Origin of the sequence: Ureibacillus chungkukjangi, assembly GCF_003217295.1 — a bacterium.
GTDB lineage: Bacteria > Bacillota > Bacilli > Bacillales_A > Planococcaceae > Ureibacillus > Ureibacillus chungkukjangi.
In genome coordinates, this window is the sequence record NZ_QJTJ01000026.1 from 1 (window position 1) to 48,311 (window position 48,311).

The following is a 48,311-nucleotide window of genomic DNA, read 5'->3' on the forward strand; positions in this document are numbered from 1 at the left end:
CTACTACCAATTTAGTATAAAGGATAAGGGTTATTTTTGGCGAAAGTGTTCAATCTTATTTAGCGATATCTGTCCATTTTATTTTAGCGTTTACAGAGCCTTTCTTGCAAGGCTAATTCTTTTTCTTTAGCGCCAACTTCTGCATTTTTAATTATTAATTGAAATAAATCATCCATTTCATTTTTTAAGATTAATTTCTTAGAATGAGGAAACTTTTTTCTAAGATTATATGGTATATCTATAATTGAAAGTGGATACTCAAATTTTTTTATAGCATTATAAACTTTAATAGAATGCATATCATAAATATCTTCAATTTCTTTAAACGTGTAATAATTTTCTCTGTAAAAATTGAAAAGTGAACCCGAGTGATCTTTTATTTCTTTAATATCTATTTCTTTAAGAGTTGGTTTATTAAGTCTAAAATGTACATCTGTTTTATCATAAAAAATTACAGATGATTGAAAGTGAAATACTTGATCTATAGGCTTTAATTTTATTGATGGAATCATATTAATATCATGATTAGTACCACCTAACTCTTTAATTTGGTGGGAAGTATACCGATATTTAATATTAAATTTATAATTATCAATAATAATATCTTCGAGCCTTTTGAAATCTTCAATTGTGTATAATTTCTTTTCGTATTTATTTGTTCTAGGTAGATGATTAATATTATATTCTACAGCGACAGTTTCAAGCTTTTTAGGATTAGCAAATCCTAACTTTTCCATAACATCTTTTTCACAAATTGTCTCTTCCAAAATCTTATGCAAACTATTAAACTTCTCAATTGCTTTGATGAAATCTTCTCTAGAATAAAGTTTTAATAAACTCTTAAACTCATAAACTAAATCAATTGCTTCTGGAGTATATTTTCTTATATCTTTTAAATAATGATCTGGTAGATTAGAATCTTCAAAGTCCTTTATAGATATTCGATTAAATTTATTAAATTTATACCTCTCGTTAATTATTTCCTTTAATTTCAAAATATCTTCTTTAAAATAATATTTATGACATTTAATAGGTCCTTGAACTTCTTTAAACTTATACTCGTCCATTATTTGTACTAAATTTTTTTTTCCGTAGCTTTTTCCAAAAGGGAGGTGCTTTAACGCTTCTGTTATTGTTAAAATCTGTGAATTATTTTTAAGTTTTATTAGTTCATCAACTTTAGTCTTTAAATACAAGTTTGTTTCATTATTTAATTCAAATACTTTTAAATAAGATGGAATTATTCTAGGGGAAAGCTTTTTATATAAATCATGATCCGTAATACCCAATTCTTTACATTCTGTAAGTGAATAATACTCTTTTTTTAAATTAGTAATTTCATTTTTTATAAGTGAATAGGCTCTTTCAATTTCATCTTTGAGAAAGCTTTTTTTTCTATTTATATATTGAGCCTGCAGATTATAATTTTTACAAATCGCGGTAAGCTTATCTTTACCGCAGTGAAATAATTCTCTCATTCCTTGCTCGGTCAAATAGTTCACGTTAATCACCCATATCTATCTAATCAATATTTCTAATTGTTTAAAATCATTAATAGCTATATTTATTGCAGAAATAAATGTTGCTTCATCAACATAGGTCTGTGAAGAGTTGACTTGGTTATCGCCACGTGCTAATTGAATCTGTGTCGGACTTAATTTATAACTTACTAAAAGATTTGTGAAAAGTCCTCTACCTATATGTGTTGACCATTTATTGTTTGTTAACATTAAATATTCATCTACTAAACCTTCCTCTAAAATCTGTTTTAGAAAAACCTCTTTTACATTATTAAATCTATCAGTATATGATTTACCTCGTAATGGTTGTTTATTGTAAGGTGAAAAAAATAGAGCTTCATGTTTTAAATTATATCTAGATCGTAGTTCTTGATGACGTTGGTATAATACTTCTACAATTCTTGTATTCCAAATCACTTGATCACGTGGTTTTTTTACTTGGACATCAGTAGTGTTTGTAGCGTGAGGGAATAGTAGGGATTGGTTATCTCTTATTTTTGCAACTAAATTCCTGTTAATCTGCTTAAAAGAATTAGTTGTCATATTGATAACTTCTGATCTCCGTAATCCTCCAAAAAATTGAAGTACTATTCCTAATGCTATAAAGGGATCAACTTCAATAGCTACTATAATAAAACGTGTCATTAATTCCACTCTTTTATCTCCAAAATCATGGAGATGTCTTAAAGACTTGTTCCTACTAGGAAATTCTATTTCTAAATCTATTTCTTTAAATAAATCTCCATTAGCTTCAATAACCTTACGCAATTTTCTAATTTCTTGCTCATCAGGACTTTCTAAACCATTATCTACTATTAAATTACTAGTTATAAGCCATTTATAAAACTTATTAAGATATAATAAATCTTGTAATACAGTTTCCATTGAAAGCTCGCTATTCTTCTGTAAGAGAGAGCGGTGACTCAGATAATCTGCAGCATCTTGTAAAGATAAGGCACTTAATCCCTTGATCTGTAGTTCGTCTTTGTTTTTCTCAAAATGAAAATTTAAAAATCTAGTAATAGTTCTAGCTGCATTTTCTTGGCTTTTTAATGAATTTCCATACCTCCTGTATTCTTTTTTTATAAAATTTGATAATGGAGAGGGAAAGATTAAACCTTTATAGTTTAATCCTATACCTATTGTTTTTTCAGTTCTTTTTGAGTTTATAATAGGTACTTCAAATTCTCTTACTACGAATCTCATAAATGTACTCCTTTATTCTCCCATAAAAAAAGTCGATTGGGTGTAATTAAATGCATTATACTATGGTGTAATAGGATTTGTATATTTGCACCCAAATTTAAGTATACAAGTTCAGACACCTACATTAGCAATGATTGCTGCACGTGAGGATGAAATTAAAAACTTCAAACCACAAACCTACTATGGTATTGAAGCTCAAACGGACTCTGTAAAATTAACGTGGCAGGATGCAAATGGCAATAGCCGAAGCTTCAATAAAGAGAAAATTGATACGATTGTAAAAGCACTTGGTCACCAAAATGCTAAAGTAGTTTCAATTGATCGAAAAGCAAAAAAATCCTTTGCACCAGCACTTTATGATTTAACGGAATTACAGCGTGATGCCAATAAATTCTTTGGCTATTCTGCAAAGGAAACGTTAAATCTAATGCAAAAGCTTTATGAGCAGCATAAGGTGTTAACATATCCTCGAACGGATTCTAGATTTTTATCTTCTGATATTGTGAGCACAATACCAGAACGTTTAAAAGCTTGCGGAATCGGGGAATACCGATCACTTACTAATAAGGTGTTAACAAAACCGATTAAGCCTACGAAAGCATTTGTGGATGATAGTAAGGTAAGTGATCACCATGCGATTATCCCAACTGAAGGTTATGTAAACTATTCTGCTTTCTCGGACAAAGAACGAAAAATCTATGACTTAGTTGTTAAGCGTTTCTTAGCAGTACTTTTCCCAGCACATGAATACGAGCAATTGACAGTACAATCCGAAATAGCTGGAGAAAAGTTTATTGCTAAAGGAAAGACTGTACTTCAAGCGGGATGGAAGGAAGTTTATGAAAATCGCTTTGATGATGATGACGCATCGGAGGATGTAAAGGAGCAGCTTCTACCGCGTATTGAAAAAGGAGACGAGCTTAAGACTAAGCTAATTGTTCAAACGTCTGGTCAAACAAAACCTCCAGCACGCTTTACAGAGGCAGCCTTGCTTTCAGCGATGGAGAATCCAACGAAGTATTTAGAAACTGGCGATAAAAAGCTTGCTGATACATTAAAATCGACTGGTGGACTAGGTACAGTTGCAACACGAGCAGATATTATCGAAAAGTTATTTAATACATTCTTAATCGAAAAACGTGGCGGTAAAGAAATTTATATTACTTCTAAAGGTCGTCAGCTACTTGATTTAGTTCCGGAAGAATTGCGCTCACCTGCAACAACTGCTGAGTGGGAACAAAAGCTTGAACTGATTGCTAATGGGAAGTTGAAAAAAGAAGTATTTATAAATGAAATGAAAGAGCATACAAAGGAAATCGTTTCAGAAATTAAAGGAAGCGATAAAAAATATAAGCATGATAATATCTCAACAAAAACTTGCCCAGATTGTGGGAAGCCGATGCTTGAGGTAAATGGTAAAAAGGGTAAAATGCTTGTTTGCCAGGATCGTGATTGTGGTCACCGTAAAAATGTCTCGCGTGTAACAAATGCGCGTTGTCCTCAATGTAAGAAAAAGCTTGAGCTACGAGGTGAGGGTGAAGGGCAAATCTTCGTTTGTAAATGTGGTTATCGTGAAAAACTATCTGCATTTGAAGCCCGCCGTAAAAAAGAAGGTGGAGGCAAAGTAGATAAGCGAAGTGTCCAAAAATACATGAAGCAACAAGATAAAGAAGCCGAACCAATCAATAACGCCTTTGCAGACTTATTAAAAGGCATGAAGTTTGATGAATAATTCATTATAAAATACTAGTATTAGATGAAAAAGTATCCATTATTTTAAATCATTTTGGATACTTTTTTTATGTCCAAAATTAGGGCGCTATCTATAATTTTTAGAGTGAAATATTAAAGTTTGGAGATAATAGATGAGGGAAGTTGACAGGTAAATTATATAATTATAATACGGCAATATTTTGCAAGCATAAATTTTGTGAACGTTTTGTTATTCAATTGTAAAGGTATTGTAAATTTTATATTTCATTTTCGTAAGAATCTTTACATCTCGTGTTGAATTATGAATAATAGTGTCGACGACATCGAAAGGGTGAAACAAATAGATGGAATGGCAAACGATGATTTTCCAATTTCTTGGAGGTCTAGGTTTATTCTTATTTGCAATCAAGTACATGGGGGACGGTCTGCAAAAAGCAGCCGGAGACAGACTCCGCGAAATTTTAGATAGATTTACGACAAACCCAATAATGGGTGTGTTAGTTGGTATTCTTGTTACGATATTAATTCAATCCAGCTCAGGTACAACAGTTATTACGGTTGGTCTTGTGAGTGCTGGTTTCATGACACTACGCCAAGCAATTGGTGTTATCATGGGGGCTAATATTGGTACAACTGTAACGGCATTTATTATTGGATTTGATGTTGGTACATATGCTTATCCAATTATGGCACTTGGTGCTGTGTTATTATTCTTCTTCAAAAAGGATCGTATCCAAAATATTGGTCAGATTTTATTCGGTTTTGCAGGGCTTTTCATCGGTCTGGAAATGATGGGCGATGGAATGAAGCCTTTACGAGACTTGGAAGCATTTGTGGACTTAACTGTAAGCTTTAGTGATCACCCAATTTTAGGCGTAGTTGCAGGAACTGTCTTCACGTTAATCGTTCAATCATCTTCAGCTACCGTGGGGATCTTACAAGGGCTTTATGCAGAAGGTCTAATTCCATTAGGTGGAGCCTTACCAGTCTTATTTGGTGATAATATTGGGACAACGATTACGGCAGTATTAGCAGCATTAGCAGCATCTGTAGCAGCTCGTCGTGCAGCGGCAGCACACGTAATATTTAACGTTCTAGGAACAATCATTTTCTTGCTTATCCTACCGTTATTCGTAAATTATGTTGATTGGATATCAGGTATCTTAAATTTAGAAGATAAGATGCAAATTGCCTTTGCACATGGTACGTTCAACGTTATTAACACATTAATACAATTACCATTTGTTGGTTTGATTGCGCTTATAGTAACGAAATTAGTACCTGGTGAAGATGCAACCGTTGAATATGGCGCAAAATATCTAGACAAAACGTTAATTGGGCAATCTCCTTCAATTGCACTGGGACAAGCAAAAGAAGAAGTTGTTCGTATGGGAGAATTCTCGGTAAAAGGTATTCAAGAGTCAATGGATTACTTATTCACGGGTGATAACAAGCATGCCAATATGACGGTTCAGCTAGAGGAAGCCATCAATAATTTAGACCGAGTAACTACTGATTATTTAGTTGAATTATCGAAGGAATCCTTATCCGAGAATGACTCAAAATTACATCATTCACTATTCCAAAATATCCGTGATATTGAACGAGTAGGGGACCACTTCGAAAACCTTGTCGAGTTAATTCAAGCAAAGGATTCGAACCGTGTTAAATTTAGTGATGAGGCAACTCAGGAACTAAAAGAAATGTATGAATTAGTATTAGATACAGTAAGCTTAGCGGTACTTGCTTTAGATAAACAAAGTAAGGACTTTGCAAGAGAAGTGTTAAGTAAAGAAGATCGCATTGATGAATTAGAAAGAGTTTTACGCAAACGCCATATCCTTCGACTAAACAAAGGTGAATGTTCTGGACAAGCAGGTATTATATACGCCGATATTATTAGTAATTTAGAGCGTGTAGGGGACCATGCAGTAAACGTTGCTGAAACGATTTTAGAAGAAAATCATCCACAAATTTAATCATGAAGTGTACAAGGATCGGTTATTTTGATTCTTGTACGCTTTTTTTGTTGCAAACATTGTAGATTTTTGTAGTGTGAAATATTAATCAAACTAATTGTAAAAAATAACATTTTAAACTAAAATAATAGTTATAATGTGATTATTTTCCTACAAGTGGGGTGATTTTTGATGAGAGTATCAGGTTTTTCACTAAATATTGGTAATTTTGAGGAGCGTAAACGCGCTATACAGCGTAAAGAGGCAAATGATGCATACAAAAAGAATGCAATTTACACACAAGATAAAAAGAACCCTATGCTCAAAATTCTTGAGGATTTATTATCTGGAAAAACTGAAAAAGAGCTTTTTAAAAACGACAATGTTTTATTAAATGAGGGCAATGAAAGTATTGCACCAATTGATATGAAGGAAGATATTGAAGCGACTGAATTTCAAGCAGAAGCTGAAATTCCAACAGATATGATGCTACAAGCAGAAACAGAAGTAGCTAGCGACGAAGAAAATATAAATAGGCTTTCATCTATAGATATTGATCAGTTCCTTTCTCCAGAACGGTTAACTAATACGACAGGTCCAGCAGATCCGTTCTACCCTCTAAACAAAAGCTTCGAAACGTTGATTTTAGATAAAATGTATACGAAGGCAATTTCAAGCTATACAAATCAAATGCTAATGGCACAAAATGGCTTCCAATTAGATCAGCCAAAGTTTTCACATATAGCATAAGAAGGAGTTGTCTCACATTTGTTGAGGCGACTTTTTTTGATTTATATGGTCAGCTCGTTCGTCAATTAGAAAAGGTTCAATAAAAACTGTATCAAACGTCCACTTGCGAGCATTCATTGTTCAGGTCGGCGTTTTTAGTTTCAAGAAACAAGTCCAAAGAGGTCTTTATGATATGATTGGATAAAGATTATAAGGTTAGGAGCCGTGCTAGTAATGGCAAAGCAAAAAGTGACGAAAACAAATGCTGTACGTTTATTGGACCAACAAAATCTAAATTACAATTTAATCGAATATACAGTTGAAGATAAAGTGGATGGCGTTACAGTAGCAAACAAGGTTGGACATCCGGTAACACATGTATTTAAAACATTAGTGGCAACGGCGGGTGTAGGCAAATTTTTTGTGTTTGTTATCCCTGTTTCAGAAGAGTTAAATTTAAAGGTTTGTGCAAAAGCAGCAGGGGAAAAGAAAATTGAGATGCTCCATGTTAAAGACTTATTGCCTACTACAGGTTACATTCGTGGAGGCTGTTCACCCATTGGTATGAAAAAGCTTTTTCCGACTTTTATAGACGATTCGGCCAAGGATTTAGACTACATGGTCGTTAGTGCAGGAAAAATTGGGATGCAAATCCAGCTAAATCCTCATGATTTAATTCAAGTAACAGGTGGAAAATTTGCAAAGTTAACTGTATGATAGTAAAGGTTTATATTAGAATAATATTTTGTAAGTTTGATTGTAATGGCGAATTATAAGCTGATGTAATTAATTAGAAAGAAGGCTTTAAAGTTGAAAAGAGAACTAAAATGGAAATGGCTATTCTTCTTTGTCGGGCTAGCAGTAATGTCATTTGGCGTTTCCATGATTGTTGAAGGAAAAGCACTAGGGGTCGGCCCCTGGGATGTGCTACATATAGCATTATTTGAACGTATCGGATTATCTATCGGCTCTTGGGCTGTCATTACTGGGGTAATTATTGTCGGGTCAACATCATTGCTATTGAGAGAATGGCCAAAGCTTGCCACATGCCTCAATATGATTCTATGTGGTATGTTTATCGACTTTTTTAACTGGCTATTACCAAACTCTTCAGGGCTAGTTTTTGACGTATTTTATTTTCTAGCAGGTGTAATTGTATTAGGTGTAGGCTGTGCCTTGTATATTTCACCAAGGCTCGGAGCGGGTCCTCGCGATACGCTGATGATTCTTTTTGCTAAGAAATTCGGCTGCTCTATTGGGAATGCACGTTTAGCAATGGAAGCCTTAATCGCCCTAGTTGGTTGGTCGCTTGGAGGTCCAATTGGTGTAGGAACAATCATTATTGCGTTCTTCACTGGCTATATCGTACAGTTTTCGCTACCGTATTTCGAAAGGATGCTTAAAGGTAGAATTAATAATGAAGGTCGAACAAATAACCTGACAAATCAAGATATCGATCATCTCGCAAAAGAAATTTAGCTTTTGCGAGATTTTTTTATTTGGAAATGAATCTGTCACTCTTTGAATTTCTTCATTTCAAAGTAGAAAATGAGATTTTGAACGATAATAATACATACAACGATCACGAAAATGCTGAATTTGCTGAAGGGAATAGGCAACAGCAATAAGGCGAGTATCATAGGTAATGCCCAGGTTAAGAAGGTATAGACCTTTTTGGTGGCACTCATTGTGGCATATTGATACATCTCATCGTCTTCATTATATTCTGGTGGTTTAATAGAAAAGGCTTTTATTTTCTTGTCTGGATTTTGCTTATTGTGTCTCTGGACAATGAAAAGAAGCATGAAAACGAATACTATTAAAACTAACCAAGCAAAAATGCCTACTGGATGGATTGTATACTCTATAAAATTTTCAGTTATTGTGACATTGCTGCGTGTAAAGCCCCAGCCCACAAACAAAAGAATAATACAGCTCAAAATATTTAAAATAGGATAAAACATACGAATGTTCATCTTATCTCCTCCTCAAGCCAAAATATTTGTTCCAACGGCTCCTTTAATTCCTTTGAAAGCTTCAATGCAAGAGTGATTGAAGGAGAGAATTCACCCTTCTCAATAAAGGCAATGGTTTGCCTTGTAACCCCTACAAGCTTTCCTAGGTCACTTTGCGTATAATTATTTCTTGCTCGAAGCTCTTTAACTCGATTTTTCAGCAAGATATAGCCCCCTTGTTAAACATACCAAACAAAATGTTATGTTTACTTAACATATGCTGATTTGATTGTAATGTTTACTTAACATTTTGTCAATAATTTCTAACAATTTAGACTGTTTAGTTTTCAGATAATTCTCGCATATCGAAAAATCCCGTGATTATGCTAAAATCTAAATAACTAGATGCAAAGGGAGCTGAAATCATGTCTAAAATTTTAGATACATTCCTAAACGAAAATTTAGAGGTTCTACGTGATCAAGGGCTATACAATGAAATTGATGCAGTAGAAGGGGCAAATGGTCCAGTCATTCAAGTAAATGGTAAGCAACTAATCAACTTATCTTCAAATAACTATTTAGGCTTAGCAACAAATGATGAGCTAAAACAAATTGCAAAGGATGCAATCGATAAATACGGTGTAGGTGCTGGAGCGGTTCGTACTATTAACGGAACGATGGATCTGCATGTTAAATTAGAGGAAAAGCTGGCTGAGTTCAAAGGTACAGAAGCAGCAATTTCTTATCAATCAGGTTTTAACTGTAACATGGCTGCGATTTCAGCTGTAATGGATAAAAACGATGCGATTCTTTCAGATCAATTAAATCATGCTTCAATCATTGATGGCTGCCGTTTATCTAAAGCAAAAATTATTGCATTTAATCACTCAGATATGGAAGATTTACGTGCAAAAGCGAAGGAAGCAACAGAGTCTGGCTTATACAATAAAGTAATGGTCATTACTGACGGCGTTTTCTCAATGGATGGAGATATTGCAAAGCTACCTGAAATCGTAGAAATCGCTAAAGAATTTGACTTGATTACTTATGTAGATGATGCCCATGGTTCAGGGGTTACTGGTAAAGGGAAAGGAACTGTGAAGCATTTCGGACTTGAAAAAGAAATCGACTTCCAAATCGGAACACTTTCAAAAGCAATCGGTGTAGTAGGTGGTTATGTAGCCGGGAAGAAAAACTTAATCGACTGGTTAAAGGTGCGTTCTCGTCCATTCTTATTCTCAACAGCGGTTACACCAGGTGACGTAGCAGCAATCACACGAGCAATTCAAATGATTATGGATTCAACACAGCTGCACGATAAATTATGGGAAAACGGTGATTACTTAAAAGCTGGCTTGAAAAAGCTTGGATTTGACATCGGTGCGTCAGAAACACCAATTACTCCATGTATCATTGGAGACGAAAAGCTAACACAAACCTTCTCAAAACGCCTTGTAGAAGAAGGGGTTTACGCAAAAGCAATCGTTTTCCCAACAGTACAAAAAGGAACAGGGCGTGTCCGCAACATGCCAACTGCAGCCCACACAAAAGAAATGCTGGATGATGCCCTAGCAATCTACGAAAAAGTAGGCCGCGAACTAGGCGTAATCCAATAAAACCAACCAACCCGAATGCACATGCATTCGGTTTTTTTTTGAATTGTTTGGGTGCCAGGTACATAAACAATTAGGACACAATTCAGAATCGTTTGGGTGCCAGGTACATAAACAATTCCCAAACAATTCGGGTGTACGAGGTACATATTTTAGGCCGTTGTCATAAAGATATGTTAACAAACCTATGGAAGGATGGCGTCAGTTTGGGTACGACAATAACGCATTTTTTCGGGCAAGCGTTAACAGGGCAAGGGATAAAGAATGTCTATCAAGAGATTATGAAAGAAACGAAAACTGTGTATTTATTAAAAGGGGCACAGGGTTTTAAAGTGGCGGACTACTTAAGCAAGCTCGGGATATTTTATGGCAATAAAGGAGCGGCTATAGAATATTTCCACGATTCATTCTTTGAAAATACGATTGAGGCACTTTTTGTTAAAGAGCCGCACAATATTCTATTCCTTGAAGCGACCAATCTTACATTTGATTCGGTAGGCTCGCATGTTCAGGAGATTTCCTTAGAAGACTGTGTAGATAAACAGCAGGTTGTTGAAAAACAACAGGATTTTCTCAATCTATCGAATAAGAAGGATGATTATTATGAGAAATGCTTTAATGCACTATCGACCGCTCTAAAAATTCATGATGATTGGGAAGTGGAAACTCGTCGGTATATGGATTGGAAGGGATTAGACGATAAAACCGAAGAGCTGTTGAGGAAGGTGTTTGGTAAGAAAAAGCTCGAAAAAAATGGACAAAAAACACATAGGTTATTAGGTACACTAACCCCTGCTGGTGCTCGTGATACTGTTCAAAGCATTACGCAAAACCTCGAAAAACGCCTATTTATCAAGGGCTACCCGGGAACAGGCAAGTCTTCGCTGATGAAAAAACTAGTTGATACGGCAATGGAACGCGGGTTTGACGCTCAAATGGTGTGGTGCGGGCTGGATTCAAATTCTGTGGATATGGTTATTTTACCTGAATTGAAGCTATGTATCTTTGACAGTACCGAGCCCCATCAATATTTTCCCGAAAGAGAAGGGGATGAAATCTTCGATATCGCAAGCCTTTGCCATCCAACTGAGGTCGAGGAAGCTAATATTAAAGCAATAGTAGCCAACTATCGCTCGACCATGTATGATGCAGTCGCTTATGCAAACCTATACGCAGAAACAGAAAGAACAATACGCCAACTGTTTGACAATGCCATCATCCCAGAGAAACTCGAAGAAAAGATGGCTAAACTGTTTGTGGATTGAATGAAGAATTGTGTGTGTACCAGGTACACACACAATTCAAGAACAATTTAGAATTAAATGCTACTCACTCAGTCGAATGGTAGCATTTTTGTTTGAATTTACGTTTAATATTGACAATTGTGATTATTGTGTGTAATCTGATTTAATCATACATATTTGGTTGGAATAGTTGTTTTTATCATATTAGTTAGGAGAAGTATATGCTAGAGTTTCGAAATATTACAAAAATATATGAATCTAAAAAGAAACAAGTAGTAGGCGTTGATGATGTCTCCTTAAAAATTAATAAAGGTGACATTTTTGGAATAGTTGGTTATTCAGGAGCGGGGAAAAGTTCGTTGCTTCGTTGTGTCAATTTACTAGAAAGACCGTCTAGCGGAAAAGTGCTTATTGATGGAGTTGATTTAACACAACTTTCGAGTGGTTCTCTACGAACTGCACGATTGAAAATTGGAATGATTTTTCAACATTTTTATCTAATTAGTCAAAAGACAGTTGGAGAAAATATCGCTTTTGCTTTGCGTGCAGCAAAAACACCTAAAAATAAAATTAATGAACGTGTCAAAGAGTTACTTGAAATGGTGGGTTTAACGGATAAAAAAGATGTGTTTCCAGCCCAGCTTAGTGGGGGACAAAAACAACGCGTTGGGATTGCACGTGCTCTTGCAAACAATCCATCTATCTTACTTTGTGATGAGGCAACCTCAGCACTTGATCCAAAAACAACTCTATCGATTTTAAAGTTATTAAAACAAATTAACGAAAAGCTCGGTATTACGATTGTTTTAATTACTCATGAGATGAATGTTGTAAAAGAAATTTGTAATCGGATGGCAATTATGCAAGATGGAAAAGTGATTGAAGAAGGAGCAGTATATGATATCTTCGCACAACCGATTAAGCCATTAACCCAGGAATTTATTAATAGTGTTGTATCTTTTGAGATTCCTAGTGAAATCTTAAAGGATGTAAAAGGACAAGTCATTAAACTGTTATTTAAAGGTGAAGTGGCTGGAGAAGGTCTTATCTCAGATACAATTCAGCAGTTTGATGTTAAAGGTAATTTCTTGCATGGCACGATTGAATATATTCAAGAACGTCCACTTGGCATTTTCATAATGGAGTTGCAAGGTGAAAAAAACGCAGTGAATGAAGCAAAAAAATATATGGAACAACGTGGCGCGCTAGTGGAGGTGGTTAAACATGTTTGATTTTCCATATTTCATAACCATGCTACCTGATATTTGGGAGGCTTTTAAAGAAACGGTCGTTATGATTGGAATTGCATTATCCATCTCCATCATTATCGGTCTACCATTTGGTGTACTGCTATTTGTGACAGATAAAGGTTTATTTTGGGAAAATCGATTTGTGAAAAATATCTTTGGTTTTGCAGTGAATTTAGTTCGTTCGATTCCGTTTATCATTTTACTCGTTGCATTATTCCCGTTAACTAAAATACTGGTTGGCACAACAATAGGTCCCATCGCTGCAAGTGTTTCGCTTTCAGTTGCTGCGATTCCTTATTTTGCAAGACTAGTAGAATCATCATTAAGAGACATCGATAAAGGTGTCATTGAGGCAACAATTGCTGTTGGTGCCACACCTTGGATGATTATCAAAGATGTGTTGCTACCAGAGGCAAAATCAACAATTATTCGAGGGATTACTCTAACGGTTATCAGTTTGGTCGCATACTCTGCCATGGCAGGTACAATAGGCGGGGGAGGTATTGGAGATTTAGCGATTCGCTTTGGCTATTACCGTTATGATAATACAATTATGATTTCAACTGTTGTCATTTTAATAATCTTTGTACAATTGATTCAATTAATTGGGGAACAGTTTGCAAAATCACTAGATAAACGATAGGAGAGAGAAAAAGTGAAAAAATATTTATTAACATTTCTTACATTAGCATTAGCTGTTGTGTTAGCAGCATGTTCTGGGAGTGATGAAAAGGAAAAAACTTCATCAACAGAAGAAAGTAAAGAAATTAAATTAGGTGCAACTGCTGGTCCATATAGTGACATGCTAAAAAAAGCAATCATTCCACAATTAGAGGAAAAAGGTTACACAGTAGAGTTAGTTGAGTTTAGTGATTACGTTCAACCAAATAACGCATTAGATAATGGGGATATCGATGCAAACTTGTTCCAACATACAATTTATTTAGAAACTTTTGAAGAACAAAATAACATGGATTTAGAAGCTTTACTCACAGTACCAACAGCTCCAATGGGCTTCTTCTCAGAAAAATTTACTTCTGTTGAGGATATTGAAGAAGGTGCAACTGTAGCAATTGCAAATGATCCAGCAAATGCAGCACGTACGCTAATAACTTTACAAGGGCAAGGTTTAATTGAAATCAATCCAGATGCTGATGAATTAACTGCTTCAGAAAAAGATGTCGTTACAAACAACAAAAACTTAGTTTTCCAACCAGTAGAAGCTGGCTCTTTACCACGTCAAATTGAAAACGCTGATCTTGCTGCAGTACCAGGTAACTTTGCACTGGCAGCGGGCTTAAATTTAATGGATGCAGTTTTCCTAGAAGATATGAATGAAAACTATCGTAACGTTGTAGCTGTAAAATCAGAAAATAAAGATAGCCAACTAGCAAATGATTTAATCGAAATCGTTGAATCTGCTAAATATGAAGAAGTCATTGATTCAGAATTTCAAGGATTTAGTAAACCCGAATGGATGGCAAATCGCTAATAGCAGTAAGCTTCCACATTTGTGGAGGCTTTTCTTTTAGGGAGATGGTAGGCTATAACTTATAAAAAAGGGTTCTTAATGCAAGAAGATATGCAATAAGAACCCTCCTTCTAAATTATTTAGTTATTGAAACCGCCTTATCTTTAAATAACTCAAGTTTTTCAATACGAGCTATTGCTTCTATTAACCGCTCTTCACTAACTAGTAATCCCACGCGAATGTAGCCTTCGCCATATTCACCAAAGCCGTTTCCAGATGCAACAGCGACGTTTGCTTTATCTAACAGTAAGTCTGAAAACTCCTCACTTGTATAGCCTTCTGGTACCTTTAACCACGCAAAGAATGATCCACTCGGCGCCTTTATATCCCAGCCGATTCGATAAGCTTCTTCTATTAAAACATTACGTCTGCTTTCATAAATCGCACGTTGTTCTTCCACACAGTCTTGGTTGCCATTTAAAGCCGCGACTGCTGCATGTTGAATTGCAGGGAAGACACTACAGAAAAGATGATCCTGAATAACATTAATCGCTTCAATAATCTCGGCATTACCAACAGCAAAGCCAATTCGCCAGCCTGCCATATTATAGGTTTTGGACAAGGTATATAGCTCAATACCAACTTCTTTTGCACCATCAGCTTGGAGGAAGCTAACAGGCTGCTTTCCATCGAATCCTAATGCACCATAAGCAAAATCATGTACCACCGTTATGTCATTTTCCTTTGCAAGCTGTACTGTGTTTTCGAAAAACTCTAATGTTGCAGTACCTCCTGTAGGATTGTTGGGATAGTTTAAATACATTAACTTTGCGCGGTTCTTCACTTCTTCTGATAAAGCCTCATAATCTGGCAAAAATTCATTTTCTTCAAGTAGCGGCATTGTATCAAAATGGACATCCCCAAGTACTACTCCAGACAAGTAATCAGGATAACCCGGGTCAGGAAGAAGCATGGAATCACCTGAATCCAAAATGGCCATTGGCAGCTCAACCAAACCGATCTTTGACCCTCCCATAATCGCTACCTCTGTATCTGGATCAATGTCTACACTATACTCCCGTTTGTAGAAGGCGGCAGCTGCTTCTTTTAATTCATGAATTCCACGAAAGGGTGAATATTTATGCGTTTGTGGATTTGTAGTAGCTTCTTGCATTGCTTTTATAATATGCGGAGGTGTCGGACGATCTGGATTTCCCTGCCCTAAGTTAATCACATCGCGTCCTTCGGCAATCGCAGCATTTACTTTTTGAACAAGAGCAGCAAAGAATTGAATTGGTAGATTTTGTGATTTATTTGATAGTTTCATGTTAATACCTCTTTTTCACTAAAATTTATAAGTTTACTTACCATTAGGCCAGGGAAGAAACTGAACTCTATACTTTGTATAGATTTCAGAATATAGTTGCAATTTAATGTTTAGGAATAATACTACTACATCGAAGGAAAGCCTGCAATATCAATATTGTGAAGGCAAAAGGTTGAGATTATTTTATGAGATTCCTACATAACTTAAAAAGAAATATGGTTGTATAAAGGTATTTAAATAGAAAAATAGATTAGTAATCCTAATTTTGGAAATAATATACTTACAAAAGGTTGATTTAATTAATAAATATTAAAGAATAGGAGTAAATTTTGAAAGTAAAAGCTGAAGTTAGAGATATGTATTTTGTTCGAAGTAATTATGATGGTAACTCTTTAATCTTTGAGGCTGTGCATTTTGATGAAAAACACCCAGAAGATAAACAACTTGAAACTGTATTTCATCGGTATGAGACCACCGTAAAAAGTTCATATGATGCCGAAGTTACACAGAAAGCTTATACACGTTTTTTAACCCAAAACAACACAGATTACAAATTGATGATTGTCTATTTTGCTAAGTTTTTCGGTGTAAATTATAAAGGGAAAACTTTAATGGAAACAGTAAATTTAATCACATTAAAGCGAAAGAAAAGGAAAAAGAATTAGAAGAAGGATGATTAAACGACCAAGAACAAACCTTGGTCGTTTTATTTTATGTCTTTACTATTTGATTTAAGCTGTAATTAGATAAAGAACGTTGAAAGCGTTGATAAATGGAATCTTAGTTTATTTTTTGTTATGGTTTAATTAGTAGGATAAGGGTACTTTTACAAGAAAAAGTCTAGGGGGTATGTGGACATGAAAATCGGATGTATTCAAATGAATGTGGGATTCGGTAAAGTAGATGAAAACTTCACGCATGCAGAGGAATTGATTCGAGAAGCAGTTAGCCAAGGGGCTGAACTTGTTGTCTTACCGGAGATGTGGAATACCGGCTATGCACTTGAAAAGCTAGGGGAGCTTGCGGATAAAGATGGGGTTCGTTCCAAAGAATTTCTGCAGGGCTTATCTACTGAACTAGGCATTCATATTGTCGGCGGGTCTGTTGCAACAGAAAAGGACGGCAAATTCTACAATACGATGTATGTATATAATAACGAAGGTGAGCTAGTTAGCGAGTACAGTAAGGTTCATTTATTTAGATTAATGAATGAAGATCAATACTTAGAATCAGGCAATGAAATGAATCGCTTTGCTTTAGGAGATGTGGAGGCTGGTGGGGTGATATGCTACGATATTCGATTCCCAGAATGGCTTCGAGCACACGCATTAGCTGGAGCAAATGTGCTGTTTGTCTCTGCACAATGGCCAACACCACGTATCGATCACTGGAAAACCTTACTTCAAGCGCGTGCTATCGAAAACCAATGCTTCGTAATTGCTGTTAACCGTATTTCTCGCAAAGTCGAAAACTTCAATGGTCAATCCATGATTATTGAGCCGTGGGGCGAGGTGCTTTGGACAGGCTCTGAAACAGAAGAGCTAGCTGTCATTGATGTCGATTTCTCAAAAGTAGAAGAAATCCGCAGTCGCATCCCAGTTTACGACGACCGCCGTCCAGGTCTTTACGGTGGAGTAGTGGAAAAGTAAAAAAGTGTAATCCTCAAAAACTATAAACATACTAACATTATGCAGCATCCTTTATCAAAGGGAATTGTGCTATTAAATGATTAGTATGTTTTTTTGTTTTGCACGTTTTGGAAGCTTGGTTGTTTATCTTGGTCAAGAAAGAGGAATAGATGATTACCCACCAAGCTTTTATTTATGGCTTAAAGTTTGGTGTCAACAGGGGGGATACACTTGGAATTGTATATTAGTGTAGCAACTAAATTTTTTGTCTCCATTGTTTGTATAGTTGTGGTTATTCGCCTCATCGGTCAAAAGGAATTAGCGCAAACCACGCCAACCGATTTAGTATTTATGCTCATCCTAGCAGATATTGTTGGGGGGATGATTCACGAAAAGGATTTCAAAATTCCTCATATAATTTTTAGCATTGCACTTTGGGGATTCTTTATGTGGGGTGCTGAAAAGCTTGCCCAGAAGAAAGCCTTCGAGCGTTGGATCGATGGAAAACCTGAAGTTATCATTGAGAACGGAATTGTAAATCAGCAGCTAATGAAAAAACAGCACATAACGATGCAGGAGCTAAATACACAGCTCAGAAAGCAAGGCGTTTTTAATATCGATAAAGTAAGACTCGGCATCCTCGAAATTGATGGAAGTATTTCAGTCGATCTCTCGAAGGAGGAGTGATTAGGAGCCTACCTAATCATTTTTACATTTTCTTAACTAATAATCCTGCAACAAATTAAATGCTTCACATACTATAGTTTCGACTCTCTGGGGCTGTCATGGCTTTGGGGAGTTTTTGTTATTGATAAGTTAAGGGAGTCAGATGAGAAAATAGTAATTTAAACAGTAATATACATACTATTAAATGCAAGAAAGTTTATAATATAGAAAAATCAGTGTATTGGGGGAATATATATGCCAACTAAAGCCTTAATCATCGTAGACATGAGCAACGACTTCGTTGCGGATAATGGGAGCTTGACTGCAGGGAAGCCGGCGCAGGAGGTTGTGCCTTATATTATTGAGCAAGCAAATGAGTTTTTGAGTAAGGACCAGGTTGTTGTGGTGGCAATGGATGCACATGAAGAAAACGATGCCCATTTTGAATTGTGGCCAGCGCATAATGTCGTTGGGACAAAGGGGCAGGAGCTTTATGATGATTTGTTAACTTGGTTTAAGGAGCATGAATCGAATCCTCATGTGATTTATCAACCGAAAACAAATTATAATGCTTTCTTTAAAACAAATTTAGCAGAGAAATTAAAGGCTCTAGGTGTTGAAAAGGTGCATGTGGTAGGTGTTTGTACAGACATTTGTGACTTTTTAACGGTGGCTGGAGCAGATGCAGAAGGGTTTAAAACGGTAATTCATAAACGTGGTGTAGCAACCTTTACCGATTTAGGCGACACGTTTGTTAATCATATGAAAACTTGTTTTTTTACTGAAATTATTGAATAAAGTAGGTAGAGTTCTCTTAAGGCAATCTTGCTTTGAGTGAACTCTTTTTTATTCATTTTGGCAAAGTTGTTTAGGTTCAACAAAATTCTCCAAATAATTCCTCTTGCCGTCTCAATGGTCTCATTTTAGAATGAATAAAAGAACAAACGTTCGCATATACTGTTCGTACGAATTGAGAGGTGGAGAAGATGTGTGGAAATGCTCTGAGGATGGATGATTATCGTGCTACTACTGCAGATGCTTTTAAAATTTACGAACAGGCGCCGAATCGTTCAATTATGTGTATTGATATGCGCTGCTTTTTTGCAAGCTGTATGGCAATGCTAGAAAATATTAATCCGCTTGAAGTGCCGATTGCGGTTGTAGGGAATTTCCAGCAAAAGGGGAGTATTGTACTTGCTGCGTCACCACCTATGAAACAACGCTTTGGCATCAAAACGGGCTCGCGTCTTTTTGAAATCCCTAAGCATCCTGATATCCGTTTATTCGAGCCGAAAATGGAGTTTTTTGTACGTATGTCAATGGAAATTACCGATTTAATTAATCAGTTTGTCCCAAAAGAAGCCATCCACGTTTACAGCATAGATGAGAGCTTTGTTGATCTCACTGGAACTGAGAAGCTATGGGGACCTCCCGAAGAGACGGCTAAGGTTATTCAGGATAGCATTCTTCGACAATTTCAAATTCCAAGCGCGGTCGGAATGGGTCCAAATATGCTTATGGCAAAGCTTGCCCTTGATTTAGATGCGAAAAAGACGGGTTTTGCAAAATGGACATATGAAGATGTGCCGAAAAAGCTTTGGTCGATCTCGCCCCTGTCAGAAATGTGGGGAATTGGCCGGAGAACAGAGCTTTCCCTGAACAATATGGGGATTTTTACGGTTGGGGATTTAGCTCAGGCAGACCTAAAAACCTTAGAAGATCACTTTGGTATTATGGGAAATCAGCTTTATCATCATGCATGGGGAATTGATCTATCTCCACTTGGTGCACCGCTTGCACAAGGGCAAATTAGCTTTGGGAAAGGGCAGGTATTGATGCGTGATTATCGCAATCGAAATGAGATTCTAGCCGTCATTCTGGAGATGTGTGAAGATGTCGCAAGGAGAGCGAGAGAAGCCGGGCAAGCCGGGAGAACGATTACGCTTGGTCTTAGCTATAGTAAGGACGCCTTTGGTGGAGGCTTTAATCGTGCTCGCACCATCGATGAACCGACAAATGATACGATGAAGATTTTTAAAGTATGTAAGGAGTTATTTGATGAGCATTACGCAGAGCGACCAGCAAGGCAAATTTCAATTAGTATCTCGAAATTAGAATCGGAACGCTCCATACAGCTTAGTCTGTTTGACAATAAAAAATGGAAAAGGCGAAAGCTCGGCGCGACAATGGATTATTTGCGAACAAGATATGGTTCAGCAGCGGTTTTACGTGCTGTTTCTTATACGGAAGCGGGAACGGCTATTAAGCGTGCCCAGCTTCTAGGGGGACATAAAATCTAGCCATTATATAGGAAGAGGTGATGAAAGTGATTCGGGATCGTGGAAATATTAAATGGAATGCGATGATGTTACCTGAGCATGTAAAATTGCTTCGAGAGTGGCAGGAAAGGAACGAGGATGTTGAAAAACCCGAGTTAGATGAATGGGCACTTCAAGAGCTTAGTGAGCAATTACAAATTGCATGCAGGGATCATATGCAAGTGGAGCTGAAGATTTGGGAAGCCGCACATATCTTTACGGCAACAGGTATTATCTCTAAGCTCGATGACATAAAAAGAATGCTCTATTTGGAGGACGGCCGTAGATTTCCTTTTCAATTTATCGTAGGTTTAACCAAGTACGAATAGCTTGTTTTTGATATGAAAGTGCAAAGAAATTGTAATAATCAATCGAAAGTCCTCACAATTACAGGTTTTCCGGTGTAATATTAACATGAATTTGGTAAGAAAATGTTGTGGACATGTTTATCTCTATACCTCCTGGGAATATATCCAATAAGCTTATCCCAATAAGCAAATAAAATTTTTAGGAGGAATTAGAAATGGCTAACAAACGCAATAAGAACGATAACAAGAATGGAAAAATGACTGTTCAAGAAGCGGGACGCTTGGGTGGAGAAGCTACCTCCAAAAATCACGATCGAGAATTCTATGAAGAAATCGGTCGAAAAGGCGGGGAAGCGACTGCAGAAAACCACGGCAGAGAGTTCTATGAAGAAATCGGTCGTAAGGGTGGAGAAACTACTGCAGAAACTCATGGCAAAGAATTCTTCCAAGAAATTGGTCGTAAGGGCGGCGAGGCTACTTCCGAAAACCGCGGTGAGGAATTCTATGAAGAAATCGGCCGTAAAGGCGGAGAAGCCACTCAAAATAACAACAACACTAACCGCGATAATGATAACAATACGAGAAGCAATCGAGACAATGACAACAACAGCAAAATGAGCCGTGAAGAAGCGGGTCGAAAAGGCGGCGAGGCCAGTAGACGCAGCCGTAGCAGTAAAAAGAATGATAAATAAACTATTACTAAACTAGTAATCCCACTATTACCTAATATTTAGAAATAACCACTTACGAAAAGGGATATTTGGAAGCTGAAATAGGCTTTCGAATATCCCTTTTTTTATTTTTATAAAATGAAAATCCCTTTAAATCAAGGCTGAAACAAGCTATAATTTCAAAATTTTGCTAAATTGGTTGCTTGAAACTTACCTACGATTAAGATATATTGAATCTCGTTGATGCTGTGATGGCGAATGTTTTGGGAATCCGACTTATAAAGGGGAAATGAGAAACAATATGCAAGACTACTACAATGACAATTATCTTTATAATTTAATTGCTTCTACGATTCTGGCTGTAGGAATGACGAATGAGTTAAAGCAGGATGAATCTGGAATCAATATGACATATAATTTTATTAGTAACTGTGTGGGGTTTGATGCGGAACGTTTAGTGGAGGCATGGCAGGAAATAGAAGCAGCTATTCCATTCGAGCAATATGTAAGAGCGTTAACTATGCACGAGCTTGGGCATGCGATAGATCGAGAGGCATTACAGAAATCCCTTGATCGAACATTAGAGATTATGGAAATAAAAAAGAATCATTCGGATGTGGAGCTTTATACAAATGAGCATCTCCTAGGTATCATTTTAGAAGAGCATGAAATGAACATCGTCTTTGAAGAGACTGCTTGGCAAAATGCAAAGCAACTAAATGAAGCAGTACAAATGATTGATGAAGTAACATTCGAACTGATTAAAAATCAAAGTCTGGCTACATATAAAAACCTATATAAAGAAGATTTATCTATTTACAGCCTAGTCAAGGAAAAAAGTCTGCAATCCGTATAAATTTCGGGTAGTAGATGCCATGAGCGGGCTCTTTTTAATGTTTATTCCCATTTTAGCAAGAGTGAAACCACCTTATAAATTGATGCATCAATGATTGTTTATGCACAAACAATCATGGTGCTTTTTTTGTTCTGTAATAAGGGTAAATAAATGAAATTTTAAGTGTAAATAGTAGGGTGCCGCTTATGTTAAATACCCAATTTTAACGAGTTGCATATGATAGAAGGGGTAGTTAATAGAAAAGACTAAAAATTATATATTGTCTTTTATAAAAGAACGAAGTATAATAAAAATCGCTATAAACGTTGATATAACAGTGTTTAGTTGTATTTTTGGAATGTACATTTGTTTGTGTAGATAAGAGTTTTGAAAATTTGAAAAATGAAAGTTAAATAGACAAAAAAGCTTTTTTAACATCAAGGGAGGGTGCGACATGAAAAAAATTATTGTCACGGGTGCTTTAGGACAAATTGGGTCAGAACTGACTGTGAAATTGCGTGATATATATGGTGAGGATAATGTCCTAGCTACAGATATTCGTAAACCAGAAGACATTTGTGGACCGTTTGAATTATTGGATGTAACGGACGCGAAGAAAATGTATGAGCTATCGAAGGATTTTGAGGCAGATACAATGATTCATATGGCTGCGTTATTATCAGCAACAGCCGAAAAGAATCCACTATTTGCATGGAATTTGAATATGGGTGGGTTAATGAACGCACTTGAAGTGTCACGTGAGTTAGATTTACAGTTCTTTACGCCAAGCTCAATCGGTGCATTTGGTCCATCAACACCTAAGGACAACACACCTCAAGATACGCTGCAACGTCCAACTACGATGTATGGTGTCAACAAGGTAGCGGGAGAGCTATTATGTGATTACTATTTTAATCGTTTTGGCGTAGATACGCGCGGCGTCCGTTTCCCAGGGTTAATTTCATATGCTACCCCTCCTGGTGGTGGTACTACGGATTATGCAGTAGATATTTATTATAAAGCGGTAGAGCAAGGGCGTTACACATCATATATTGCAGAGGGAACTTACATGGATATGATGTATATGCCGGATGCCCTGCAAGCAATTGTGAATTTAATGGAGGCAGATGGCTCGAAATTGAAGCATCGAAATGCCTTTAATATTTCAGCAATGAGCTTTGAGCCTTCGCAAATCGCGGCTGAAATTAAAAAGCACATCCCATCCTTTAAAATGGATTACACCGTAGACCCTGTCCGCCAAGCAATTGCAGACAGCTGGCCAAACGCCATCGACTCTTCAGCAGCAGTAGAAGAGTGGGGCTTCAAAGCAGACTTCGATTTAGAAAAAATGACAATCGATATGCTAGAAAAATTAAAAGTAAAATTAAATCAAAAAGCCATTTCATAAATAAAAGTGTGAGACTTAGTTAGAAAAAAAACTAGGTCACACACTTTTTTGAATTTGAGATTGAGGGAGCTTGGATTCCGACAGTTTGGACAGGAATTCCGACAGTTTCAGCGTGAATACTGATACTTTTGAGGATAATTCCGACACTTCACTCCAAAATCCCGACAACTCAGAATTAGCCTTACACTAAATCCAATATTTTAAATTCCAACTTCATTTGCAGCCAACTTAGAGGCTTTAACTAATTCCTCAATCGCCTCCCAATCCTCGGCAACTAGGCTATCAACAATTTTACTTCCGACAATCACACCGCTGCAAAACGAGCCAAAGTCTTTTACGTGAGTTGCTGTTGAAATCCCAAAGCCAGCTAACACAGGAGTGTCAGTGTAGGATTGAATTTTTTTAAAATGCGCCTCTAGTTCATTAGCAAAGCTTGAACGTGCACCAGTAATACCATTTACAGTAACTGCGTAGATAAAGCCTTCACTTGCTTTCGTTAAACGTTCCATGCGTTCGGGTGTGCTAGTTAAAGAAACGAGCTGTACAAGAGAAATTTCAGCAGCAGTTAGGGCAGGATGGACGACTTCACTTTCCTCTAAGGGCATGTCTGGGATTATTAAACCACGAATACCTGCCACACTCGCGTCAGCAGCAAACTGTTCCACGCCATAAGCTAAAATCGGATTTAAATAAGTCATGGCAACAAGTGGAACTGTGATTTCATCTGCAAAGCTAGTTAGGGTTTCAATTACTTTGCGTAAAGTAGTACCGCTTGCTAAAGCACGTTCGCCAGCTCTTTCAATAGTTGGACCATCTGCGACAGGATCAGTAAATGGTATGCCAACCTCGATTGCAGTCACACCAAGCTCTTGAAGTCTCAGAATGATCGGCTTTAATTTCTCTAAGCCGCCATCACCAGCCATAATATATGGAATAAATGCCTTATCACCTGAAGCCGTAACCGATAAAATTGCATCCTTTAATTGACTCATGCTAGGTCACCTCCAAGTGCTTCTGAAATTGTGTGGACATCTTTGTCACCGCGGCCAGATAAGCAAATGACTAAGATATCATCTGGAGCCATTGTTTTTACTAGCTTTGAAGCATAATAGACGGCATGGGCACTCTCAAGAGCAGGAAGAATACCTTCAGTTCGGCAAAGTAGCTTCAAGCCTTCAAGTGCTTCTTCATCAGTAACGTTGCCATAGGTTGCGCGACCAATATCATGCAGATGACAGTGCTCCGGACCGACACCTGGATAATCTAGCCCGGCAGAAATGGAATGGGCTTCTTGTACAAAGCCATCTTCATCCTGTAATAGATACATAAAAGCCCCATGTAATACACCAGTTTGCCCACTGTAAATAGCGGCGGCATGTTTACCCGTCTCAATGCCCTTACCCGCAGCCTCTACCCCATGCAATGCAACATCTTTATCTTCAACAAATGGGTAGAACATACCAATCGAGTTACTTCCTCCACCAATACACGCAACGATGGCATCTGGTAAGCGATTTTCAGTCTCTAAAATTTGAGCACGTGTTTCATCACCAATGACACGCTGGAAATCACGAACAATCGTAGGGAAGGGGTGAGGGCCCATTGCGGATCCTAAAATATAATGCGTATCATCTATATTTGTTACCCAGTGACGTAAGGCTTCGTTTACAGCATCCTTTAAAGTAGCAGAGCCTTTTTCCACTGCAACCACTTTTGTTCCAAGAAGCTCCATGCGAAAAACGTTTAGAGCCTGGCGTTTTACATCCTCAGCACCCATGTAAACGATACATTCTAGATTGAGAAGCGCACAGGCTGTCGCAGTGGCAACACCGTGCTGACCAGCCCCAGTCTCAGCAACGATTTTTTTCTTCCCCATTCGCTTGGCAAGGAGTGCTTGCCCTAAAGCATTATTGATTTTATGTGCACCTGTATGGTTCAGATCTTCACGTTTTAAATAGATTTTTGCTCCGCCACATTCCTTTGTTAAACGTTCAGCAAAATAAAGAGGTGTTTCTCGGCCGACATAATTTTTTAAGTAGTAGTGAAGCTCTTCCTGAAAGGCTTCATCATTCTTTACCTTGTCATAGGCCTCATCTAATTCTTGTAAAGCGGTCATTAATGTTTCTGGAACAAATTGTCCACCGAAACGACCGAAACGTCCTTTTACTCCAGTTGTCATCCCAATTCACTCCTTAACGCCTGCTTTAAAAGCGGGTCGCATTTTTATTTCAATACACTTGTAGTTGTTGCTGTTTCTATAAATCGTTTAATTAAATCGCTATCCTTGCTCCCATCCTTCTCAACACCGCTTGAGACATCAACGCCGAAAGGTTCCACTTGGGAGATGGCACGACTGACGTTCTCGCTATTAAGTCCACCTGCTAAGATGACACGGTTCTTAGGGATCGAAAGTTCATCTAGTAACGACCAATCAAACACATGACCACTTCCACCTGCATAATTTGTACCTGGTGCATCAAATAGGTAGTAATCGACATCATAGTGACTCGCTTTTTCAACGTCCTCGTAGCTACGAATAGAAATAGCCTTGATAGCAGGGTAGCCTAGATTATTGATAAATGAAGGACCCTCGCATCCGTGATATTGAACGTAATCTAGTCCGACAGCTTCGACTGCATTGTGAACCTCTTCTTCAGCTGGATTCACGAAAACACCAACTTTTTGTACATGGGAGGGAATCAGCTTAGCCAGCTTACTAGCTCGTTCAATAGAAATTTGACGCTTACTTTTTGCGAACATAAATCCTATCCAAGTAGCACCAGCGTCTACAGCTGCCTGAAGATGTTTCTCTTCCATAAGTCCACAAATTTTCACCTTCACCATATTACTTCACTTCCTTTAGAAGCGAGGGAAGGGGAACCTGCAATGCAGTGAGAGCTTCCTCTACGTTTCCGCTTACCATAAGGGATTCCCCAACTAAAACACCCTGTGCACCAGCTTTAGCAACGCGCTGTGCATCGGTAGCAGTCCAAATGCCACTTTCGCTGATAAAGGCAATATCCTCATGTTCGTTGATGATATTTGCCAATTTTTCAGTTTGAGCTAAATCTAAGTGGAAGGTTTTTAAATCGCGATTATTCACGCCGATAATTTTAGGTCGAATGGCTAACGCACGACCCAATTCCTTTTCGTTGTGCACTTCAACTAAAACATCCAGTCCTAATACACTTGCGTAGGTGTAAAATGCATTTAATTTTTCATCTGATAAAGCAGCAACAATCAGTAAAATTACAGAGGCACCAGCTGCCTTTGCATAATCGATTTGCACCTCGTGAATAATGAAATCTTTATTTAAAACCGGGATGTCCACATTATTAGCGACGTCCACTAAATCCTGATAGGAGCCCTTGAAAAATTTATCTTCTGTTAAAACTGAGATACAGGCTGCACCAGCTTGCTCATATTTTTTAGCCTGCTCTATAGGGCTTGCTCCTTCGTTAATAAGCCCCTTAGAAGGAGAGGCGCGTTTCATTTCCGAGATTACTTGTAATGTGTCGGCTTTTTGTAAAACTTCATATAAAGAAGGGCGCGATTTTGGCTCCACCGAGAAAAAGGGCGAATTCTCTAAAAGAGAAGGAATGAGTGTGGCTTTATGGTCTAAAATTCTTTGCAAAATAGTCATTGCACTGCACGCTCCTTTAAATAGCTTTGACTGTATTCAACTACTGACTCTAATTTAGCTAATGCTTTCCCAGTTAAAATACTATCTCGGGCTAATTCAATGCCATCTAAAACAGAACTCACCTTACCGTTTGCAAATAAGGCTAAGCCGGTGTTCAATAAAACGGCATCAAAATAGGCACTCTGTTTCCCATTCAATAACTCTCTTAAAATAATCGCATTTTCTTCAGGTGTACCGCCGCGTAATGCAGTTACTGGGGCAGGGGCTATGCCTAGCTCTTCAATATCGATATTTAGTGATTTAACCTCGCCATTTTCAAGAAGGGCAAGAGTATTGTCAGAATCAAGAGAAGCTTCATCCATCCCTTGAGTACCAGAAACCACTATTGCTCGTTTGCGCCCTAAAAGCTTAAGTACCCTCGCATAATCGTGAACGAATTCAGGTCGATTAATCCCAACAAGCTGAGTTGTTAAATTAGCCGGGTTTGTTAAAGGTCCAACTAGATTAAAAATAGTAGGTTTTCCAATTGAACGGCGTACCTCACCAATACGTTTAAGCTTTGGATGAACGTTTGGAGCGTGAAGGAAGGTGATGCCTGTTTTATTTAATAAATCGATCGAATCCTCCATCGTAAAATCTGTATAAATCCCAAGAGCCTGTAAAACATCGGAGCTTCCAGAAGCACTGGAAATTTTACGGTTACCATGCTTAACAACGGACACGTCATTCGCTGCTATTACAAAGGCGGATGTTGTACTAATATTGAAGCTCTGTAGACCGTCGCCACCCGTGCCGCAATTATCAAGATAGTTGCCAGCAGCGAGATTGAGGGAAAGTGCATAGGATTTCATAACCGTTGCAAGAGCTGCAATTTCTTCAGTAGTCTCTTTTTTATTGCTTAAAGCAATTAAAAATTCGGCAATCGCTTCTTTTGGCGTTTTCTCATTAAAAATTAATTCTGCGGCTTGAAGCATTTCGTCGTAGGATAAGCTCTGATTTTCCTTTACCTGACTTGTGAAAGAGTAGATTGTCATTTTGTTTCATCCTCCTAAAAATTTGGAATTAGCAGGCTAGAATTGGACAATAAAAAAGTCCTCTACAAAAGGAAATCCCTTTCGTAGAGGACGATCGATACCGCGTTGCCACCTCTGTTGAAGTACTTGCATACTTCCACTTGGCGTGTTTTTACATAGAGAGCGAACCAAATAATGTAAAAACACTTCCTTGTAACGTAGGAAATACGTCAGCTAACAAATGCTAGCTACTCTCATAAGGCCCATTCACGATTTCGCCCGCACTAGTTTCCACCAACCACTAGCTCTCTAAAGCGCTCTAAAACCGCTACTATTCTTATTCATCAATTTGTCTCTGCTATTCTCATCTAAGCTCTGCTTTGCTCAAACGGTGGTCGCGCTCTCGCAACCTGCTACCGTATCCGAACAATTAATTAAATAGAATTGTAGAGGTAATCGATTGCTTTGTCAATGTTTTCTGACAAATAGACAAAATAAAAAACGAGAGCAAAGAAGCAGGCTGTTATTATAGGAAACTCTCCTTATAATAATCGATGCTTTTCGCTCTCGGTTTTATCATTAAATCAAATCTTTAAAGTTTAATCGTTTATTTAATAGATGCATAATTGGCACACCAATTGCTAGCACGGCGAATTCACCGATTGCACAAGTTAACCATGTCCAAAGGAAAGGTAGCTCTAATGCAAGGTTTAGCTCGAATGCGATGATAAACATTGTAAACGTAAATAGGAACGTGTTAATGATTAGTCGCAGCATGATATTTTTTACAAACTTACAAATCAAGATAAAGATTGCAAGTGTAATAATTGAGTGACCTACACCGAACACTAAATCGTAAACGCCTAGTGGTGAGAAAAGGTTGGCGATAAATACGCCAAGAATAATCCCAATAGAAAAGCGTGGGTTAAACGCTACTAGGTGATTAAACATTTCAGAAACTCGGAATTGAATTTCCGTAAATCCAAATGGTGCAACTAACATGGTAACAGCAATATAAAGAGCTGCAATAATCCCTGTCGTTGCTAAAAATTTTACTTTCATCTATATCATTTCTCCTTAGTTTTTTTTCGTGGGAGGTTCTCGAACCACGTGAAAAGAGCACAGAGAGATATAATATTATAGTTTTGTATAAATGTCAAATTAACATGAGGAAAAAGGGGGAACTGACAAGAACTGAGAATTGTCGAAAAAATGTCACAGGATTTTTGTTTTATTGAAATAATAAAATTAACGGTTAAAAGGTGTACTTTAGCGGTTTAAAGCGACAAATTACTTTGTTGGAAGAAGTATTTGATGAATGTAGAATTCAGAACATTCTAAATGTTATTGACTATTAAAATGGTTCGCTGTAATATAATCGACAAACTATAATTTTTTGAATAATGAAAAATAGAATAGGATATTTATTCAAAAAGAGTCAGGTTAGATACAGAGAAGAATTAGGGGGAAATATCATGAAAAATAGTACGAAAAAGCTTTCGTTCTTATTAGCTGGATTGGGGCTTTTATTGGCAGCTTGTGGTAGTAGCGAAACATCTACTGATTCCACAGCAGATTCTAGTACTGGAACAAGCGAAGAAGGAAAAACATTTAAAGTAGGAATCACACAAATTGTGGAGCATCCATCATTAGATGCAGCCACGGAAGGTTTCAAAGCAGCATTAGAAGAGGCTGGCTTAAATGTAGAATTTGTTGAAGAGAACGCACAAAACGATCAAAGCATGAACATGACAATTGCTCAAAACTTAGTAAATGAAGGCGTAGATTTAATTTTCGCGAATTCAACACCTTCAGCTCAAGCCGTTAAAGGGGCAACTTCAGATATTCCTCTTATTTTCACATCGGTGACAGATGCAGTAGGCTCCGAGTTAATCGAGTCAATGGAAGCACCAGGAGGAAATGTAACAGGTACAATCGATTTACACCCTGATACAATTGCAAACACTGTAGCCTTTTTAAAGGATGAATTAGGTGCGAAAAAAGTAGGGACAGTTTACAACACGGGTGAACAAAACTCTGTAGCACAAATTGAACAAGTAAAAACTTTATTAGGAGAAGCTGGTATCGAATTAGAGGAAGCAGCCGTTTCTACTTCAGCTGAGGTGAAACAAGCAACTGAATCACTAATCGGTAAGGTTGATTCTCTATATATTATCACTGATAACACAGTAGTATCAGCACTAGAATCCGTTGTCGATGTGGCAAATGCTAACGAGCTTCCACTAATGGTGGGTGAGTTAGATTCTGTAGAACGTGGCGGGTTAGGTGCTTATGGCTTCGAGTACTATGATATCGGTTTTGAAGCGGGACAAATGGCAGTGAAAATCCTTAATGGAGAAGCAACTCCTTCAGAAATTCCAGCTGCTTACCCAGCTAACTTAAAATTACTTATCAATAAAGGAACTGCTGAAGGCTTAGGTCTTGAAATTCAAGAGTCTTGGAATGCAGAAATCTACGAATAAATAAAAAGTAAATTAGGAGATGATTCAATATGTTTACAGCATTGTTCGGTTCGGTTGAGCAAGGAATCATCTATGCAATTATGGCACTCGGAGTGTATCTAACATTCCGGGTGTTAGATTTTCCGGATTTAACGGTCGATGGAAGCTTCGTAACCGGGGCAGCTACTGCAGCAATGATGATTGCGCTCGGCTACCACCCGATACTAGCTACATTATTGGCAATAGTTGCTGGATTTATTGCAGGATGTATGACAGGTCTTCTACACACAAAAGGAAAGATAAATCCATTACTGTCAGGGATTTTAATGATGATTGCTTTGTATTCCATCAATCTTCGTATTATGGGATTATCTGCAGAAAATGCAATTGTGAAACCTAATATTCCATTGATGAACGCTGATACAATTTTTTCACAGTTTCAAGTGTTTTGGAGTAATTTGGGGATCGATGCTGCTCTAACAAGCTTTATCAAGAATACGTTAGGGATTAGTCCAGCACCATCCACTTGGGGGACCATTTTAGTAGTGTTAATCATTACACTTATCATCAAGTTTATTGCAGATTGGTTCTTAAAAACGGAGGTAGGATTGGCGATTCGTGCAACAGGCGACAATAAGAGAATGATTCGCAGCTTTTCTGCTAACACGGATGGTTTAATCGTATTAGGGCTAGGTCTTTCAAATGCCCTAGTTGCATTTTCTGGAGCTTTAATCGCTCAATATGCAAAATTTGCCGATGCCAACATGGGAATTGGGATGATAGTAATCGGTCTTGCCTCGGTAATTATCGGAGAAGCCATTTTCGGCACAAAGACGATTTTCCGCACGACGCTAGCAGTTGTTGCAGGGGCAATTATTTATCGAATTATTTATGCGGTCGCTTTACGTATCGATTGGTTAGATACATCCGACATGAAGCTAATTACCGCGATTATTGTAATTTTGGCATTAGTCATTCCACAGCTAGTAGATAAGCGTCGCGAGAAGAAACGTAAAGAGAAAAGACAGATGGAACGACTAGAGCAGCATAGAGAAATAACGCGACTGCAGGGAGGGAAGAACCTTGCTTAAATTAGAGGGCATAAATAAGATTTTTAATGAAGCAACACCTGATGAAAAAATCGCCTTGGATAATATTAATCTACATTTAGCACCAGGCGATTTTGTAACAATCATCGGAAGTAACGGTGCCGGAAAGTCCACGATGATGAATATGATTTCCGGAGCACTAACACCTGACTTTGGCGCAGTAACGATTGACGGCAAAGAGGTAACGAGATTACCCGAATACAAACGTTCTCAGTTTATCGGGCGTGTCTTCCAGGATCCTATGGCAGGAACGGCTCCATCAATGACGATTGAGGAGAATCTGGCTATTGCCTATTCACGTAATGCAAAAAGAGGGTTACGTATCGGTGTAAGCCGTGGACGTCGTGATTTCTTCCGAACATCCTTGGAAAAATTGGGTCTAGGGCTTGAAGATCGATTTAATGCAAAAGTCGGCATGTTGTCTGGTGGAGAACGCCAAGCATTGTCACTTTTGATGGCAACATTTACAAGGCCTTCGATTTTATTGCTGGATGAACATACAGCGGCTCTTGATCCATCACGTGCAGAGCTAATCACGCGATTGACTAAGCAGCTGGTTGAAGAAGGAAACCTAACTACCTTAATGGTTACCCACAATATGCAGCAAGCAATCGATTTAGGTAACCGTTTAATCATGATGGATAAAGGACAAATCATTTTATCAATCGATGATGCAAAAAAACCAACTTTAACAATTCCAGACTTAATGACCGAGTTCGAAAAAATTCGCGGCGAAAAAATGAACTCCGATAGGGCGTTGTTAGGGAGCTAAAATAATTTTATGAGAGATGAAAATTCGTGAAAGTCGAATTTTCATCTCTTTTTTAATCAGAAAAAAGGGGTTTTGGGGTTAATTGATTATTTAGGCTCTTTTGCTAGATTGTACTTTTGCGTATAAAATGGTTTGATAGGAGGGAAGTGAATGGAAATACTCAAAAGACAAAAATCCTGGAAGCTGTTAAATTTAGAGGCTGTATTGAGAAGGCACCCAGAAAATGAAGCCAGAGAATATAGTTTTTATAAGGAACAATATATGGCACAAAAGAAAGGACATGACGGAGAAGTTCATGTAGATAGGCTGTGGAGCGAGTTAACTATCCAGAGCCCATATTATCTTCTACATAGCTACGAAACTAATAATCACGCAGGTTACTCCCATCAAATCGATACAATTGTTTTAACCCCACATTTTATTTGGATAATCGAAATAAAGAACATCGGTGGCCGGCTGGATATCGATGAGTCGAAACATCGATTGATCCGAACAAACCAAGAAGGAACAATAGAATCCTTCAGAAACCCCTTAAACCAAATCAAACGCCATACAGAATTTATTTCTCGGAAGTTACGAGGGATGAACATAAATTTACCTGTTGAATCTTCTGTAATCATCGTAAGTGATTACACAATCATCGGATCTATTCCAAAAGGTCATTCAATTTTCCACGCAAGCGGTCTACAAACAGAACTCGATAAACTATTCAATAACTATCGAGAACGAAGAATACCTCTAAATCTCTTTGAAAAACTCAAAACCGAACTAATGCATCAGCATCAGCGAAAAGAATGGAAAGCCAAAGTAAATGAAGCTAAATTACGAAAAGGCGTCCTATGCAAAAACTGTGAATATAAAAGTAGAATGTTCTTTGAATACGGCAGCTTCAAATGTGCGAAATGTGGCATGAAAAGTAAAGAAGCGCATTTGGAAGCATTAACCGACTATCGCTATTTAATTAGCGAGTGGATCTCGAATCGAGAGTTACGGGAGTATTTGGGGATAGAGTCTCGGTTTGCCGTAACTCGGTTAATTAAAGATTTAAACTTAGAGCATCAAGGTACTTATAGAAATAGAAAATATAGGATACCTGATTTTATTGAATAGCGAGAAATAGAGAGAGACGTATGTAAAAATGAGAAGCGCACGTAAAAGGGGGAGGTCGCACGTGAAGAGGGAGAAGTCGCACGTAAAGTGAAGAAAGTCGCACGTAAACGAATAAAAGTCGCACGTAAAAGTAGGAGTCGCACGTAAAGTGAAGAAAGTCGCACCTAAAGAGGAAGAACTCGCACGTAAACGAATAAAAGTCGCACGTAAAAGTAGGAGTCGCACGTAAAGTGAAGAAAGTCGCACCTAAAGAGGGAGAACTCGCACGTAAACGAATAAAAGTGCGCGTAAAAGTAGAAGTCGCACGTAAAGTGAAGAAAGTCGCATCTAAAGAGGAAGAACTCGCACGTAAACAAACAAAAGTCGCACGTAAAAGTGGGAGTAGCAAGTAAAGAGGGAGAACTCGCACGTAAACAAACAAAAGTCGCATATAAAAAGAGAAACCCCTCCGCAACAAAAAAACACCCGAAATCAAAATTCCGAGTGTTTAAATCCGCCACAAATCTCTATTAAACTAACAACCCAAACAATTGGCTATCTTTATTCACCTCGGTGAATTCGAAGCCGTTGAAGCGTAGGCGGTTGATAAGGCCCTGGTAGTCTTCGGGATGTGCGACTTCGATGCCGACTAGAGCTGGACCGCTTTCTTTGTTGTTTTTCTTCGTGTATTCGAAGGTTGTAATGTCATCGTTTGGCCCTAGCACGACTGTTAGGAATTGGCGTAGGGCGCCTGCACGTTGAGGGAAGTTGACGATAAAGTAATAAAGTAGCCCCTCATACAGTAAAGATTTTTCTTTAATTTCTTGCATGCGGCTGATGTCGTTGTTGCCACCAGTGATGACTACTACGACAGACTTTCCTACGATTTCTTCAGCATAGAAATCTAGTGCTGAAACGGGAAGTGCACCAGAAGGCTCGGCGACGATTGCATGTTTATTGTATAGATCCAAAATTGTTGTACTGACTTTGCCCTCCGGAACGAGTACGATATCGTCTAAATATTTGCTGCAAATTTCGTAAGTTTTGGTACCGACGCATTTAACTGCTGTGCCGTCACAGAATTTATCGATTTTAGCAAGTGCAGTAGGACCGCCGTTTTCAAAGGCAGCTTTCATGCTAGCTGCACCAGAAGGCTCAACGCCGATTACCTTAGTGTTGGGGGAGATGTTCTTTATATAGGAAGAAATGCCGGCCATTAAACCACCGCCGCCAATTCCACCGAAAATATAATCCAGAGGCTCCTCGATATCGTTTAAAACCTCGACTGCTACAGTGCCTTGTCCAGCAATGATGTCTAAATCATCGAATGGATGAATGAAAATCATGTCATGCTCAGCGCTATAATCCTTTGCGGCACTCGCGGAATCATCGAAAGTATCGCCTTCTAAAATGATTTCGATATTGTTGCGACCGAACATGCGAACCTGGTCAATTTTTTGCTTTGGTGTTGTTAAAGGCATAAAAATTGTCCCTTTGATATTTAAGTGGGCACAGGCAAACGCCACGCCCTGTGCATGGTTACCGGCACTTGCACAAACAACGCCACTATTACGTGCTTCTTCTTCGATTTTCTTAATTTTATAGAATGCACCGCGAAGCTTGAAGGAGCGGACATATTGCAGATCCTCACGTTTGATGTAAATATTGGCATTGTACTTTTCAGATAAATACTCATTCTTTTGGAGTGGGGTATGTAGCACGACATCCTTTAAATGTTGGTGTGCGATTAATACGTTTTCCACAGCAATACTATTTGAATTGACAACTTCCATCGTTTTGTTACCTCCGTTTTCAAATCAACCATTGACTCATTTTAGCATAAAATCAACCATTTTTTATGAATTATTTTTTAATTCTAAAAATTCTGGACCAATTAAGTTGATTGCTAACAAAACAACAAAAAAAGGACCGGCAACGGTGCCAGCCCTTCATGATTAAAAGATTAAATGTGCAAGAAGTGCGATGATTGGAATTGAGATAAGCGTACGGATTAAGAAAATTAAGAATAGATCCCAAATTTTAAGTGGTAGCTTTGTTCCTAAAATCAATCCACCAACCTCTGACATGTAAATTAATTGAGTTACAGATACTGTCGCAATGAAGAAGCGTGTTAACTCAGATTCAATACCGGCTCCAAGAATAGAAGGGAGTAGCATATCGGCGAAACCAACAATCATCGTTTGAGCTGCTTGATCAGCAAATGGGATTTGCAGTAAAGCTAGGATTGGCTCAAACGGCATACCTAAAATTTTGAAGACGCTTGTGTATTCAGCAAGAACTAAAGCAATTGTTCCAAATGCCATAATAACAGGTGTGATTGCAAACCACATTTCTAGAACGTTTTTAAAGCCAGAGCCAACTACTTTTCCTAGGTTTTTATTATCTTCAGCTTTAGCTAACGCGCTGTGTAAACCAAATGAGAACGAATTGAACCCTTCTGGCACATCTTCACTACGCTCACCCGGAGTTGAACCATCGATATTTGTATCAGGCTTTCGACTTAATGGGAAAATTCGTGGCATAATCAATGCCAAAATAATGGAAACTAAAATAACAGAGCCATAAAACTGTAAGAAATAATTGTTTAAGCTAACAGTATCAAGTACAACAAAACAGAAGGTAATTGAAACTACTGAGAATGTTGTTGCGATAGTTGCAGCTTCGCGAGCCGTATAGTTGCCTTGCTCATATTGTCTACTTGTTAATAAAACACCAATTGTTCCATCTCCTACGAAAGAAGCTAAACAGTCGATAGCAGATCGTCCAGGAATTTTAAATAGTGGACGCATGATTTTTACCATCATGGAACCGAAGAATTCTAGTAAACCAAAATCAGTTAGTAAAGGTAATAGTAAGCCTGCAAACAAGAACAATGAGAACATCATTGTTACTAAACCGCCTTCTGGAGTTATTAATAATCCAGCAGTGTATTCGCTTGTAAAGCTTTCAGGGCCGAACTGGAATAAAAACATACTTGCAAAAATTACAGCTAGAATACGCATAGTTGTCCAGAACCAGTTAACGCGGAATAAAGAATCTACTAAAGTTCTTTCCTCTGTTTCTGGAATGAATTTAATAATTAATGCACCGACTGCCGCAATTATGAACACTATGTATGCGAACCAATGAATGAAGCTAGCGCTATAGGCAGAAATTGCATTTGCCATTAGAGCAATTGGTACCTTTAGACCATCTCCAGTATTAACGGGCGTGATGAATAAGAATATCCCAGCTAATGAAAGAAAGATGAATAGAAACCATGTATATGCAGAGAATTTTTTAGTCATATTATATGTTCCTTTTCTAATGTAATGTGTTTTGTATATTTATACACTATATATACTTTATATACATGTGTAAATATCTTTAATAAAAGTTGCATTATTCTGAAAATGTAACGTGAAATATACCTGAAAATATAAGGTTTTTGCTAATTTTTTACCACTTTCTGAAAATTCGGATCCTAAAAAAGAGTATACTATAGAATGCATAAAAAAGGGAGTAGGAAATTATATCCTACTCCATAAAAATTACAAAATATCCTGGTTAATAACGTAAAATCGCTCGTATTGTAGCCAACTATCACTCATCGGGCGGCCATCATCCACGCGTTTTGCATTTTCTTCAATCATCCACGCTGTTTGAGAAGCATGGGCTTGTAATGCTTTTACTTTCTCAAGTTTCACACTGCTTACATCGATTTGAAGAGTTGGTTCACCTTTTTCGGCAATTGTATTGTTTGCAAAGCCTACTGCATAAATCGTAGGGCGATCCTCAGTTGGCATACGACGAACTGTTTCGAATACTGCTCGTGCTGTTGCTTCATGATCTGGGTGTACTGCGTAGCCAGGCAGGAAGGTAATAATTAATGAAGGGTTAAGCTCATCAATCAAGCCTTTCACAAGGCTGACCATTTTCTCATCATCCTCGAATTCAACGGTTTTGTCGCGTAATCCCATCATTCGTAAATCATTAATGCCCATTACTTCGCAAGCAGCTATTAGCTCTTCACGGCGTATTTCAGGCAATGATTCTCTTGTAGCAAATGGCGGGTTACCAAGATTTCGTCCCATTTCACCTAAAGTTAAGCATGCGTATGTAACTGGGACACCCATATTTCGGTACATTCTAATCGTTCCGGCAGATGAGAAAGCTTCATCGTCAGGATGGGGGAAGATTACTAAAATTTGACGTTGCGGTTGTAATGACATGTAAATTCCACTCCTTAATAAGAAAATGGTGTTTCACTAATTTCTAGTGCAACAGCAAGTTTCCCTGTAAAGTCTAATCCAGCCATTAATAATCGGCCTTTTTCATCTAATTCAAAATGGGTAATACCTTGTGCATAAACCCAGCCGTGGTCCATTTTTAAACCAACACGATGAGGGGGATCAGCGATAATTTTCGCTAATTCGAAACGAATTTTAGCATTACGGATAAATGCTCCCGCATTAAATACTCTTTCATCAAAATGGGAGGCATACGCTCCATTTGTAGTTTCTAGATGAATATAAACATCCTTGTTAGCAAAAGAATTAAGCAATTCTTGGAGCTCGTTAATTTGTACTTCCTTCATCTTAATTCTCCTTTCACATCTAATTATTCCGCGCTAGAGCGTTGTGTATATATCCCTTTAAGCAAGGGAAGTAACAAGCAAGCTGAAGTGGGAGTTAAAGTTAAAATATATACTTAGGTTGGTAACATCGACATCCAACCTGTTAATGAACCTGCTTTTAGAGCTATGAAATATGGCTCATGGTCGAGGTATTTCGAAAACAAGTGAAGGAAACCTAAGCTCCACCCACAATATTTCTACATTACTAATTATTATAGTAAAGTTAGCAACTTTATGAAAAGAAAATGCTTAAATAAAAAGTGCCAGGTACACAAACGATTTCGAATATTTCGAATCGTTTGTGTACCTGGTACATAAAAAATTCCTGGTACATAAAAAATTTAGACTTCTGTAATTGTTACTTCTGGTGCGCCAAGACGAGGTTTTGCTCCGTGGTATACAGGACCAACGAATTCGTTTAGTTTCCAGCCGTGCTTAATGCCTGCAGCTACGAATTCTTTTGCTTCAAATACTGAATCCTTTACAGATAATCCATTTGCAAGGTTTGCAGTTACACTTGCTGCAAAAGTACAGCCAGCACCATGGTTATATGTTGTTTCAACTTTTGGTGTTTCAAGTAAATAGAATTTTTCACCATCGTAGAATAAATCAACAGCCTTTTCAGTATCTAGTGCACGTCCACCTTTAATAATGACGTTTTTTGCCCCTAGAGCTTTGATTTTCTCAGCGGCTACTTTCATTTCTTCGATTGTTTTAGGAGTGCCTGTTCGTGCAAGCTGACCTGCCTCGAAAAGGTTAGGCGTTGTGACAAGTGCATTTGGTAATAGGTATTGAATCATGGCATCTACAGTACCAGGATTTAATACTTCATCTTCACCTTTACATACCATAACTGGGTCAATAACAACATTTTTAACACCAGCTGCACTGATTGCTTCACCAGTCGTTTGGATTACTTCTTCAGTTGATAACATCCCAGTTTTTAAAGCGTCGATTCCAGTAGAGAATGCCGTTTTTAGTTGGGCTTGTAGGACATCGATTGGTAAAGTATATACACCGTGGTTCCAGTTGTTATCAGGATCCATTGTAGCGATCACTGTAACTGCCGCCATCCCGTAAGTGTCATGCTCTTCAAAAGCCTTTAAATCTGCTTCTAATCCAGCTCCACCTGAAGCGTCGGAACCTGCTATAGTTAATGTCTTTTTCAATGCCATAATCGTTTCTCCTTCATCTACATAATGAAATTAATGTCCTAAAGTATATAATAATTCTGACTTTATAAAAATAGCCAGTTTCTCTAAAAAATATAAGGTCAGTATAATTCAAGTACAGTACAAATCGATATTAAATAATTAATCTGAAAGCACTAGCTAGCATAGAGTTTTCACAAATTTGGTAGATTTCGAATAGAATCTCCTATTGAAACAGCTATCACGATAAAGTAGTTTTAATAAGAGAGGTGTTTTGATGAAGAAAACATTTGATAACGATTGGGAAGCAATATTAGTCCCCGAATTCGAAAAATCCTATTATTTAGAGCTAAGAAAATTTATAGCAGAACAATATAGTCTAACAACAGTTTATCCACCTAAGGAAGAAGTCATGAGTGCCTTTTACACAGTTGCTCATAAAGATGTGAAGGTTGTCATTTTAGGTCAAGATCCATATCACGGTCCAGGTCAAGCTCATGGAATGAGTTTTTCAGTGAAAAAAGGAGTTCCGCATCCACCAAGCTTACGCAATATTTTTAAAGAGCTGGAGAGTGATATAGGCTGTCCAACACCCAAAAACGGGTATTTAATGAAATGGGCAGAGCAAGGAGTTTTCCTATTGAATACAGTGTTGACTGTTCGGCAGGGGGAAGCCAATTCGCATAAAGGGCAGGGCTGGGAACATTTTACGGATGCTGTTATCGAAAGCTTAGCTAAACGAGAAGATCCTGTTATTTTTGTTTTATGGGGAAAACCCGCGCAAACGAAGCGAGCAATTATTGAAAAGCATGGGAACCATCATTTTATATTACAGGCACCACACCCAAGTCCATTAAGTGCCCATCGCGGATTTTTTGGCAGCAAACCATTCTCCAAGATTAATAGTAAGTTAATAGAGTGGGGTTATAAGCCTATTGATTGGTGTTTGGAGGATTAGAGGGTAGTTATGGCGAGCGGCTCGCACGTAAAGTGATGAGAGACGCACGTAAGCAATCAAAAGTCGCACGTAAAGTCACCAAACTCGCACCTAAAGTGAACGAACATCCACGATCGCTTTAACTAATCAAACAAGCTTCAATACCACATAGCTTTTCACAGTATTTGAAATCTGTTAAATTGATATAGAAAGTAGGGAAGTCGTAATGAAGGTTAATTGTTTTAAATGCCAGTATTTTCGGGTGACGTGGGATCAGCGAAACCCTCGATCATGCACAGCATATAATTTTAAAACAAAGCAACTTCCTTCTGTAGTAGTGAAGCAATCCTCGGGTCTGGATTGTATGCAGTTTATACCTAAACAAACAGCGGGGGAGCGGTAGAAATGATTTCTTACCATGCATTGTTAATAGAAATTGAGCAGCTTGTAGCCAATAGTAAAAATAGTACCAATGAGCAGCACATCCGTGAGCAATTAAGTGCCATTCGAGCATTATGCAATGTTGGCTTAGCTAACGGACATAAAAACGCATCAACACAAGCACATGGTTTTATGACAAATATGGCAGCTCAGCCAATACAATCAAACCCGATATCTACGCAGTCACAAAGCGTTATTCAAAATTCAAGCTCGCTAAACGGTGGGAAAATCAAAGAAGAAGATGCGAATGGAGATTCGATTTTCGACTTCTAAAGCTTGGAAGATTAATATCGCCGAATTTTTAGTGGTTCTTCAAAGTCATACATACAAAGTGAGGTTATAAGATGAAAGGTTCAATTATTTCAGGTGCAATTCACGGTTTTTTAGTAGTTGCATTAGGTGCGTTCGGGGCACATGCTCTTGAAAGTGTATTAGATGATTATAGTACAGGAATTTGGGAAACGGCAGTTCAATACCAAATGTTCCACGCATTGGCGATTGTAGCGATTGGTATTTTAATGAGTCCAAAGCTATTTGGTTCGATTAAACTGCTGAAAATCGCAGCCATCTGTATGAATTTAGGTATCGTCTTCTTTTCGGGAAGTCTATATATTTTAGCACTATCAGGAATCAGTATTTTAGGAGCAATTACGCCAATCGGTGGTGTGCTGTTCTTGGTAGGCTGGATTCTAATAATAGTTACAACACTAAAAAATAAATAGTACTCAGAAGGAATTACGAGAGAAAAAATCTTGTAATTCTTTTTTAATCCCTTAAATACTAGGTTTAATTTTTTGAATTTACAAACAAATTTCATATTTAAACCTGTCAAAACATGATAAAGTTATTCATAACAAGAGTAAATTATGGAAAACAACATATATTGTTGAAACTACATAAATGCGAGGGGAGCTTCTATTACCATGGAAAAATTATTTGCTATATTAGAAAACCATATTGAAGAAATGGTATCAATCAGACGTCATTTACATGAGAATCCTGAGCTATCTTTTCAAGAAGTGCAAACACCAATTTTTATCGCGGATTATCATCGAAAACTTGGTCTTGAAGTACGAGAGGGAGTTGGTGGCCGTGGTGTCGTTGCAACGTTAAGAGGAGCAAAGCCTGGGAAAACAGTAGCGTTACGCGCTGATTTTGATGCCCTTGCTATTCAGGAGCAAAACGAAATTCCATATAAATCTAAAATCGATGGTGTGATGCATGCATGTGGGCATGATGGTCATACAGCCACGCTTTTAGTTCTCGCTAAGGCCTTTGTTGAAATTAAAGATGAGCTCCAAGGAAATATCGTTTTCATTCACCAATTTGCAGAGGAAATTGCACCAGGTGGGGCAAAGCCGATGATTGATGATGGCTGCTTAGATGGGGTGGATGTCATATTTGGCACACATCTTTGGGCACCTACACCACTTGGAGAAATACAGGTTCGTAATGGCGCTATTATGGCTGCGGCAGATCGCTTAGAAATTACCATTCAAGGTAAGGGGGGACACGGTGCTGAACCACATAACTCCATTGACTCAATCGTGGTTGCATCGCAATTTATCACACAGCTCCAAACGGTTGTATCTAGAAGAATCGACCCTTTGAAGTCAGCTGTTGTTTCAATAGGTCATTTTGAAGCAATCAATCCTTTTAATGTGATTGCCGAAAAGGTTGAGTTGAAAGGGACAGTTCGAACTTTTGATGAGCAGGTACGTACTCAGATTGAACAGGAAATTGAGCTATTACTGAAATCCGTTTGTGACGGTTTCCATGCAAGCTATGAATACGCATTTACTAGAGGATATCCTCCAGTTGTGAATCATAAAAAGGAAACGCAATTTATAGCAGATGTTGCTTGCCAGATTTCCGAAGTGAAAAATGTGGTTGAATGTGCACCCCTAATGGTAGGAGAGGATTTTGCTTATTATTTAGAGAAGGTGCCAGGGACATTTTTCATCACTGGGGCAAAGGATCCTGCCTGGGAAGAGGCTTATCCTCATCACCATGCACAGTTTAACTTTGATGAAAGAGCGATGCTAATAGCAGCTAAAACAATGGGCTTAGCAACTTTAAAGTATTTAAAGCAAAATAAAAAAATATCCACTTCAATTTAGAAGTGGATGACATGTATAGGCAAAGTCAATAATCGGCTTTGTCTTTTAATTTTATCTAAGTGGTAGTGGTGAACCAGGCAAATATGTTAATGGCTCATCAAACTCTGCGAAATCGAAGTAAATCATTGGGAATAAGTAATGATGAGTTGTATCAACCTCAGCAATAATAGCATGGTCGCGGCCAGCCTCTACGATTACTCCACGAACAACGCGCGTACTTCCACCTTGTGTTTCTCCTACTTCACCTGATGGAATCGTGAAGTAAAAAGTTCCGATTTTTCCACGGTTTAATCTTAAAATATTTTCAATATAAGATTCTTCACGTCTTACTGCAGGAGCTACTGTACTTAGAGCTGGAGGAGTAACTTGCCCTGCTGGAAATTGAGCATATCCAAACTGACCTGTTGGGAACTGACCAGCAGGGAACTGTGTAGTTGGAAATTGCTGTTGACCTGCTTGCACTGCTTGTTGCACTGGTTGACCTGTTTGACTTGTTTGACCCCAATTATAATATGTCAAAAAAAACACCCTTTCATTTTTTTATTTTCGGATTAGATAGAAGCTAAACGTTTGTACAGTCATGTTGTAGGCGATAAGAAACAATGTAATTTAAGATCGAAACAGCTTTACCCGAGTTCGAGTTGCTTAAAAAGGCGCCTGGAGCTAGAAAACTTTTTTCTCAAGCTTCGAACACTTGAAATCCAAGCAATGCCTTATGCACGATTAACACCAACATGGCCTCCCTTTGCAACATGCCAAATTTTCCAACTCCTGAAGTCTAAAGAGCACAATATTAAGGAACCTGGAGCGTTATTGGTTGCTAAAACAGCTATATGGCATACCTCCTCATAACACTTTATGCATTTGCTATCATTTCAGAATAAAAAATTATAAATTTTCGCCCATGTTTTTAATGTATGTACAAAGGGGTAAATAGTTCGTGAATTTTGTATAAAAATATCGAATGATTAATAAAATGAAACTAGAGTAAGCTTTAGGCAAAGTTTTTATGAGCTATACAAAGGTAAAAGGGGAATCGGTCATCTAGAAAAAACAGTAGGGGTTGATCTGTATGCAGCTTGGTATTTGGATTTCAATAGTCATCAGTGCGATTATTTCATTTGGGATCGCTAAATTGTTCGAGCAACCATTGCATTGGTATTTGTTTGTATTAATCGTATTTATAGGCTTTTTTATAAATACCGTCATGATTATATTGAGAACGAAAGAGGAGCAAGAAAAAAACGAGACGTGAAATCGATTTTTTCGATTACGTCTCGTTTTTATATATTAAGGCAAGGGATGCAAGCACCGTCACGTTTCTATGTCTAGTTGCTGGTGCTAGCTCCTCGTGCAACTAGAATCCCTTGCATGGACAAAAAGCGTCCTTTTGTAGAATCTTCCAGTTGTTGTCGGAGCTGGGCGAGCACCGTTCACTTTTCTATTTTACTGTTAAGAAATTAGCTAATTTATCGTTATCTAATAAGTTCCCAACTAAGAACTCACCAAATTCGCCGTATCGAGCAGATACTTCATCAAAGCGCATTTCGTAAACGATTTTTTTGAATTGAAGCATATCCTCAGAGAATAAAGTTACGCCCCACTCATGATCATCTAATCCAACTGAACCAGTAATAATTTGTTTAATCTTACCAGCATAGCTGCGACCGATTAAGCCGTGAGAATGCATTAGCTTACGGCGTTCTTCCATATCAAGCATATACCAGTTGTCATTACCTTCACGACGCTTGTCCATTGGATAGAAGCAAACGTATTTTGTGCGAGGCAGCTCTGGGTATAGTCTTGCACGAATATGTGGGTTTTGGTAAGGATCTTCATCAGAACCTTTTGCTAGGTAGTTTGAAAGCTCAACTACAGAAACATAAGAATATGTTGGTACTGTGAAATCAGCGATCGCTAATTTATTAAATTCAGCTTCTAATTCTTGTAGCTCTTCTGGTGTTTCACGAAGGATCATAAGCATAAAATCAGCTTTTTGACCGATAATGGAGTAAAACGCATGGGAACCAGTTTTTGCAACGTGTGATTCATTTATTTTTTCTAAGTATTGTACGAACTCATCAACTGCATTTGTACGCTCTTCTTGAGAAACTAATTTCCAAGAAGTCCAGTCGATTGCTCTGAAATCATGTAAACAGTACCAGCCATCTAATGTAATTGCTGCTTCATTCATTTGATAACACTCCTTAATTGATAATCATTCACAAGTATCTTAGCATAAAATCAAAATAATTCCTTGTGAGAAACAGCACATTCTGTCGAAATTCACTAATTTGACAAGAGTGTGGAATTTTTTAATTCCAAAATCAGTATTCCATATTTCATGGACTTAATTCACTTTAAGTAGTTTCTTATATAAAACAATGCAACTATAACAGTTTGATGGAATAAACGCTTTTCGTGTATGCTTAAGGTACATATTTTTTAATGGGTAGGAGCAACAAGTATGCATTCATTATTACAGCAAGATACATGGCGTTTTATAGACCAATCAATTACTATGAAAAACAAATCGCCTCTTGAATCCTTTGCAATGGACGACACTCTTTGTCAGTTAGTAGGGCAGTTACAATCACATAGTACGGTTCGAACTTGGGTTCATGACGATACCGTTGTGCTGGGGATTCAAGATCATCGACTGCCCTTTGTACAAGAAGGAATTCAATTATTAAACGAAAGAGGCTATCAAGCTATTGTTCGAAATTCTGGGGGACTAGCGGTAGTTTTAGATAGTGGGGTATTAAACATTTCGATTATTCTATCGGAGCAACAGGGAGCTATTAACATAAACGAGGGCTATGATGTGATGCTTGACCTTATTAAGCTGTTATTCCCTGAAGCTGGTGAAAAAATAGAAGCTTATGAAATTATCGGCTCCTATTGTCCGGGATCCTACGATTTAAGTATTGGTGGGAAAAAATTTGCTGGCATTTCGCAGAGACGAATAAGACAGGGGATTGCTGTTCAAATTTATCTTTGTATTGAAGGCAGTGGGAGTGAACGGGCGAAGCTAGTAAAGGATTTTTATAGCATTAGCTTAAAAGAGGAAGAAACGAAATTTGAGTATCCTAATATTCAGCCTAAGGTAATGGCTAGTCTGAGTGAATTATTGAATACGTCTCTTACAGTTCAGGATACAGTTTTCAGATTACAAGCTGTTCTGAAGCAATTAAGCAATCAAAATACTGTTCAAGCATTAAATCAAGAAGAATTAGAACTTTATGCTTTCTATCTGAAGCGTGTTCTGGAACGAAATGAAAAGATGCTTAGTAAGAAATAAGATTCATATGAAAAAGAAAAAAACGTGAATGCGCTTAATGCGGCACATCCACGTTTTCTTTTTCGCTAACACCACTTGAATAGTTGGCTACTAGGTTACCGTTTTTCTCCATCTTAAATACTGGTGCGACACGACTTTCATCCTCGTCTAGGGTTACTAATCTACGAGCGCGGTTCATAATTTGCACAAATTGCTCGTAATCTTCGCGAATTTCTTTATTCTCTTGTTCTAGTCGTTGTAATTGAAGCTCTAATTCTTTTAGTTTTTCTGTAGATGTATTTGCAATATGACGCCATTTTGTTGCTTCCATATCGTTTCCACCTTGATGCTGCAGGCGTAGTAAGTATGCAATTACAATATCTAGATTAAGAGCTGATAATGGAATAGATTTTGTTTCTTCAGTTGTTTGAGTGTTTGAATTAGGTAGTAAATAAACCCCCTGTGTGCGGCGTCTACCATTCATGCCTAATACTCTCATTCTTTCTTTTCTTTCTTTTTTAGCTTCAGCTAAATCTTTTTCATATAAACGACGTACGACAGCATTCCATCTAAAACCACAAGCAGCAGCAGTTCGATTTAAAGCATCACCTGCTTCCTCAAAGGCATTTAACTGAGTACTTCCTTCTTTGACATGTCTAATCACGGCTTCTGCTAATAATTCATCGTTTTCTTTTAACCAAGCATCTTGTCTTACTTTGACCATTTTTTTAACCTCCTGTAAAGTTCATAGTTTTGTTTCCTCAAAACCTATAGTGTCCAAGAAGTTCCAATTTTATTCAAAATTTTTCAAGCTTTATATTAAATTCGTCTTTTTTTAATTCTTTTAAGTGAAAAAGTAAATAGAGATTTTTATAGAGAGGTGTAGGCTTGGCATGGACTTTCAGACCTTTGACTGATAAATATTGTTTTTACTTGAAGAGGACTGTTTTCATAGGCTAAAATATCTGTTAGATTTAAAAAGTATTTCGGTAAAATAGTTTTCAAAATATAATATAAAAAATAAGAAGATTATCTATAGAAAGGGTTGTTGGCAAAATGGCAAACGAATTTAAAGTTTGCGATGAATGTCAGGCCGTTAATTTAAAAACGTTAATTCCTAAGTTAAAAGAATTAGATCCAGAAGCAACGATTGAAATTGGCTGTCATTCATATTGTGGTCCAGGACGCAAAAAAACATTTACATTTGTAAATGGAAGACCAGTAAATGCATTAACAGAAGAAGAGTTAATGGAAAAAGTAATAGCAAAGCTGAAAAAATAATAATCTGCAAAAGGCTACCTTCTAAATTGAGAGAAGGTGGCTTTTTTTAGATACTATAAAGATAGTAATTGTGGTGAAGCGTTTTAGTGGATGATTTGCAGTTAGCTGGCATGGGAAAGCTAATATAGATAGAGATAATGCGACGAATTGCTTGGCTCAAGTGCTTGAAAGGTAGCAAAGAGCAGGGGAATGAGACGATAGGGAGTCGCCTGAAGCATGAAAGGGAGCAAAGATTGTAGGAATGCGACGATGGGGGCTCAGTCGAAGCAGGAAAGGTAGCAAAGAACGTGCGAATGTGACGATTGGAGCTCAGCCGAAGCAGGAAAGGTAGCAAAGATCGGAGGAATGCGACGATGGGGGCTCAGTCGAAGCAGGAAAGGTAGCAAAGAACGTGCGAATGCGACGATTGGGACTCAGCCGAAGCATGAAAGGTAGCAAAGAGCGTGCGAATGCGACGATAGGGAGTCAAGTCCTAGTTATTGTGTAAATTCAATACAGATGTTTTCAACTATATTTTGTGGGCATGTAAACCAACCCCCACTACATTTTTCATCCTT

51 protein-coding genes, 1 riboswitch and 1 other annotated feature are annotated in these 48,311 nt (G+C 37.8%); of the genes, 32 read left to right on the forward strand and 19 right to left on the reverse strand.

Features of this window, described 5'->3' with window-relative positions:
* Positions 1-83: 83 nt before the first annotated feature.
* Both BJ095_RS14780 and BJ095_RS14785 read right to left on the reverse strand, forming a co-directional pair.
* Positions 84-1,478: a hypothetical protein gene (locus BJ095_RS14780; protein ID WP_146223222.1), complete on the reverse strand. Its 1,395-nt coding sequence runs from the start codon at positions 1,476-1,478 to the stop codon at positions 84-86.
* A 39-nt stretch (positions 1,479-1,517) separates the two neighbouring features.
* Entirely contained in the window at positions 1,518-2,726 is a 1,209-nt protein-coding gene (locus BJ095_RS14785) for a site-specific integrase (RefSeq protein ID WP_107936708.1), read from the reverse strand.
* A gap of 70 nt (positions 2,727-2,796) precedes the next feature.
* On the opposite strand from BJ095_RS14785, the gene topB reads away from it, so the two are divergent.
* The 5 genes from topB (at position 2,797) to BJ095_RS14810 (ending at position 8,605) form a co-directional block, all read left to right on the forward strand.
* Positions 2,797-4,458 (forward strand): DNA topoisomerase III, encoded by a 1,662-nt coding sequence (topB, locus tag BJ095_RS14790; protein WP_235867680.1) that lies wholly within the window; start codon positions 2,797-2,799, stop codon positions 4,456-4,458.
* Positions 4,459-4,798: 340 nt separating this feature from the next.
* Entirely contained in the window at positions 4,799-6,418 is a 1,620-nt protein-coding gene (locus tag BJ095_RS14795; protein WP_235867676.1) for a Na/Pi cotransporter family protein, read from the forward strand.
* Positions 6,419-6,589: 171 nt separating this feature from the next.
* A complete protein-coding gene (locus BJ095_RS14800) occupies positions 6,590-7,147 on the forward strand; it encodes a hypothetical protein (RefSeq protein WP_107936712.1) in 558 nt (185 codons plus the stop codon).
* Positions 7,148-7,360: 213 nt separating this feature from the next.
* Positions 7,361-7,843, forward strand: coding sequence for a Cys-tRNA(Pro) deacylase (ybaK, locus tag BJ095_RS14805; protein ID WP_107936714.1), 483 nt, complete (start codon positions 7,361-7,363; stop codon positions 7,841-7,843).
* A 93-nt stretch (positions 7,844-7,936) separates the two neighbouring features.
* Positions 7,937-8,605: a YczE/YyaS/YitT family protein gene (locus tag BJ095_RS14810; RefSeq protein ID WP_107936716.1), complete on the forward strand. Its 669-nt coding sequence runs from the start codon at positions 7,937-7,939 to the stop codon at positions 8,603-8,605.
* 35 nt (positions 8,606-8,640) lie between these two features.
* Here the strand turns inward: BJ095_RS14810 and BJ095_RS14815 are convergent, their stop codons facing one another.
* Both BJ095_RS14815 and BJ095_RS14820 read right to left on the reverse strand, forming a co-directional pair.
* Complete coding sequence (locus BJ095_RS14815; RefSeq protein ID WP_107936718.1) at positions 8,641-9,102, reverse strand: hypothetical protein; 462 nt, start codon at positions 9,100-9,102, stop codon at positions 8,641-8,643.
* Positions 9,099-9,305, reverse strand: a complete 207-nt coding sequence (locus BJ095_RS14820; RefSeq protein ID WP_107936720.1) for a helix-turn-helix transcriptional regulator — start codon at positions 9,303-9,305, stop codon at positions 9,099-9,101. Before BJ095_RS14820 ends, BJ095_RS14815 begins: the two co-directional genes overlap by 4 nt.
* Before the next feature lie 201 nt (positions 9,306-9,506).
* On the opposite strand from BJ095_RS14820, the gene BJ095_RS14825 reads away from it, so the two are divergent.
* From BJ095_RS14825 to BJ095_RS14845, 5 genes are all read left to right on the forward strand, one after another.
* Complete coding sequence (locus BJ095_RS14825; protein WP_107936722.1) at positions 9,507-10,697, forward strand: glycine C-acetyltransferase; 1,191 nt, start codon at positions 9,507-9,509, stop codon at positions 10,695-10,697.
* A gap of 203 nt (positions 10,698-10,900) precedes the next feature.
* A complete protein-coding gene (locus BJ095_RS14830) occupies positions 10,901-11,959 on the forward strand; it encodes a nucleotide kinase (protein WP_235867677.1) in 1,059 nt (352 codons plus the stop codon).
* A gap of 200 nt (positions 11,960-12,159) precedes the next feature.
* Positions 12,160-13,170 (forward strand): methionine ABC transporter ATP-binding protein, encoded by a 1,011-nt coding sequence (locus BJ095_RS14835; RefSeq protein ID WP_107936724.1) that lies wholly within the window; start codon positions 12,160-12,162, stop codon positions 13,168-13,170.
* Complete coding sequence (locus tag BJ095_RS14840) at positions 13,163-13,831, forward strand: methionine ABC transporter permease (protein ID WP_107936726.1); 669 nt, start codon at positions 13,163-13,165, stop codon at positions 13,829-13,831. Before BJ095_RS14835 ends, BJ095_RS14840 begins: the two co-directional genes overlap by 8 nt.
* A 12-nt stretch (positions 13,832-13,843) precedes the next feature.
* The gene (locus BJ095_RS14845) at positions 13,844-14,680 is read left to right on the forward strand and encodes a MetQ/NlpA family ABC transporter substrate-binding protein (RefSeq protein WP_107936728.1); all 837 of its coding nucleotides are present in this window, start codon (positions 13,844-13,846) and stop codon (positions 14,678-14,680) included.
* A gap of 115 nt (positions 14,681-14,795) precedes the next feature.
* Here the strand turns inward: BJ095_RS14845 and BJ095_RS14850 are convergent, their stop codons facing one another.
* Positions 14,796-15,986: a pyridoxal phosphate-dependent aminotransferase gene (locus BJ095_RS14850; protein ID WP_107936730.1), complete on the reverse strand. Its 1,191-nt coding sequence runs from the start codon at positions 15,984-15,986 to the stop codon at positions 14,796-14,798.
* Between the two features lie 329 nt (positions 15,987-16,315).
* Between BJ095_RS14850 and BJ095_RS14855 the strand changes: the two genes are divergently transcribed.
* From BJ095_RS14855 to BJ095_RS14895, 9 genes are all read left to right on the forward strand, one after another.
* On the forward strand, positions 16,316-16,651 hold the full coding sequence (locus BJ095_RS14855; protein ID WP_107936732.1) for a hypothetical protein: 336 nt from the start codon (positions 16,316-16,318) through the stop codon (positions 16,649-16,651).
* A gap of 192 nt (positions 16,652-16,843) precedes the next feature.
* Positions 16,844-17,635: a carbon-nitrogen family hydrolase gene (locus BJ095_RS14860; protein WP_107936734.1), complete on the forward strand. Its 792-nt coding sequence runs from the start codon at positions 16,844-16,846 to the stop codon at positions 17,633-17,635.
* A gap of 210 nt (positions 17,636-17,845) precedes the next feature.
* Positions 17,846-18,301 (forward strand): DUF421 domain-containing protein, encoded by a 456-nt coding sequence (locus tag BJ095_RS14865; protein WP_107936736.1) that lies wholly within the window; start codon positions 17,846-17,848, stop codon positions 18,299-18,301.
* A 234-nt stretch (positions 18,302-18,535) separates the two neighbouring features.
* Positions 18,536-19,078: an isochorismatase family cysteine hydrolase gene (locus BJ095_RS14870; RefSeq protein ID WP_107936738.1), complete on the forward strand. Its 543-nt coding sequence runs from the start codon at positions 18,536-18,538 to the stop codon at positions 19,076-19,078.
* Between the two features lie 209 nt (positions 19,079-19,287).
* Positions 19,288-20,580: a Y-family DNA polymerase gene (locus BJ095_RS14875; RefSeq protein WP_181418086.1), complete on the forward strand. Its 1,293-nt coding sequence runs from the start codon at positions 19,288-19,290 to the stop codon at positions 20,578-20,580.
* A gap of 20 nt (positions 20,581-20,600) precedes the next feature.
* Positions 20,601-20,927, forward strand: a complete 327-nt coding sequence (locus tag BJ095_RS14880; RefSeq protein ID WP_146223223.1) for a YolD-like family protein — start codon at positions 20,601-20,603, stop codon at positions 20,925-20,927.
* A 194-nt stretch (positions 20,928-21,121) separates the two neighbouring features.
* Complete coding sequence (locus BJ095_RS14885) at positions 21,122-21,598, forward strand: KGG domain-containing protein (protein ID WP_110561300.1); 477 nt, start codon at positions 21,122-21,124, stop codon at positions 21,596-21,598.
* Positions 21,599-21,866: 268 nt separating this feature from the next.
* Positions 21,867-22,433: an integrase gene (locus tag BJ095_RS14890; RefSeq protein ID WP_235867678.1), complete on the forward strand. Its 567-nt coding sequence runs from the start codon at positions 21,867-21,869 to the stop codon at positions 22,431-22,433.
* 433 nt (positions 22,434-22,866) lie between these two features.
* Positions 22,867-23,820, forward strand: coding sequence for an L-threonine 3-dehydrogenase (locus BJ095_RS14895; RefSeq protein WP_107936746.1), 954 nt, complete (start codon positions 22,867-22,869; stop codon positions 23,818-23,820).
* A 200-nt stretch (positions 23,821-24,020) separates the two neighbouring features.
* Here BJ095_RS14895 and trpA read toward each other — a convergent pair whose 3' ends face one another.
* The 6 genes from trpA to BJ095_RS14925 all read right to left on the reverse strand — a co-directional run bounded on the left by trpA (position 24,021) and on the right by BJ095_RS14925 (position 29,538).
* Positions 24,021-24,812 (reverse strand): tryptophan synthase subunit alpha, encoded by a 792-nt coding sequence (gene trpA, locus BJ095_RS14900; protein ID WP_107936748.1) that lies wholly within the window; start codon positions 24,810-24,812, stop codon positions 24,021-24,023.
* Positions 24,809-25,999, reverse strand: a complete 1,191-nt coding sequence (trpB, locus tag BJ095_RS14905; protein ID WP_107936750.1) for a tryptophan synthase subunit beta — start codon at positions 25,997-25,999, stop codon at positions 24,809-24,811. The genes trpA and trpB overlap by 4 nt, the downstream gene beginning before the upstream one ends.
* Before the next feature lie 44 nt (positions 26,000-26,043).
* Entirely contained in the window at positions 26,044-26,664 is a 621-nt protein-coding gene (locus BJ095_RS14910) for a phosphoribosylanthranilate isomerase (RefSeq protein ID WP_107936752.1), read from the reverse strand.
* Between the two features lies 1 nt (position 26,665).
* Positions 26,666-27,463: an indole-3-glycerol phosphate synthase TrpC gene (gene trpC, locus BJ095_RS14915; protein ID WP_107936754.1), complete on the reverse strand. Its 798-nt coding sequence runs from the start codon at positions 27,461-27,463 to the stop codon at positions 26,666-26,668.
* Entirely contained in the window at positions 27,460-28,497 is a 1,038-nt protein-coding gene (gene trpD / locus BJ095_RS14920; RefSeq protein WP_107936756.1) for an anthranilate phosphoribosyltransferase, read from the reverse strand. The genes trpC and trpD overlap by 4 nt, the downstream gene beginning before the upstream one ends.
* 83 nt (positions 28,498-28,580) lie before the next feature.
* Positions 28,581-28,830: a binding site (T-box leader), on the reverse strand.
* Positions 28,831-29,055: 225 nt separating this feature from the next.
* Positions 29,056-29,538, reverse strand: a complete 483-nt coding sequence (locus BJ095_RS14925; RefSeq protein WP_107936758.1) for a QueT transporter family protein — start codon at positions 29,536-29,538, stop codon at positions 29,056-29,058.
* A 9-nt stretch (positions 29,539-29,547) separates the two neighbouring features.
* Positions 29,548-29,592, reverse strand: a riboswitch (PreQ1 riboswitch).
* Positions 29,593-29,951: 359 nt separating this feature from the next.
* Between BJ095_RS14925 and BJ095_RS14930 the strand changes: the two genes are divergently transcribed.
* The 5 genes from BJ095_RS14930 (at position 29,952) to BJ095_RS19105 (ending at position 34,321) form a co-directional block, all read left to right on the forward strand.
* Positions 29,952-30,959: an ABC transporter substrate-binding protein gene (locus BJ095_RS14930; RefSeq protein WP_107936760.1), complete on the forward strand. Its 1,008-nt coding sequence runs from the start codon at positions 29,952-29,954 to the stop codon at positions 30,957-30,959.
* Positions 30,960-30,988: 29 nt separating this feature from the next.
* Entirely contained in the window at positions 30,989-32,029 is a 1,041-nt protein-coding gene (locus BJ095_RS14935; RefSeq protein ID WP_107936762.1) for an ABC transporter permease, read from the forward strand.
* On the forward strand, positions 32,022-32,819 hold the full coding sequence (locus BJ095_RS14940; RefSeq protein ID WP_107936764.1) for an ABC transporter ATP-binding protein: 798 nt from the start codon (positions 32,022-32,024) through the stop codon (positions 32,817-32,819). The genes BJ095_RS14935 and BJ095_RS14940 overlap by 8 nt, the downstream gene beginning before the upstream one ends.
* A gap of 150 nt (positions 32,820-32,969) precedes the next feature.
* A complete protein-coding gene (locus tag BJ095_RS14945) occupies positions 32,970-33,929 on the forward strand; it encodes a nuclease-related domain-containing protein (RefSeq protein WP_107936766.1) in 960 nt (319 codons plus the stop codon).
* 230 nt (positions 33,930-34,159) lie between these two features.
* Positions 34,160-34,321 carry a hypothetical protein gene (locus BJ095_RS19105; RefSeq protein ID WP_181418087.1) on the forward strand — a complete coding sequence of 54 codons (162 nt, stop codon included), beginning with the start codon at positions 34,160-34,162 and terminating at the stop codon, positions 34,319-34,321.
* Between the two features lie 117 nt (positions 34,322-34,438).
* On the opposite strand, the gene ilvA is transcribed toward BJ095_RS19105, so the two are convergent.
* The 5 genes from ilvA to thiD all read right to left on the reverse strand — a co-directional run bounded on the left by ilvA (position 34,439) and on the right by thiD (position 39,719).
* Entirely contained in the window at positions 34,439-35,701 is a 1,263-nt protein-coding gene (ilvA, locus tag BJ095_RS14950; RefSeq protein ID WP_107936768.1) for a threonine ammonia-lyase IlvA, read from the reverse strand.
* Positions 35,702-35,863: 162 nt separating this feature from the next.
* The gene (locus BJ095_RS14955; protein WP_107936770.1) at positions 35,864-37,216 is read right to left on the reverse strand and encodes a YjiH family protein; all 1,353 of its coding nucleotides are present in this window, start codon (positions 37,214-37,216) and stop codon (positions 35,864-35,866) included.
* A gap of 243 nt (positions 37,217-37,459) precedes the next feature.
* Entirely contained in the window at positions 37,460-38,140 is a 681-nt protein-coding gene (bshB2, locus tag BJ095_RS14960; protein ID WP_107936772.1) for a bacillithiol biosynthesis deacetylase BshB2, read from the reverse strand.
* A 14-nt stretch (positions 38,141-38,154) separates the two neighbouring features.
* Positions 38,155-38,505 carry a YojF family protein gene (locus tag BJ095_RS14965; RefSeq protein WP_107936774.1) on the reverse strand — a complete coding sequence of 117 codons (351 nt, stop codon included), beginning with the start codon at positions 38,503-38,505 and terminating at the stop codon, positions 38,155-38,157.
* Positions 38,506-38,885: 380 nt separating this feature from the next.
* Complete coding sequence (thiD, locus tag BJ095_RS14970; RefSeq protein ID WP_107936776.1) at positions 38,886-39,719, reverse strand: bifunctional hydroxymethylpyrimidine kinase/phosphomethylpyrimidine kinase; 834 nt, start codon at positions 39,717-39,719, stop codon at positions 38,886-38,888.
* A gap of 253 nt (positions 39,720-39,972) precedes the next feature.
* On the opposite strand from thiD, the gene BJ095_RS14975 reads away from it, so the two are divergent.
* The 5 genes from BJ095_RS14975 to BJ095_RS14995 all read left to right on the forward strand — a co-directional run bounded on the left by BJ095_RS14975 (position 39,973) and on the right by BJ095_RS14995 (position 43,193).
* A complete protein-coding gene (locus tag BJ095_RS14975) occupies positions 39,973-40,653 on the forward strand; it encodes a uracil-DNA glycosylase (protein ID WP_107936778.1) in 681 nt (226 codons plus the stop codon).
* A gap of 205 nt (positions 40,654-40,858) precedes the next feature.
* Complete coding sequence (locus BJ095_RS19300; protein ID WP_107936780.1) at positions 40,859-41,035, forward strand: uracil-DNA glycosylase; 177 nt, start codon at positions 40,859-40,861, stop codon at positions 41,033-41,035.
* A 2-nt stretch (positions 41,036-41,037) separates the two neighbouring features.
* Positions 41,038-41,346 carry a DUF5327 family protein gene (locus BJ095_RS14985; RefSeq protein ID WP_107936782.1) on the forward strand — a complete coding sequence of 103 codons (309 nt, stop codon included), beginning with the start codon at positions 41,038-41,040 and terminating at the stop codon, positions 41,344-41,346.
* 71 nt (positions 41,347-41,417) lie between these two features.
* Positions 41,418-41,795, forward strand: coding sequence for a DUF423 domain-containing protein (locus BJ095_RS14990; RefSeq protein WP_107936784.1), 378 nt, complete (start codon positions 41,418-41,420; stop codon positions 41,793-41,795).
* Positions 41,796-41,996: 201 nt separating this feature from the next.
* Entirely contained in the window at positions 41,997-43,193 is a 1,197-nt protein-coding gene (locus BJ095_RS14995) for a M20 family metallopeptidase (protein ID WP_107936786.1), read from the forward strand.
* A gap of 51 nt (positions 43,194-43,244) precedes the next feature.
* Here the strand turns inward: BJ095_RS14995 and BJ095_RS15000 are convergent, their stop codons facing one another.
* On the reverse strand, positions 43,245-43,712 hold the full coding sequence (locus BJ095_RS15000) for a spore coat protein GerQ (protein ID WP_235867679.1): 468 nt from the start codon (positions 43,710-43,712) through the stop codon (positions 43,245-43,247).
* Positions 43,713-44,265: 553 nt separating this feature from the next.
* On the opposite strand from BJ095_RS15000, the gene BJ095_RS15005 reads away from it, so the two are divergent.
* Complete coding sequence (locus BJ095_RS15005) at positions 44,266-44,448, forward strand: hypothetical protein (protein ID WP_107936788.1); 183 nt, start codon at positions 44,266-44,268, stop codon at positions 44,446-44,448.
* A 186-nt stretch (positions 44,449-44,634) separates the two neighbouring features.
* Here the strand turns inward: BJ095_RS15005 and hemQ are convergent, their stop codons facing one another.
* Positions 44,635-45,387, reverse strand: a complete 753-nt coding sequence (hemQ, locus tag BJ095_RS15010; RefSeq protein ID WP_107936790.1) for a hydrogen peroxide-dependent heme synthase — start codon at positions 45,385-45,387, stop codon at positions 44,635-44,637.
* 273 nt (positions 45,388-45,660) lie between these two features.
* Here hemQ and BJ095_RS15015 point away from each other — a divergent pair, with 273 nt between their 5' ends.
* Complete coding sequence (locus BJ095_RS15015) at positions 45,661-46,494, forward strand: lipoate--protein ligase family protein (protein ID WP_107936792.1); 834 nt, start codon at positions 45,661-45,663, stop codon at positions 46,492-46,494.
* A 34-nt stretch (positions 46,495-46,528) separates the two neighbouring features.
* Here BJ095_RS15015 and BJ095_RS15020 read toward each other — a convergent pair whose 3' ends face one another.
* Positions 46,529-47,197 (reverse strand): RsfA family transcriptional regulator, encoded by a 669-nt coding sequence (locus BJ095_RS15020; protein WP_107936794.1) that lies wholly within the window; start codon positions 47,195-47,197, stop codon positions 46,529-46,531.
* A gap of 332 nt (positions 47,198-47,529) precedes the next feature.
* Here BJ095_RS15020 and BJ095_RS15025 point away from each other — a divergent pair, with 332 nt between their 5' ends.
* The gene (locus tag BJ095_RS15025) at positions 47,530-47,754 is read left to right on the forward strand and encodes a DUF1450 domain-containing protein (RefSeq protein WP_107936796.1); all 225 of its coding nucleotides are present in this window, start codon (positions 47,530-47,532) and stop codon (positions 47,752-47,754) included.
* Positions 47,755-48,311 lie beyond the last annotated feature (557 nt).

Bases quoted from the DNA above. Each gene is read 5' to 3' on its own strand.
- BJ095_RS14780 (WP_146223222.1), bottom strand. From the start codon at position 1,478: ATGAGAGAATTATTTCACTGCGGTAAAGATAAGCTTACCGCGATTTGT.
- BJ095_RS14785 (WP_107936708.1), bottom strand. From the start codon at position 2,726: ATGAGATTCGTAGTAAGAGAATTTGAAGTACCTATTATAAACTCAAAA.
- BJ095_RS14795 (WP_235867676.1), top strand. From the start codon at position 4,799: ATGATTTTCCAATTTCTTGGAGGTCTAGGTTTATTCTTATTTGCAATC.
- BJ095_RS14800 (WP_107936712.1), top strand. From the start codon at position 6,590: ATGAGAGTATCAGGTTTTTCACTAAATATTGGTAATTTTGAGGAGCGT.
- ybaK (WP_107936714.1), top strand. From the start codon at position 7,361: ATGGCAAAGCAAAAAGTGACGAAAACAAATGCTGTACGTTTATTGGAC.
- BJ095_RS14815 (WP_107936718.1), bottom strand. From the start codon at position 9,102: ATGAACATTCGTATGTTTTATCCTATTTTAAATATTTTGAGCTGTATT.
- BJ095_RS14825 (WP_107936722.1), top strand. From the start codon at position 9,507: ATGTCTAAAATTTTAGATACATTCCTAAACGAAAATTTAGAGGTTCTA.
- BJ095_RS14835 (WP_107936724.1), top strand. From the start codon at position 12,160: ATGCTAGAGTTTCGAAATATTACAAAAATATATGAATCTAAAAAGAAA.
- BJ095_RS14840 (WP_107936726.1), top strand. From the start codon at position 13,163: ATGTTTGATTTTCCATATTTCATAACCATGCTACCTGATATTTGGGAG.
- BJ095_RS14850 (WP_107936730.1), bottom strand. From the start codon at position 15,986: ATGAAACTATCAAATAAATCACAAAATCTACCAATTCAATTCTTTGCT.
- BJ095_RS14860 (WP_107936734.1), top strand. From the start codon at position 16,844: ATGAAAATCGGATGTATTCAAATGAATGTGGGATTCGGTAAAGTAGAT.
- BJ095_RS14870 (WP_107936738.1), top strand. From the start codon at position 18,536: ATGCCAACTAAAGCCTTAATCATCGTAGACATGAGCAACGACTTCGTT.
- BJ095_RS14875 (WP_181418086.1), top strand. From the start codon at position 19,288: ATGGATGATTATCGTGCTACTACTGCAGATGCTTTTAAAATTTACGAA.
- BJ095_RS14880 (WP_146223223.1), top strand. From the start codon at position 20,601: ATGAAAGTGATTCGGGATCGTGGAAATATTAAATGGAATGCGATGATG.
- BJ095_RS14885 (WP_110561300.1), top strand. From the start codon at position 21,122: ATGGCTAACAAACGCAATAAGAACGATAACAAGAATGGAAAAATGACT.
- BJ095_RS14890 (WP_235867678.1), top strand. From the start codon at position 21,867: ATGAGAAACAATATGCAAGACTACTACAATGACAATTATCTTTATAAT.
- BJ095_RS14895 (WP_107936746.1), top strand. From the start codon at position 22,867: ATGAAAAAAATTATTGTCACGGGTGCTTTAGGACAAATTGGGTCAGAA.
- trpA (WP_107936748.1), bottom strand. From the start codon at position 24,812: ATGAGTCAATTAAAGGATGCAATTTTATCGGTTACGGCTTCAGGTGAT.
- trpB (WP_107936750.1), bottom strand. From the start codon at position 25,999: ATGACAACTGGAGTAAAAGGACGTTTCGGTCGTTTCGGTGGACAATTT.
- BJ095_RS14910 (WP_107936752.1), bottom strand. From the start codon at position 26,664: ATGGTGAAGGTGAAAATTTGTGGACTTATGGAAGAGAAACATCTTCAG.
- trpC (WP_107936754.1), bottom strand. From the start codon at position 27,463: ATGACTATTTTGCAAAGAATTTTAGACCATAAAGCCACACTCATTCCT.
- trpD (WP_107936756.1), bottom strand. From the start codon at position 28,497: ATGACAATCTACTCTTTCACAAGTCAGGTAAAGGAAAATCAGAGCTTA.
- BJ095_RS14925 (WP_107936758.1), bottom strand. From the start codon at position 29,538: ATGAAAGTAAAATTTTTAGCAACGACAGGGATTATTGCAGCTCTTTAT.
- BJ095_RS14930 (WP_107936760.1), top strand. From the start codon at position 29,952: ATGAAAAATAGTACGAAAAAGCTTTCGTTCTTATTAGCTGGATTGGGG.
- BJ095_RS14935 (WP_107936762.1), top strand. From the start codon at position 30,989: ATGTTTACAGCATTGTTCGGTTCGGTTGAGCAAGGAATCATCTATGCA.
- BJ095_RS14945 (WP_107936766.1), top strand. From the start codon at position 32,970: ATGGAAATACTCAAAAGACAAAAATCCTGGAAGCTGTTAAATTTAGAG.
- ilvA (WP_107936768.1), bottom strand. From the start codon at position 35,701: ATGGAAGTTGTCAATTCAAATAGTATTGCTGTGGAAAACGTATTAATC.
- BJ095_RS14955 (WP_107936770.1), bottom strand. From the start codon at position 37,216: ATGACTAAAAAATTCTCTGCATATACATGGTTTCTATTCATCTTTCTT.
- bshB2 (WP_107936772.1), bottom strand. From the start codon at position 38,140: ATGTCATTACAACCGCAACGTCAAATTTTAGTAATCTTCCCCCATCCT.
- BJ095_RS14965 (WP_107936774.1), bottom strand. From the start codon at position 38,505: ATGAAGGAAGTACAAATTAACGAGCTCCAAGAATTGCTTAATTCTTTT.
- thiD (WP_107936776.1), bottom strand. From the start codon at position 39,719: ATGGCATTGAAAAAGACATTAACTATAGCAGGTTCCGACGCTTCAGGT.
- BJ095_RS14975 (WP_107936778.1), top strand. From the start codon at position 39,973: ATGAAGAAAACATTTGATAACGATTGGGAAGCAATATTAGTCCCCGAA.
- BJ095_RS19300 (WP_107936780.1), top strand. From the start codon at position 40,859: ATGAAGGTTAATTGTTTTAAATGCCAGTATTTTCGGGTGACGTGGGAT.
- BJ095_RS14985 (WP_107936782.1), top strand. From the start codon at position 41,038: ATGATTTCTTACCATGCATTGTTAATAGAAATTGAGCAGCTTGTAGCC.
- BJ095_RS14990 (WP_107936784.1), top strand. From the start codon at position 41,418: ATGAAAGGTTCAATTATTTCAGGTGCAATTCACGGTTTTTTAGTAGTT.
- BJ095_RS14995 (WP_107936786.1), top strand. From the start codon at position 41,997: ATGGAAAAATTATTTGCTATATTAGAAAACCATATTGAAGAAATGGTA.
- BJ095_RS15005 (WP_107936788.1), top strand. From the start codon at position 44,266: ATGCAGCTTGGTATTTGGATTTCAATAGTCATCAGTGCGATTATTTCA.
- hemQ (WP_107936790.1), bottom strand. From the start codon at position 45,387: ATGAATGAAGCAGCAATTACATTAGATGGCTGGTACTGTTTACATGAT.
- BJ095_RS15015 (WP_107936792.1), top strand. From the start codon at position 45,661: ATGCATTCATTATTACAGCAAGATACATGGCGTTTTATAGACCAATCA.
- BJ095_RS15020 (WP_107936794.1), bottom strand. From the start codon at position 47,197: ATGGTCAAAGTAAGACAAGATGCTTGGTTAAAAGAAAACGATGAATTA.
- BJ095_RS15025 (WP_107936796.1), top strand. From the start codon at position 47,530: ATGGCAAACGAATTTAAAGTTTGCGATGAATGTCAGGCCGTTAATTTA.